Source organism: Streptomyces sp. NPDC014864 (assembly GCF_043081525.1).
In the GTDB taxonomy this organism is placed as follows: Bacteria; Actinomycetota; Actinomycetes; order Streptomycetales; family Streptomycetaceae; genus Streptomyces.
In genome coordinates this window covers 343,701-399,273 of the sequence record NZ_JBIBWT010000004.1, presented here as the reverse complement: position 1 = coordinate 399,273, position 55,573 = coordinate 343,701, and the positions used below count along the sequence as shown (strand labels likewise).

53 protein-coding genes (2 of these 53 only partly in view) are annotated in these 55,573 nt (G+C 72.6%); 22 read left to right on the top strand and 31 right to left on the bottom strand.

The annotated features are described in order from the left end of the window. A protein-coding gene (locus ACF1A5_RS10370) for an ATP-dependent Clp protease ATP-binding subunit (protein WP_392192407.1) crosses the window boundary here: on the bottom strand, positions 1–125 show its start. 2,401 nt of this gene lie to the left of the window's left edge; only the first 125 of its 2,526 coding nucleotides appear in the window; it begins with the start codon at positions 123–125; its stop codon lies off the left edge, out of view. Between the two features lie 431 nt (positions 126–556). Here ACF1A5_RS10370 and ACF1A5_RS10365 point away from each other — a divergent pair, with 431 nt between their 5' ends. Further along, a complete protein-coding gene (locus ACF1A5_RS10365; protein ID WP_392192406.1) occupies positions 557–1,156 on the top strand; it encodes an SCO3374 family protein in 600 nt (199 codons plus the stop codon). Here ACF1A5_RS10365 and ACF1A5_RS10360 read toward each other — a convergent pair. The 10 genes from ACF1A5_RS10360 to ACF1A5_RS10315 all read right to left on the bottom strand — a co-directional run bounded on the left by ACF1A5_RS10360 (position 1,135) and on the right by ACF1A5_RS10315 (position 9,589). Continuing rightward, on the bottom strand, positions 1,135–1,470 hold the full coding sequence (locus ACF1A5_RS10360; protein ID WP_356190687.1) for an Lsr2 family protein: 336 nt from the start codon (positions 1,468–1,470) through the stop codon (positions 1,135–1,137). The genes ACF1A5_RS10365 and ACF1A5_RS10360 overlap by 22 nt on opposite strands. 242 nt (positions 1,471–1,712) lie before the next feature. Further along, positions 1,713–2,246, bottom strand: a complete 534-nt coding sequence (locus ACF1A5_RS10355) for an amino-acid N-acetyltransferase (protein WP_392192405.1) — start codon at positions 2,244–2,246, stop codon at positions 1,713–1,715. A 9-nt stretch (positions 2,247–2,255) separates the two neighbouring features. After that, on the bottom strand, positions 2,256–2,786 hold the full coding sequence (locus ACF1A5_RS10350) for a BlaI/MecI/CopY family transcriptional regulator (RefSeq protein WP_392192444.1): 531 nt from the start codon (positions 2,784–2,786) through the stop codon (positions 2,256–2,258). Between the two features lie 181 nt (positions 2,787–2,967). Beyond that, entirely contained in the window at positions 2,968–3,156 is a 189-nt protein-coding gene (locus tag ACF1A5_RS10345) for a hypothetical protein (RefSeq protein WP_392192404.1), read from the bottom strand. A gap of 54 nt (positions 3,157–3,210) precedes the next feature. Then, the gene (locus ACF1A5_RS10340) at positions 3,211–3,909 is read right to left on the bottom strand and encodes a hypothetical protein (protein WP_392192443.1); all 699 of its coding nucleotides are present in this window, start codon (positions 3,907–3,909) and stop codon (positions 3,211–3,213) included. A gap of 158 nt (positions 3,910–4,067) precedes the next feature. After that, the gene (locus tag ACF1A5_RS10335) at positions 4,068–4,865 is read right to left on the bottom strand and encodes a type III pantothenate kinase (protein WP_392192403.1); all 798 of its coding nucleotides are present in this window, start codon (positions 4,863–4,865) and stop codon (positions 4,068–4,070) included. 5 nt (positions 4,866–4,870) lie between these two features. Further along, on the bottom strand, positions 4,871–5,851 hold the full coding sequence (gene nadC, locus ACF1A5_RS10330; protein ID WP_392192402.1) for a carboxylating nicotinate-nucleotide diphosphorylase: 981 nt from the start codon (positions 5,849–5,851) through the stop codon (positions 4,871–4,873). A gap of 5 nt (positions 5,852–5,856) precedes the next feature. Next, complete coding sequence (locus tag ACF1A5_RS10325; protein ID WP_392192401.1) at positions 5,857–7,674, bottom strand: L-aspartate oxidase; 1,818 nt, start codon at positions 7,672–7,674, stop codon at positions 5,857–5,859. Further along, on the bottom strand, positions 7,671–8,663 hold the full coding sequence (gene panC / locus ACF1A5_RS10320) for a pantoate--beta-alanine ligase (RefSeq protein ID WP_392192400.1): 993 nt from the start codon (positions 8,661–8,663) through the stop codon (positions 7,671–7,673). Before panC ends, ACF1A5_RS10325 begins: the two co-directional genes overlap by 4 nt. Continuing rightward, positions 8,660–9,589: a Rossmann-like and DUF2520 domain-containing protein gene (locus ACF1A5_RS10315; RefSeq protein ID WP_392192399.1), complete on the bottom strand. Its 930-nt coding sequence runs from the start codon at positions 9,587–9,589 to the stop codon at positions 8,660–8,662. Before ACF1A5_RS10315 ends, panC begins: the two co-directional genes overlap by 4 nt. Before the next feature lie 191 nt (positions 9,590–9,780). On the opposite strand from ACF1A5_RS10315, the gene ACF1A5_RS10310 reads away from it, so the two are divergent. Together ACF1A5_RS10310 and ACF1A5_RS10305 are read left to right on the top strand one after the other, a co-directional pair. Beyond that, the gene (locus tag ACF1A5_RS10310; RefSeq protein ID WP_392192398.1) at positions 9,781–10,983 is read left to right on the top strand and encodes a threonine aldolase family protein; all 1,203 of its coding nucleotides are present in this window, start codon (positions 9,781–9,783) and stop codon (positions 10,981–10,983) included. Positions 10,984–11,156: 173 nt separating this feature from the next. Continuing rightward, positions 11,157–12,263, top strand: coding sequence for a DUF5937 family protein (locus tag ACF1A5_RS10305; protein ID WP_392192397.1), 1,107 nt, complete (start codon positions 11,157–11,159; stop codon positions 12,261–12,263). A gap of 94 nt (positions 12,264–12,357) precedes the next feature. Here the strand turns inward: ACF1A5_RS10305 and ACF1A5_RS10300 are convergent, their stop codons facing one another. The 3 genes from ACF1A5_RS10300 to ACF1A5_RS10290 all read right to left on the bottom strand — a co-directional run bounded on the left by ACF1A5_RS10300 (position 12,358) and on the right by ACF1A5_RS10290 (position 14,972). Continuing rightward, positions 12,358–12,990: an AAA family ATPase gene (locus tag ACF1A5_RS10300; RefSeq protein WP_392192396.1), complete on the bottom strand. Its 633-nt coding sequence runs from the start codon at positions 12,988–12,990 to the stop codon at positions 12,358–12,360. Positions 12,991–13,022: 32 nt separating this feature from the next. Beyond that, the gene (locus ACF1A5_RS10295) at positions 13,023–13,694 is read right to left on the bottom strand and encodes a response regulator (protein WP_392192395.1); all 672 of its coding nucleotides are present in this window, start codon (positions 13,692–13,694) and stop codon (positions 13,023–13,025) included. 72 nt (positions 13,695–13,766) lie between these two features. Then, entirely contained in the window at positions 13,767–14,972 is a 1,206-nt protein-coding gene (locus tag ACF1A5_RS10290; RefSeq protein ID WP_392192394.1) for a sensor histidine kinase, read from the bottom strand. A 150-nt stretch (positions 14,973–15,122) separates the two neighbouring features. Here ACF1A5_RS10290 and ACF1A5_RS10285 point away from each other — a divergent pair, with 150 nt between their 5' ends. Then, positions 15,123–16,199 carry an SAM-dependent methyltransferase gene (locus ACF1A5_RS10285; protein WP_392192393.1) on the top strand — a complete coding sequence of 359 codons (1,077 nt, stop codon included), beginning with the start codon at positions 15,123–15,125 and terminating at the stop codon, positions 16,197–16,199. Between the two features lie 70 nt (positions 16,200–16,269). Here the strand turns inward: ACF1A5_RS10285 and ACF1A5_RS10280 are convergent, their stop codons facing one another. Beyond that, complete coding sequence (locus tag ACF1A5_RS10280) at positions 16,270–17,421, bottom strand: NADH-quinone oxidoreductase subunit D (protein ID WP_392192392.1); 1,152 nt, start codon at positions 17,419–17,421, stop codon at positions 16,270–16,272. Positions 17,422–17,452: 31 nt separating this feature from the next. Here ACF1A5_RS10280 and ACF1A5_RS10275 point away from each other — a divergent pair, with 31 nt between their 5' ends. Next, positions 17,453–18,052 carry a PH domain-containing protein gene (locus ACF1A5_RS10275; RefSeq protein WP_392192391.1) on the top strand — a complete coding sequence of 200 codons (600 nt, stop codon included), beginning with the start codon at positions 17,453–17,455 and terminating at the stop codon, positions 18,050–18,052. Then, positions 18,049–19,551, top strand: coding sequence for a PH domain-containing protein (locus ACF1A5_RS10270; protein ID WP_392192390.1), 1,503 nt, complete (start codon positions 18,049–18,051; stop codon positions 19,549–19,551). Before ACF1A5_RS10275 ends, ACF1A5_RS10270 begins: the two co-directional genes overlap by 4 nt. Before the next feature lie 137 nt (positions 19,552–19,688). Here the strand turns inward: ACF1A5_RS10270 and ACF1A5_RS10265 are convergent, their stop codons facing one another. Together ACF1A5_RS10265 and ACF1A5_RS10260 are read right to left on the bottom strand one after the other, a co-directional pair. Further along, positions 19,689–21,179: a hypothetical protein gene (locus ACF1A5_RS10265; protein ID WP_392192389.1), complete on the bottom strand. Its 1,491-nt coding sequence runs from the start codon at positions 21,177–21,179 to the stop codon at positions 19,689–19,691. Between the two features lie 201 nt (positions 21,180–21,380). Beyond that, positions 21,381–22,508, bottom strand: coding sequence for an alpha/beta hydrolase (locus ACF1A5_RS10260; protein WP_392192388.1), 1,128 nt, complete (start codon positions 22,506–22,508; stop codon positions 21,381–21,383). A gap of 228 nt (positions 22,509–22,736) precedes the next feature. On the opposite strand from ACF1A5_RS10260, the gene ACF1A5_RS10255 reads away from it, so the two are divergent. From ACF1A5_RS10255 to ACF1A5_RS10230, 6 genes are all read left to right on the top strand, one after another. Next, a complete protein-coding gene (locus ACF1A5_RS10255) occupies positions 22,737–24,548 on the top strand; it encodes a phosphatidylglycerol lysyltransferase domain-containing protein (protein ID WP_392192387.1) in 1,812 nt (603 codons plus the stop codon). Between the two features lie 127 nt (positions 24,549–24,675). After that, positions 24,676–25,581: a dihydropteroate synthase gene (gene folP / locus ACF1A5_RS10250; protein ID WP_392192386.1), complete on the top strand. Its 906-nt coding sequence runs from the start codon at positions 24,676–24,678 to the stop codon at positions 25,579–25,581. Continuing rightward, positions 25,578–26,081, top strand: a complete 504-nt coding sequence (locus ACF1A5_RS10245; RefSeq protein ID WP_392192385.1) for a nuclear transport factor 2 family protein — start codon at positions 25,578–25,580, stop codon at positions 26,079–26,081. The genes folP and ACF1A5_RS10245 overlap by 4 nt, the downstream gene beginning before the upstream one ends. 249 nt (positions 26,082–26,330) lie before the next feature. Further along, positions 26,331–26,690 carry a dihydroneopterin aldolase gene (gene folB, locus ACF1A5_RS10240; protein ID WP_392192384.1) on the top strand — a complete coding sequence of 120 codons (360 nt, stop codon included), beginning with the start codon at positions 26,331–26,333 and terminating at the stop codon, positions 26,688–26,690. Next, the gene (gene folK, locus ACF1A5_RS10235) at positions 26,687–27,298 is read left to right on the top strand and encodes a 2-amino-4-hydroxy-6-hydroxymethyldihydropteridine diphosphokinase (RefSeq protein WP_392192383.1); all 612 of its coding nucleotides are present in this window, start codon (positions 26,687–26,689) and stop codon (positions 27,296–27,298) included. The genes folB and folK overlap by 4 nt, the downstream gene beginning before the upstream one ends. A 99-nt stretch (positions 27,299–27,397) precedes the next feature. Then, the gene (locus tag ACF1A5_RS10230) at positions 27,398–27,886 is read left to right on the top strand and encodes a DUF3180 domain-containing protein (RefSeq protein WP_392192382.1); all 489 of its coding nucleotides are present in this window, start codon (positions 27,398–27,400) and stop codon (positions 27,884–27,886) included. Between the two features lie 43 nt (positions 27,887–27,929). Here the strand turns inward: ACF1A5_RS10230 and folE are convergent, their stop codons facing one another. The 6 genes from folE to dacB all read right to left on the bottom strand — a co-directional run bounded on the left by folE (position 27,930) and on the right by dacB (position 35,743). Further along, positions 27,930–28,535, bottom strand: coding sequence for a GTP cyclohydrolase I FolE (folE, locus tag ACF1A5_RS10225; protein WP_392192381.1), 606 nt, complete (start codon positions 28,533–28,535; stop codon positions 27,930–27,932). A gap of 153 nt (positions 28,536–28,688) precedes the next feature. Further along, the gene (gene ftsH, locus ACF1A5_RS10220) at positions 28,689–30,731 is read right to left on the bottom strand and encodes an ATP-dependent zinc metalloprotease FtsH (protein WP_392192380.1); all 2,043 of its coding nucleotides are present in this window, start codon (positions 30,729–30,731) and stop codon (positions 28,689–28,691) included. Positions 30,732–30,916: 185 nt separating this feature from the next. After that, complete coding sequence (gene hpt, locus ACF1A5_RS10215) at positions 30,917–31,477, bottom strand: hypoxanthine phosphoribosyltransferase (RefSeq protein ID WP_390659411.1); 561 nt, start codon at positions 31,475–31,477, stop codon at positions 30,917–30,919. A 110-nt stretch (positions 31,478–31,587) separates the two neighbouring features. Further along, positions 31,588–32,706, bottom strand: a complete 1,119-nt coding sequence (tilS, locus tag ACF1A5_RS10210; RefSeq protein ID WP_392192379.1) for a tRNA lysidine(34) synthetase TilS — start codon at positions 32,704–32,706, stop codon at positions 31,588–31,590. 193 nt (positions 32,707–32,899) lie between these two features. After that, positions 32,900–34,033: a zinc-dependent metalloprotease gene (locus tag ACF1A5_RS10205; protein WP_392192378.1), complete on the bottom strand. Its 1,134-nt coding sequence runs from the start codon at positions 34,031–34,033 to the stop codon at positions 32,900–32,902. A 78-nt stretch (positions 34,034–34,111) separates the two neighbouring features. Then, a complete protein-coding gene (gene dacB / locus ACF1A5_RS10200; protein WP_392192377.1) occupies positions 34,112–35,743 on the bottom strand; it encodes a D-alanyl-D-alanine carboxypeptidase/D-alanyl-D-alanine-endopeptidase in 1,632 nt (543 codons plus the stop codon). Between the two features lie 79 nt (positions 35,744–35,822). Here dacB and ACF1A5_RS10195 point away from each other — a divergent pair, with 79 nt between their 5' ends. Further along, positions 35,823–36,314 (top strand): inorganic diphosphatase, encoded by a 492-nt coding sequence (locus tag ACF1A5_RS10195; protein WP_392192442.1) that lies wholly within the window; start codon positions 35,823–35,825, stop codon positions 36,312–36,314. Between the two features lie 111 nt (positions 36,315–36,425). Then, positions 36,426–38,135: a threonine/serine exporter ThrE family protein gene (locus tag ACF1A5_RS10190; protein WP_392192376.1), complete on the top strand. Its 1,710-nt coding sequence runs from the start codon at positions 36,426–36,428 to the stop codon at positions 38,133–38,135. A 51-nt stretch (positions 38,136–38,186) separates the two neighbouring features. Here ACF1A5_RS10190 and ACF1A5_RS10185 read toward each other — a convergent pair whose 3' ends face one another. Then, positions 38,187–39,356 (bottom strand): DedA family protein, encoded by a 1,170-nt coding sequence (locus tag ACF1A5_RS10185; protein WP_392192375.1) that lies wholly within the window; start codon positions 39,354–39,356, stop codon positions 38,187–38,189. Positions 39,357–39,496: 140 nt separating this feature from the next. Here ACF1A5_RS10185 and ACF1A5_RS10180 point away from each other — a divergent pair, with 140 nt between their 5' ends. Further along, on the top strand, positions 39,497–39,862 hold the full coding sequence (locus ACF1A5_RS10180) for a YbjQ family protein (RefSeq protein WP_392192374.1): 366 nt from the start codon (positions 39,497–39,499) through the stop codon (positions 39,860–39,862). Between the two features lie 132 nt (positions 39,863–39,994). Here ACF1A5_RS10180 and ACF1A5_RS10175 read toward each other — a convergent pair whose 3' ends face one another. Further along, positions 39,995–40,756: a MerR family transcriptional regulator gene (locus ACF1A5_RS10175; RefSeq protein ID WP_392192373.1), complete on the bottom strand. Its 762-nt coding sequence runs from the start codon at positions 40,754–40,756 to the stop codon at positions 39,995–39,997. Between the two features lie 127 nt (positions 40,757–40,883). Between ACF1A5_RS10175 and ACF1A5_RS10170 the strand changes: the two genes are divergently transcribed. Both ACF1A5_RS10170 and ACF1A5_RS10165 read left to right on the top strand, forming a co-directional pair. Beyond that, the gene (locus ACF1A5_RS10170) at positions 40,884–42,167 is read left to right on the top strand and encodes an ion channel protein (RefSeq protein ID WP_392192372.1); all 1,284 of its coding nucleotides are present in this window, start codon (positions 40,884–40,886) and stop codon (positions 42,165–42,167) included. A gap of 140 nt (positions 42,168–42,307) precedes the next feature. After that, positions 42,308–43,720: a glutamate decarboxylase gene (locus ACF1A5_RS10165; protein WP_392192371.1), complete on the top strand. Its 1,413-nt coding sequence runs from the start codon at positions 42,308–42,310 to the stop codon at positions 43,718–43,720. A 124-nt stretch (positions 43,721–43,844) separates the two neighbouring features. Here the strand turns inward: ACF1A5_RS10165 and ACF1A5_RS10160 are convergent, their stop codons facing one another. The 3 genes from ACF1A5_RS10160 to ACF1A5_RS10150 all read right to left on the bottom strand — a co-directional run bounded on the left by ACF1A5_RS10160 (position 43,845) and on the right by ACF1A5_RS10150 (position 46,995). After that, positions 43,845–44,393 (bottom strand): DinB family protein, encoded by a 549-nt coding sequence (locus ACF1A5_RS10160; RefSeq protein WP_392192370.1) that lies wholly within the window; start codon positions 44,391–44,393, stop codon positions 43,845–43,847. 129 nt (positions 44,394–44,522) lie between these two features. Beyond that, positions 44,523–45,983, bottom strand: coding sequence for an aldehyde dehydrogenase family protein (locus ACF1A5_RS10155; protein ID WP_392192369.1), 1,461 nt, complete (start codon positions 45,981–45,983; stop codon positions 44,523–44,525). Positions 45,984–46,170: 187 nt separating this feature from the next. After that, entirely contained in the window at positions 46,171–46,995 is an 825-nt protein-coding gene (locus ACF1A5_RS10150) for a helix-turn-helix domain-containing protein (RefSeq protein ID WP_392192441.1), read from the bottom strand. A 337-nt stretch (positions 46,996–47,332) separates the two neighbouring features. On the opposite strand from ACF1A5_RS10150, the gene ACF1A5_RS10145 reads away from it, so the two are divergent. Then, positions 47,333–47,830, top strand: a complete 498-nt coding sequence (locus ACF1A5_RS10145; RefSeq protein ID WP_392192368.1) for an ATP-binding protein — start codon at positions 47,333–47,335, stop codon at positions 47,828–47,830. A 92-nt stretch (positions 47,831–47,922) separates the two neighbouring features. Here the strand turns inward: ACF1A5_RS10145 and ACF1A5_RS10140 are convergent, their stop codons facing one another. Next, positions 47,923–48,192: a DUF397 domain-containing protein gene (locus ACF1A5_RS10140; protein ID WP_392192367.1), complete on the bottom strand. Its 270-nt coding sequence runs from the start codon at positions 48,190–48,192 to the stop codon at positions 47,923–47,925. 436 nt (positions 48,193–48,628) lie between these two features. Between ACF1A5_RS10140 and ACF1A5_RS10135 the strand changes: the two genes are divergently transcribed. Both ACF1A5_RS10135 and ACF1A5_RS10130 read left to right on the top strand, forming a co-directional pair. Beyond that, positions 48,629–49,156 carry a hypothetical protein gene (locus tag ACF1A5_RS10135; protein WP_392192366.1) on the top strand — a complete coding sequence of 176 codons (528 nt, stop codon included), beginning with the start codon at positions 48,629–48,631 and terminating at the stop codon, positions 49,154–49,156. Positions 49,157–49,313: 157 nt separating this feature from the next. Continuing rightward, positions 49,314–49,847 carry a DUF4232 domain-containing protein gene (locus ACF1A5_RS10130; RefSeq protein WP_392192365.1) on the top strand — a complete coding sequence of 178 codons (534 nt, stop codon included), beginning with the start codon at positions 49,314–49,316 and terminating at the stop codon, positions 49,845–49,847. 188 nt (positions 49,848–50,035) lie between these two features. Here the strand turns inward: ACF1A5_RS10130 and ACF1A5_RS10125 are convergent, their stop codons facing one another. Further along, complete coding sequence (locus tag ACF1A5_RS10125) at positions 50,036–51,202, bottom strand: DUF2786 domain-containing protein (protein ID WP_392192364.1); 1,167 nt, start codon at positions 51,200–51,202, stop codon at positions 50,036–50,038. A gap of 133 nt (positions 51,203–51,335) precedes the next feature. Here ACF1A5_RS10125 and ACF1A5_RS10120 point away from each other — a divergent pair, with 133 nt between their 5' ends. Then, on the top strand, positions 51,336–52,121 hold the full coding sequence (locus ACF1A5_RS10120) for a Clp protease N-terminal domain-containing protein (protein WP_392192363.1): 786 nt from the start codon (positions 51,336–51,338) through the stop codon (positions 52,119–52,121). Positions 52,122–52,230: 109 nt separating this feature from the next. Next, positions 52,231–53,946: a bifunctional 3'-5' exonuclease/DNA polymerase gene (locus tag ACF1A5_RS10115; protein WP_392192362.1), complete on the top strand. Its 1,716-nt coding sequence runs from the start codon at positions 52,231–52,233 to the stop codon at positions 53,944–53,946. Between the two features lie 96 nt (positions 53,947–54,042). Here ACF1A5_RS10115 and ACF1A5_RS10110 read toward each other — a convergent pair whose 3' ends face one another. Further along, positions 54,043–55,573, bottom strand: the 3' end of a protein-coding gene (locus tag ACF1A5_RS10110) for a BTAD domain-containing putative transcriptional regulator (protein WP_392192361.1). It continues 1,712 nt past the right edge of the window; the window shows 1,531 of its 3,243 coding nt (coding positions 1,713–3,243); its start codon lies beyond the right edge, outside the window — the gene reads right to left on this strand; its stop codon occupies positions 54,043–54,045.

Here is a 55,573-nt window from a genome sequence, read left to right as displayed (position 1 = left end):
TCACCCTCGTGGATCAGGCCCAGGAGGATGTGCTCGGTGCCGATGTAGTTGTGGTTGAGCATCCGGGCTTCTTCCTGAGCCAGGACGACAACCCGCCGCGCGCGGTCGGTGAACCTCTCGAACATCGTAAATCGCTCCTCAGAGCGGTCAGGCAGTGGGGGGAACTTCCCCTCCCTGTCCTTCCGCAGCTTAGTCCCGCAAGCGGGGACCGCTCATTCCAACTGCCGACACCGTCGATGGCCTCCTGACCCCGAACGCCGACATCTGCTCCAACCCGATGGTGCGAGACGATGTTCCCGCAGGCCAGGCAGTTACCCCAGTCGCCAGTACGCCGATGGCGAACGTGAGACGTTCCGGGCCTGCGTGTCGCCCCCTCCCACTAGGGATGTCTTACCCGTGGGGGCTGATACTCCATGCCGCGCGCATCGGTTCCCTCCGCTATGGGCGAACAACATTTCCGCCCCTCGCGCCGCCGCGGCCCGCGCTTTCCGGAACCCTGCGCGCACGGTGTGCGACCCAGCGTAACCTTGGGGGAATTTCGGAGGTTGCACCTGGCATGACCGGCAGCGTCCCCACGGTTCCCGCTCCCCGCCGGCCGCTCGACCCGGGCGACGGAGCGCGGCACTGGTACGAGCAGTCACTGGGCTGGGCCACGGCGTCCGGCGCGCCGGTGCGCCTCGTGGTGGGCCACCGCTTCGACGTGCTGGACGTGCCGGTGGAGGCGGGGCGGGCGGCGCTGCGCCACCTGGGGCCGCACTCTCCGGTGGCCGTTCAGGGGGACCGGATGCGCCTGCTGGTGGCCGCGGGCAGCGCGGAGGAGCTGCCGGGGCTGCTGGAGTGGCTGGAGTGGGGCGTGGTGGGGCTGGACCTGCTGGCCCTCGGCGCGGGCACGCTGACGGACGCGCCGCTGCCGCCGGAGGCCGGGCCTGCCGGAGGGCGACCGCGTGCCCCCGGCCGCTCCGGTTCGCAGGGGGCCGCCGTGTGGCTGCGGCCCCCCGAGCCCGGGCGCGAGGTCGAGACCTCGCTGCCGACACTGTCGGCGGTGGGGGGCCGTGGCGGCACCCCCGATCTCGTGCGCGTGGTGGACACGGCGGCGACGCAGTGCCACCGCATCCGGCTGCGGCGCGCGTGCGCTCAGCCGTTGGCCTTCTCGTAGGCCTCGCGGATGGACGCGGGAACACGGCCGCGGTCGTTGACCTCGAATCCGTTCTCCTTCGCCCAGGCGCGGATCTGCGCGGTGTCCTGGCTGCCACCGGAAGCGGCGCGCGCCTTTCCGCGCCCACCCGCCGCACGGCCTCCGGTACGACGACCACCGTCGACGTACGGCCGGAGAAGACCACGGAGCTTGTCCGCGTTGGATGTGGTGAGATCGATCTCGTACGTCTTGCCGTCCAGCGCGAACGTCACGGTCTCGTCCGCCTCGCCGCCGTCGAGGTCATCGACAAGAAGGACCTGAACCTTCTGTGCCACCGGATTTCCTTTCATCGATAACGTGAGGGCCGGGGATCGCAGGCGTCCGCCGTTTCGCCGTCCCCTGTTATATGCAGTACTGCACTACGTCGGAAAGCAAACCGCTTTTGCCGGAAAAACACAAACCCCTGGGAGAGACCGAAGGGCCACCCCGTCGGGAAACGTGCGCGTTTCGGACATAGGGAGCGTGGGCAGGCCGGTCGAGCGGAATGCGGCTTCCGTCGCGGACTGTTCCTCGTCGATCACAGATGCAGAAGCATCCGGCTGTTGCCCAAGGTGTTCGGTTTCACTCGCTCGAGTCCGAGGAACTCCGCGACGCCCTCGTCATAGGAACGCAGCAGCTCGGCGTAGACATCGGTGTCGACGGGCGTCTCACCGATCTCCACGAAGCCGTGCTTCGCGAAGAAGTCGACTTCGAAGGTCAGACAGAAAACGCGGCGAACGCCGAGCCCGCGCGCGGTCTCGACGAGCTTCTCCAGGAGCCGGTGACCGACGCCGGCGCCCTTCAGGCCCGGCCGCACGGCGAGAGTGCGCACTTCCGCCAGGTCCTCCCACATCACGTGCAGTGCGCCGCAGCCGACGACCTCGGCGTTGTCGTCCCGTTCGGCGACCCAGAACTCCTGGATGTCCTCGTAAAGCGTCACCGTCGCTTTGTCGAGCAGGATGCGCTCACGGACGTAGGTGTCGAGCAGTCGGCGCACGGCCGGGACATCGCTGGTGCGGGCCCGGCGGACGGTGAGGGCTTTTGCGGAGACTTCGGGGCGCTCTGCGGACATGAGCGGACGCTATCGCCCGCGTCCGCCGCGCACCGAGCCGGGGTTCTCGTCGCCGGTTTCGGCGGCGGTATCCGGAACTTCCCCGCCGACTTCGCCCGGGGCTTCCCCGAGGACATCGCCCTTGACTTCGCCCGTGTCTTCGGCGGACTCTTCCGGGGTGGCTTCGGCCTGGCTCCGAGTCGTGAGTTCGGCGGACTCCTCGGCTCCGGCTCCCGAAGTGCCTTCGACCATCCGTACGGCGTCCCGCAGGGCCCGTCGCTGTTCCTCGCTCATCATCCCGAAGAAGGCGACGAGAGCGGCGGCGGCGTTGTCGCTCTGGGACCAGGCGTCGTTCATCAGTGCGGCGGCGTAGGCGGCCCGGGTGGAGACCGCCTCATATCGATAGGCCCGGCCCTCCGCTTCGCGGCGCACCCAGCCCTTCTGATGGAGATTGTCCAAAACGGTCATCACGGTGGTGTAGGCGATGGACCGTTCCTGCTGAAGGTCTTCCAGGACTTCTCGAACGGTCACCGGGCGGTTCCACTTCCACACCCGCGTCATGACCGCGTCTTCGAGTTCTCCCAATGGGCGAGGCACACCTCAGAACAATAGTGGGAGATCCGGTCAATGGCGTGCCGGACGTGCGCTTTCAGCGGCAAACAAGAACAAAAAGGGCGTACGGCGCCTCGGCACGGGAGGACCGTGCGGGAGCCGTACGCCGCCGCGGCAGCCGCGTGCCGCCTCAGGCGTCGGTGGGCGCACCGCCCACGGAGGCCTGCCGGCCGCTCTCCGTGCGCGCGAGGGCGGCGTCGACGGCCGCGTCCTCCTTGGCCTTGGCGGCGCCGCCCTGGGTCTTCACGATCACCCGCACCAGAGCGGCGAAGAAGACGGCCATCACTACCGGGGGCACGAGCGCGGAGACGTAGTCCATGGCTCCAGCGTAGCCAGCGCGGCCGGACAAACGGGGGCGGGGTACCCCGCAGTGTCACACCGCCGCGAGCTCCTGCTGCGGCCGCTCGGACGGCGGGGCCGGTTTGCGGCGCGGGAAGACCTCACCCGGTGTGGGGATGGGACGGCGGGCGGGCTGCGGGGTCCCGGGAGCGGGCGCGGGGGCCGGCGGCGCGGGGGGCGGGGCGGGGCGCTCGGCGGGCTTCGGCGCCGGCTTCTTGGCGGGACCCTTGCCGGGGTCGCCGCCCTGGCCCGCGAGAGTGCCCGTACGGCCGCCCTGGAGGGCGTGGAGGGGACTGCGGGAGGCCGGGAGGGTCGGGGCCCCCGACAGGGCCGTGGCGGCCGGGAGAGCGGCGCCGGCGGGGCGCGCACCGTGGGACGCCGGCGCCACCGGGCCGAGGAGCGCCCGGCAGCGGTCCAGGAGGGCGGCCGCGGCCGCGTTGCCGCGCAGGGCGCCGAGCGCCGCGAGGTCGTCGCGGCCGGGCCGGTGGCCGGCGCTCAGCGCTTCCGACAGGAGCGCCACGTAGCCGACGGCCGTGCCGGGCAGGGCGGCGCGGTAGCGGGCGAGGTCGGCCAGCAGGAAAGCGCGCAGCCGGGCCCCCTCGCGCATCGCCTCGTCCAGCGACTCGGTGAGACGGAGACAGTCCTGTACGTCCTCGGCGGAGGCGGGACGGGGATGGAGGGCAAGGTCGAGAGCGCGGCGGAGCACACGCAGCTCCTCCACGCCGAACGCCATGCCGCCGCGGGTTCCGTATGGCGTGGGCATAGGCCGACGATACGCGCTAATCAGACAAATTCGACATAAGGGCGCGCGGTGTGGCGTGCGGGATGCCCGCACGCCACCCGCACGCCACGCGCGTGACCGTGAACGCCCTCGTCAGCGGCCCGGGCACCTCACATGCGCGACACGTTCCGCTCGTAGACCAGCCGGAGCCCGATGAGCGTCAGCCACGGCTCGTGCTCGTCGATCACCGTGGACTCCCCCAGCACCATGGGCGCCAGGCCGCCCGTCGCGATCACCGTCACGTCGTCGGGGTCGTCGGCAAGCTCCCGGGCGATGCGGCTCACGACGCCGTCGACCTGGCCGGCGAACCCGTAGACGATGCCCGACTGCATGGCCTCGACCGTGTTCTTGCCGATCACGCTGCGCGGCCGGGCCACCTCGATCTTCCGCAGCATCGCCGCCTTGACGCCCAGCGCCTCGACGGAGATCTCGATGCCGGGCGCGATGACCCCGCCGACGTACTCCCCGCGCGCGGAGACCGCGTCGAAGGTCGTCGCGGTGCCGAAGTCCACGACGACCGCCGGGCCGCCGTACAGCTCGTTCGCCGCCACCGCGTTGATGATGCGGTCTGCGCCGACCTCCTTGGGGTTGTCGAAGAGGATCGGCACACCCGTCTTGACGCCGGGCTCGACCAGGACGGCCGGCACGTCGCCGTAGTAGCGGCGGGTGACCTCGCGCAGTTCGTGCAGCACCGACGGCACGGTCGCGCAGATGGCGATGCCGTCGATGCCGTCGCCCAGGCCGTCGCCGAGCAGCGGGTGCATGCCCATCAGGCCCTGCAGGAGCACCGCCAGCTCGTCCGCGGTACGGCGCGCGTCCGTGGAGATGCGCCAGTGCTCGACGATGTCCTCCCCGTCGAAGAGGCCCAGGACGGTGTGCGTGTTGCCGACGTCGATCGTCAGGAGCATGGCCGTTACTCCGCCTCGCGCAGGTCCAGGCCGATGTCCAGGATCGGCGAGGAGTGGGTCAGGGCCCCCACGGCGAGGTAGTCCACGCCGGTCTCCGCGTACGCCCGGGCGGTGTCCAGGGTGAGGCGGCCGGACGCCTCCAGCAGGACCCGCCCGCCGACGACGCCCACGGCCTCCGCGCACTCGCCGGGCGTGAAGTTGTCCAGCAGGACCAGGTCGGCGCCGGCCTCGACGACCTCGCGGAGCTGGTGCAGGGTGTCGACCTCGACCTCGATCGGCACGTCCGGGAAGGCCTCCCGTACGGCCTTGAAGGCCTGCGCGACGCCACCGGCGGCGACCACGTGGTTGTCCTTGACCAGGGCGGCGTCGGACAGGGACATGCGGTGGTTCACACCGCCGCCGCAGCGCACGGCGAACTTCTCCAGGGACCTGAGGCCCGGCGTCGTCTTGCGGGTGTCGCGCACCTTGGCCTTGGTGCCCTCCAGGACGTCCGCCCACGCGCGCGTGGCGGTCGCGATGCCGGACAGGCGGCACAGCAGGTTGAGCGCGCTGCGCTCGGCGGTCAGCAGGTCACGCGTGCGCGTGGTGACCGACAGCAGCTTCTGCCCGGCCTCCACCCGGTCGCCGTCGTCGACGTGGCGCTCGACCTCGAACTCGTCCGTGCAGACGACCGAGAGCACCGCCTCGGCCACCCTGAGGCCCGCCACCACGCCGGCCTCGCGCGCGGTGAAGTCGCCGGTGGCGACGGCCTCCTCGGGGATGGTCGCGACCGTCGTCACGTCCACGCCGTGGTCGAGGTCCTCCTGGATGGCGACGTTGGCGATGTCCTCGACCTCCAGGGGGTCGAGTCCGGCGTCGGCCAGGAGCTGGGCGAGCGCGGGGTCCAGCCCGCACTCCAGGTACTCCTCGTCGCCGTCCGCGCCGCCGCAGGCACAGCCGTCGCCGCAGCCGCCGGTCGGGGCGAGGGGAAGGTCGTCGGTGCTCACTTGTGTCACTGCTCCTGGGAACGCTGGGGCGCGGGGGCCTCGGGGCGGGTCGGGGGGAAGTCTGCGGTGTCGGTGGTGTACAGGACCAGATCGGCGGGGGCGGCGCGGTGGGGGTGCCCCCAGGCGTGAAGCACTGGGGGAGCCTCGGTGGAGGGGTGGTCGCGGGAGACGGGCGGGAGGTCCGGATTCAGCCGTACGACGATGTGGCGGCGCCAGTGGGTGTCCTCGCGCTCGGGGCGGTCCTCGCGCCAGTGGCAGCCGCGGGTCTCCTCGCGCAGCCGCGCGGCGGCGACCAGGACTTGGGCCACGCACAGGAGGTTCGTGGCCTCCCAGGTGTCGACGCCCGGCTCGGCCGTCTTGCCGTTCTCGACGAGGGCGTCGCGGGCGTCGGTGTGCAGCTGCTGGAGCCGGTCGGCGGCCTTGGCGAGGGAACCGGCGGAGCGCAGCACGCCCGCGCCCTCGGTCATGATCCGCTGGATCGCGAACCGGGCCTCCGGCGCGAGCAGGGGGTGCGCGGGCTTCTCCGGCTGCGCGACGGGCGCCGGCACGCGCGCGTGGAAGGCGTCGTCCGCCCGGGCGGCGGCGATGTCGGCGGCGATGCGCTCCGCGTAGACCAGGCCCTCCAGCAGGGAGTTGGAGGCGAGCCGGTTGGCGCCGTGCACACCGGTGCAGGCGACCTCGCCGCACGCGTACAGCCCGGGGACGGTGGTCCGCCCGTGGGAGTCGGTGCGCACGCCGCCGGAGGCGTAGTGGGCGGCCGGGGCGACCGGGACGGGCTCGGTGACCGGGTCGATGCCGTGGGCGCGGCAGGCGGCCAGGATGGTCGGGAAGCGGTGCTCCCACATCTCGGCGCCGAAGTGCCGGGCGTCGAGGAACATGTGCTCGGCGCCCTGCTCCTGCATCCGGCGTGTGATGCCCTTGGCGACGATGTCCCGCGGCGCCAGTTCGGCCAGTTCGTGCTGCCCCACCATGAAGCGCACGCCGCCGGCGTCGACCAGGTGGGCGCCCTCGCCGCGTACCGCCTCGGAGACCAGCGGCTGCTGGCCCTCGGCGTCCGGGCCGAGGAAGAGCACGGTCGGGTGGAACTGCACGAACTCCAGGTCCGAGACCTCGGCGCCGGCGCGCAGCGCGAGCGCCACCCCGTCGCCGGTCGACACGGACGGGTTCGTGGTCGCGGAGAACACCTGGCCCATGCCGCCGGTGGCGAGGACCACGGCGGGGGCGTGCACGGCGCCCACGCCGTCGTGCTGGCCCTCGCCCATCACGTGCAGGCTCACGCCCGCGGCGCGGCCCTCGGCGTCCGTGAGCAGGTCCAGCACGAGCGCGTTCTCGATCGTCCGCATCCCCCGCGCGCGCACCGCCTCGACGAGGGCCCGGGAGATCTCCGCGCCGGTCGCGTCGCCTCCCGCGTGCGCGATGCGGCGGCGGTGGTGGCCGCCCTCGCGGGTGAGCTGGATACCGCCCTCGTCGTCGGTGTCGAAGTGCGCACCGGTGGAGATCAGCCGCCGTACGGCGCCGGGTCCCTCGGTGACGAGGAGCCGGACGGCCTCCTCGTCGCACAGGCCCGCGCCCGCCACCAGCGTGTCGTCCAGGTGCTGCTCCGGGGTGTCGCCCTCCCCGAGGGCCGCGGCGATACCGCCCTGGGCCCAGCGTGTGGAGCCGTCGTCCAGCCGGGCCTTGGTGACGACGACCGTCCGCAGGCCGGCGGCCTCGCAGCGCAGCGCCGCGGTCAGCCCGGCGACGCCGGAGCCGACGACCACGACGTCCGCGGAGATGGACCACCCGGGCGCGGGCGCGTGCAGTCGTATGCCTGTGCTGGTCACGAGGCGGCTCCGAAGGTGAGGGGGAGGTTGTCGATCAGCCGGGTCGCGCCGACCCGGGCGGCGACGGCGAGTACGGCCTCGCCGGTGAAGTCGTCCCCGATCTCGGTGAAGTCGGACGGGTCGACGAGGGCCAGGTAGTCCAGTTCGAGCGGCGGGTCGAGGCGGGCGGCCTCGTCGAGGACCAGGCGGGCGGCCGCGCGCACGGCCGCCGCGGCGCCCGGGACGGCCTTGGCGACGGCGGCGGCGTCGGCCGCCGCGCGGGACTCACCGAGGGCGCTGAGGGCCTCGGCACGCGCGCGCGTGGAGGGCACCTCGCGGGCCCGCGCGCACAGCGCCTCCTGCGCGGCGTGCCGGTCGCGGCCCGCGAACAGGGCCTGCGACAGGGCGAGGGCGGTGCGCCGCTCCTGGACGGAGAGGTAACGGTTGCGGCTGGAGAGGGCGAGGCCGTCGTCCTCGCGCACGGTCGGCACGCCCACGATCTCGACGCCGAAGTTCAGGTCGCGCACCATGCGGCGGATCAGGGCGAGCTGCTGGGCGTCCTTCTGGCCGTACAGCGCCACGTCGGGGCGGGTGAGGTGGAGCAGCTTGGCGACGACGGTGAGCATCCCGTCGAAGTGGCCGGGGCGCGAGGCGCCCTCCAGGCGCTCGCCCATGGGACCCGCGGTGACGCGGACCTGGGGCTCGCCGCCCGGGTAGACCTCCTCCACCGCGGGGGCGAACACGACGTCGGCACCGGCCTGCTCGGCGACCTTGAGGTCGGCCTCCAGGGTGCGCGGGTAGCGGTCCAGGTCCTCGCCCGCGCCGAACTGGAGCGGGTTCACGAAGACGGTGACCACGACCTCGCCCGCGGGGCCGGCGATCTCCCGGGCGCCGCGGACGAGGGTGGCGTGGCCCTCGTGCAGGGCGCCCATGGTCATCACGACGGCGCGGCGGCCGTGACGCACGCGCGCGTGCAGCTCGTCGGCGGTGCGCAGCAGTGCGGTGGTCATCGGGCGTTCCCTTCGGTCCCGTCGGTCCCCTCGGCGAGGACGCCCAGCAGGTCCTCGGCCAGCTCCGGCTTCAGCAGCCCGTGGGCCAGGGCCCGGTCGGCGGTGGCGCGGGCCATCGCCAGATAGCCGGCGACGGTCTGCGGGGCGTGCCGGCGCAGCTCGGCGACATGGGCGGCGACGGTGCCGGCGTCCCCGCGCGCGACGGGCCCGGTGAGCGCCGCGTCACCGGAGCGCAGGGCGTTGTCCAGGGCGGCGCCGAGCAGCGGGCCGAGCATCCGGTCGGGTGCCTCGACACCGGCCTCGCGCAGCAGCTCCATGGACTGGGCGACCAGCGTCACCAGGTGGTTGGCGCCCAGCGCGAGCGACGCGTGGTACAGCGGGCGCCGCTCCTCTGCGACCCACTCCGGCTCGCCGCCCATCTCGATGACGAGGGCCTCGGCGGCCAGCCGCAGCTCCTCGGGGGCGGTGACCCCGAAGGAGCAGCCGGCCAGCCGCTGCACGTCCACGGGGGTGCCGGTGAAGGTCATCGCCGGGTGCAGGGCCAGCGGCAGCGCGCCCGCGCGCAGGGCGGGGTCCAGCACCCGGGCGCCGTACCGCCCGGAGGTGTGCACGAGGAGCTGCCCGGGCCGCACGGCGCCGGTCTCGGCGAGGCCCGCGACGAGCCCGGGCAGGGCGTCGTCGGGGACGGTCAGGAGCACCAGCTCGGCCCGCTCCAGCACCTCGGCGGGCGGGACGAGGGGCACGTCGGGGAGCATGAGCGCGGCCCGTCGCCGGGAGGCGTCGGAGACGCCGGAGACGGCGACCGGGCGGTGCCCGGCGAGCTGGAGGGACGCGGCCAGCGCGGGGCCCACCCGGCCGGCGCCGACGACGCCGACGGTGAGCCGCGCGGGGCGGTCCCTGGGGTCTGGCTGTTGGCTTGTACTCACGCGACGGCGGCCTTCCCGTTCCAGTCCGCTCCGGGTACCGGACGATTTCTCGTCATGTTAACGCGATTGGTTCGAGAGGCGTTCGGTTGTCCACAGGCTGTGGGTTTCCCCACGGCCCCGGCGCGGAATCCCGCACTCCCGGACGGAAAACGCGGTGCCCGCCCCACCGGACCCACGGGATGATCCCGTGCATGAGCGACAGGGCGCGGCAGGACATACGGCAGGAAGATCCGCAGTCGGACGAAGAGCGGCACAAACAGCTTCGCGCACGGCGCGCGAACGCGTACCGCAGCGCGAGACACGTGCTCGCGCGCCCCGGCTTCCTCGGCACGCTCCGGGAGCGGCTGGCGGTGCTGGACGGGGCACGGGACCTGTACGACCTCGACACGGCGTCGGACATGTACGGCAACGGCATCGTCGAAGCGCTGGAGGAGAAGGTCGCCGGGCTGCTCGGCAAGGAGGCGGCCGCCTTCTTCCCGACGGGGACGATGGCCCAGCAGGTCGCCCTGCGCTGCTGGGCGGGCCGCACCGGGAGCACGACGGTCGCGCTGCACGCGCTGGCCCACCCCGAGATGCATGAGCGGCACGCGTTCAGTCAGGTCAGCGGCCTGCGCCCGGTGCAGGTGACCAGCGAGCCACGGCTGCCCACCGCTGCCGAAGTGCGCGATCTGGACGAGCCGTTCGGAGCTCTGATGCTGGAACTTCCGCTCAGGGAGGCGGGTTTCGTCCTGCCCACCTGGGAGGAGCTCACCGCGGTCGTCGAGGCGGCGCACGAGCGTGACGCGGTGGTGCACTTCGACGGCGCGCGCCTGTGGGAGTCCACCGTCCACTTCGGCCGCCCGCTGCACGAGATCGCCGAGCTCGCCGACAGCGTGTACGTGTCCTTCTACAAGTCCCTCGACGGCTACGGCGGCGCGGCGCTCGCCGGGCCGAGGGCGCTGGTGGAGGAGGCCAAGACCTGGCGGCACCGGCACGGCGGCCTGGTGTTCCAGCAGTTCCCGACCGCCCTGTCCGCGCTGGCCGGCCTGGAACGGGAGCTGCCCCGGCTGCCCCGGTACGTGCGGCACGCGCGCGCGGTGGCCGCGGCGCTGCGCGAGGGCTTCGCGGCGGCCGGGCTGCCCTGGACACGCGTCCACCCGGCCGAGCCGCACACGCACGACTTCCAGGTCTGGCTGCCGTACGACGCCGACACGGCCGCGCTCGCCGCGATCCGGACGGCGGAGGAGACCGGCGTGATGCTCTTCGCCCACGGCTGGGACGCCAAGGGCCCGGGCCTGGCCTGTACCGAGGTCTACGTGCGGGCCGCCGGCCTGGAGTGGAGCGGGGACGACGTCAGGTCGGCGGCCGCCGAGTTCACGACCCGGCTGACGGAGGAGGCGGGGCGGCAGGAGTGAGGGAACACGCGGGACGGCAGGGGTGAGGGAGCAGGGGACGGCAGGGGTGGCGGAGGCCCCCGGCGGGGCCGCCCGAGCGGGGGCCTGACGTCGACGGCTGCTGACGGGGCGTCGGTTGACGGCCCTCGTCAATCGGCTGCCGCGTTGTCAGTGGTGGGGTGCACGATGACGGCATGAGCGTGCGCATCGACATCGCGGGGCTGCGGCCGGAGAACATCGTCGTGGCGCCCTCACCCCTGGCCGAGCTGGGCATGGCGCTGCACGCGCTGTCCGAGCCGGGGCACCATCCTGGCCTCCAGGGCTGGGTGACGACGGTGACCGCCCGGCTCGACTGCCACCTGGCCGACCGGATGTGCGAGGCCGACTTCCTGTGGCGGACCACGTTCTCCGACCTCTTCCAGCCGTACGCGGGCATACCGGGTGGCACCACCCTGCCCGGCCAGACCCTCGCCGAGGACCTGGACCTGCTGGACAAGCTGTCCGACGAGCAGTTCGTCGACGCGGCCCTGGAGTTCACCTGCGCGCTCTCCTACGGCACCCCCGGCGCCGGACCGCTCGCCGACGCCGGCCTGCGCCGCCGCGCCCTGGATCTGGCCGCCGCGCGCGGACCCCGGCAGCTGCGCTTCAGCGAGCGGCTGCTCGCTGAACCGCCCCGCATCAGAGCCTGGCTGCGGCAGTTCCTCCAGGACTGCGACGAGGCGTTCTTCGCGGAGATCTGGGCCCGGCTGCGCCACCAACTGGCTTCGGACGCCCGGCACAAGACGGATCTGCTGCGCCGCAAGGGCCTCGCCGAGGCGCTCGCCGCGGTGTCCCCGGCGGTCACGCTGGAGGAGGACGCCGGGCGGATCACCGTCGACAAGCTGGGCGAGGGCCGCACCGCCACGGCCGGCGGCGGCCTGCTGCTGGTCCCGACGAGCCTGGGCCGGCCGCATCTGATGGTGCTGCACCGGTACGGCTGGCAGCCGGTGCTGCACTACCCGGTCGGCTCCCCCGAGCTCGCCGCCCCGCCCTCCGTGGAGCAACTGACCCTGCGAATGGCCGCCCTGTCCCACCCGGTGCGGATGCGGCTGTGCCGGAGTCTGGCCCGCAGCGCCTTCACCACCGGCGAGCTGACCCAGGTGCACGGCATGACGGCGCCCGAGATATCCCGGCACCTGAGCGTGCTGAAGAAGGCGGGCCTGGTCACCACCCGCCGCCGCGGCCGCTATGTCCTCCACCAGCTGGACGTCGCCACGGTGGCCCGGCTCGGCAGCGACTTCCTCGAAGGGATCCTCAGATAGCGGCCCGGAACTCACCCGCGGAATCCTCGGACAGCGGTTCGAGGCTCACCCGCGGCCGCTGAAATCCTCCGGCAGAAGAGCGGGCCGGGTCCGGTCAGTCGAACCGGATGTGCTTGACGCCGACCTTCGCCTGCCTGATCCGGGTCCGCAGCGCTCCCCCGCGGTGCGGCGTCAGCGTCAGCCCGGCCAGCACGGCGATCCGGTCCGCGGTCTTCGGCACGGTCGAGTGGTCCGTCCACAGATGCTCGGCGAACTCCGGCTCGCGCAGCCGCTCCAGGCAGTGGTCGAGCTGCCGTACGGCCCATGTCTCCCGGCCCGGTCCGGCACCCTTCCCGCCGACGTACCGCAGGACCTGCCCGAAGCCGCGCTCCCGCAGCCGCCGCAGGACCGTCTCCCGTTCCGCGAGGAGCGTGAAGTGGTGGAGGGGGTGGCCGAGTTCGCGCAGCCGGCCGACCGTCTCCGCGAAGCAGCCGGGGTCGGTGACCGTCATGGGGACGATCACCACGCCGTCGTGCCGGGTCAGGGTCAGGTCCAGGACCTCGACCACGCCCTGCCGCCAGGAGGCCAAGTCCTGGAAATCTCCCCGCAGTCCGGGCGGCAGCATCCGGCGCAGGCCGAAACCGGCGTGCTCGGGGTCGCAGATGACGCTGCCGGGCAGGCGGCGCCGGATCTCGTGTGCGGTCTGTGTTTTTCCGCCGCCGAAGGGGCCGTTGATCCACAGGAGCATGCGCCGAACCCTACCGACGGCGGCCGGCGCGGTCAGCCGTGTCCGCCGGCCCGGACGAGTCCCGTCTCGTACGCCAGCACCACCACCTGCACCCGGTCCCGCAGACCGAGCTTGGTCAGGATGCGGCCCACGTGCGTCTTCACGGTCGCCTCCGACAGCACCAGCCGGGCCGCGATCTCGCCGTTCGACAGACCCTGCGCGACCAGCACCATGACCTCCCGCTCACGGTCGGTGAGCCGCTCCAGCTCCTTGTGCCGGGGCTCCTTGGCGCCGCTGGGCAGCATGGGCGCGAAGCGGTCGAGCAGCCGGCGGGTGGTGGAGGGCGCGACGACGGCGTCGCCGCTGTGCACGGCGCGGATCGCGGCGAGCAGGTCGCCGGGCGGCACGTCCTTGAGCATGAAGCCGGAGGCGCCCGCCTTCAGTCCGGAGAAGGCGTACTCGTCGAGGTCGAAGGTGGTCAGGATGAGCACCTTGGGCGCATCGGGCTCCGCACAGACCCGGCGGGTGGTCTCCACGCCGTCCAGCTTCGGCATCCGCACGTCCATGAGGATCACGTCGACCTCGGCCGCGCGCAGCACCTGGAGGGCCTCGACCCCGTCGCCCGCCTCCGCGACGACCTCCATGTCCGGCTGGGCGGCGAGCACCATCCGGAACCCGGTGCGCAGCAGCACCTGGTCGTCGACGAGCATCACGCGGATCGTCATCGGGGCCTCTTCCATGTTCATCGGTCAGTCGGCGGGGCGTGACAGGTGTCGACAGGGGGCGTGCGGGCGGCGTCAGTGCGCCGGTTTGAGGGGCAGCAGGACGCTGATGCGGAATCCTCCGCCGGGGCGCGGGCCCGCGTCCAGGGTGCCGCCCACCATGCCGACGCGTTCCCGCATTCCGATCAGGCCGTGCCCCTGGCCGTCGGCGCCGCCCTCCTCGTACAGCTCGTGCGGGGCGCCCTTGCCGTCGTCCTCGACGAGCAGGCCGAGGCCGTCGTCGAAGTAGACCAGGCGCACGCTCGCCCCCGCGTCGGGGCCGCCGTGCTTGCGCGTGTTGGTCAGCGCTTCCTGAACGATCCGGTACGCGGTGAGCTCGACGCCGCTGGGCAGCGGGCGCGGGGTGCCCTCGACCCGGAAGTCGACGGGCAGCCCGGAGCCGCGGCACTGCTGGACCAGGTCCTCGATCTGCTCGACGTCGGGCTGGGGGACGTACTCGCCGACCTCCTGGTGCTCGCCGGTGCGCAGCACGCCCAGCAGGCGGCGCATCTCGGCGAGGGCCTGGCGGCCGGTGGAGGAGATGGTCTCCAGGGCCTTCTTCGCCTGGTCGGGGGCGGTGTCGAGGACGTAGGCGGCCCCGTCGGCCTGCACCACCATCACCGAGACGTTGTGCGCGACCACGTCGTGCAGCTCGCGCGCGATCCGGGCGCGCTCGGCGGCGACCGCGACCTTGGACTGCGCCTCGCGCTCCTTCTCCAGACGGGCGGCGCGCTCCTCCAGCTGCGCGAAGTAGGCGCGGCGGGTGCGCATCGAGTCGCCGAGCACCCAGGCGAGGGCGAACGGCACCGTCTGGAAGACGGCTATCGCGACGTCGCCCAGGGCGCTCGTGTGCTGCGCCGGCCAGCGCATCTGCGCCAGGGTCGCCGCGCTCAGGCCGCCCACCAGGGCGAACCGGGAGGCCCAGCGGGCGCCGATCGCGGCGACCGTGTAGACGATCACCAGCAGGGCGAAGTCGGCGACGGTGGTCTGGACGTCCAGGACCAGCTGGGCCGCGCCCGTCACCGCGGCCAGGACCAGCATCCGCTCCGGCATACGGCGGCGCAGCGCGACGACCGCGCTCAGGACGACGGAGACGCCCAGGGCAGCACCGAGGGTTCCGTGGTGGTCCGGCGCCCCGTTGACGCTCGATACGCTCACGCCGGAGATCCCGAGCAGGGCGAGGGCCCAGAAGCCGTCGACCCACATGGGGTGCCTGCGGAGGAAGTCATAGAGGCGCTGCACGTAACCCAGAGTAGGGAAGCGCGGTGTGTGCAGGGGTCAACCGGAGGGCCGATCCGCACGCGGCCCTCGTACTCCCCAAGGTGGATGCCCTGATCACCTGGGCGCCTGAGACCTGCCCGGCCGCTCATGGACAGGTCCTAGTCTGGCGGGGTGGCGGAGGACACAACGGACGGCGCGGGGCACGGCACGGATCGCGCCGGGCACGGTACGGCGGGGGGCGAGCCTGCGACGGGCGGCCCGGCCCCCGGGTGGCGGGGCTGGCGGGCCGCGGCCGAAGCGGCGCTCTACGGGCCGGGCGGCTTCTACCGGCGCCCGGAGGGCCCCGCCGGGCACTTCCGTACGTCCGTGCACGCCTCGCCGCTGTTCGCGCGGGCCGTGGCGCGGCTGCTGTGCCGGGTGGACGAAGCGCTGGGTCGGCCGGCGACGCTCGACTTCGTCGACATGGCGGCCGGGCGGGGGGAACTGACCCGCGCGGTGCTCGCCGCGCTGCCCGCCGACGTGGCGGCCCGCACGCGGCCGTGTGCCGTCGAGATCGCCGCCCGGCCCGCGGGACTCGACCCGCGGGTGGCGTGGCGGACCGAGATACCCCGGCGGATCACCGGACTGCTGTTCGCCAACGAGTGGCTGGACAACGTACCGGTGGAGGTCGCCGAGGTGGACTCCGCCGGCGTGCCCCGGCGCGTCCTCGTACGCCGGGACGGCGGCGAGCGGCTCGGGGGGCCGCTCCCGGAGGCCGAGGCGGAGTGGCTGGCGCGGTGGTGGCCGCTGCCGGCCGAGCAGGGCCTGCGCGCGGAGATCGGCCTGCCCCGGGACGAGGCCTGGGCCGCCGCGGCGTCCCGTGTCGAGCGGGGGCTGGCCGTCACGGTCGACTACGCGCACACCGCGGGCGCCCGGCCGCCCTTCGGGACCCTCACCGGGTTCCGGGAGGGCCGTGAGACCGCCCCCGTGCCGGACGGATCGTGCGACCTCACCGCGCACGTCGCGCTCGACGCGTGCGCCGCGGCCGGTCCACCAGGGGCGCGTCTGCTCACTCAACGCGACGCGCTGCACGCCCTCGGCATCACCGGCGCACGCCCCTCACTCGCGCTCGCCGCCACGGACCCCGCGGAGTACGTGCGCGCCCTCGCGCAGGCCGGCGAGGCCGCCGAGCTCACCGCGGCCGACGGCCTGGGCGGCTTCGGCTGGCTCTGCCGGGCGGTGGGCATCGCGGACCCGCTCCCCGGCTGACCGCCCGGGTCCGCGTGTCCCGGGCGGTGTGTCCGGTCTCCCCGGCCGGGCGCCCCGGTCGGCGGCCGGCCTACTTGTCGATGTCCCCGACCACGAAGAACATCGAGCCCAGGATCGCCACCATGTCCGCGACCAGCGTGTTCGGCAGCAGTTCGGTGAGGACCTGGATGTTGTTGTAGGACGCCGAGCGCAGCTTGAGCCGGTACGGGGTCTTCTCGCCCTTGCTGACGAGGTAGTAGCCGTTGATGCCGAGCGGGTTCTCGGTCCACGCGTACGTGTGCCCCTCGGGCGCCTTCAGCACCTTCGGCAGCCGCTGGTTGATCGGTCCGGGCGGCAGCTCGGCGAGCCGGTCCAGGCAGGCGTCGGCGAGGTCGAGCGCGTTGTGCGTCTGCTCCAGCAGGCACTCGAAGCGGGCGAGGCAGTCGCCCTCGGTCCGGGTCACCACCTTCAGGGTGTCCCGCAGCTCCCCGTACGCCAGGTACGGCTCGTCGCGCCGCAGGTCGAAGTCGACACCGGAGGCGCGTGCGATCGGCCCGCTCACCCCGTAGGCGTGCACGGCCTCCGGGGTCAGCACACCCACGCCCCGGGTGCGGCCCCGGAAGATCTCGTTGCCGAGCACGAGGTCGTCGAAGACGTCCATGCGCGAGCGCACCGCTGCGACCGCGGCACGCGCACGGGCGGCCCATCCGGCCGGCAGGTCCTCCTTCAGGCCCCCGACGCGGTTGAACATGTAGTGCATCCGGCCGCCGGAGACCTCCTCCATGACGTTCTGGAGCACCTCGCGCTCCCGGAACGCGTAGAAGACCGGCGTGATGCCGCCGAGTTCCAGCGGGTACGAGCCGAGGAACATCAGGTGGTTGAGCACCCGGTTCAGCTCCGCGAGCAGCGTGCGCGTCCACACCGCGCGCTCGGGCACCTCCATGCCGAGCATGCGCTCCACGCCGAGGACCACGCCCAGCTCGTTGGAGAAGGCCGACAGCCAGTCGTGGCGGTTGGCGAGCATGATGATCTGACGGTAGTCGCGCGCCTCGAACAGCTTCTCCGCGCCGCGGTGCATGTAGCCGATCACCGGCTCCGCGTGCCTGATGCGCTCGCCGTCCAGCACCAGCCTGAGCCGCAGCACGCCGTGTGTGGAGGGGTGCTGGGGGCCGATGTTGAGGACCATGTCGGTGCTCTCCGCGGCACCGCCGATCCCGACCGTGGTCTCCGTCGTAGGAGTCATGGACACAGTCTCCCCTACGTACGCTTGCGCCATGGAGACGGGGAGCCAGGAGAACGCGCGGGAGGCGGAGGGCCGGGCAGCGGGCCGACCGGGGGACCGGCCGGTGGGAGGTTCGCGGGGCGGTGCGGGGAACGCCTCGGGGAGCGGGCCGGAGCCCGGACCGGGGGGTGAGCCGGTGTGGACCGGGCTGCCGCCGGGTCTGTTGCGGATGCGGCGGCTGCTGCTGGTGGTGTGGCTGGGGCTGATCGCCGTGGCCCTCGGGCCGCTGCTGGGGGTGCTCGCCGGTCCCGCCTGGGCCGCGTTCGCGCTGCTCCCACTGGCCCTCACGGCGTGGGGCTGGGTGCTGCTCGGCCGGAACTGGCGCTCCTGGCGGTACGCCGAGCGGGACGACGACCTGCTGATCAGCCGGGGTGTGCTGTGGCGTGCGGAGACCGTCGTGCCGTACGGGCGGATGCAGCTGGTGGAGGTCACCTCCGGACCCGTCGAGCGGCACTTCGGGCTGGCCACCGTGCAGCTGCACACGGCCGCCGCCGCGACCGACGCGACCATCCCCGGCCTCGACCCGGCCGAGGCCGAACGGCTGCGCGACCGGCTCACCGAGCTGGGCGAGGCACGATCGGCGGGGCTGTGACGGCCACCGGGGACGAGCGGGGCGCGCCGGAGGGCGCCGGCCACGTCCGCGAGGGAGCCGACGAGGAACGTACGGAGGCCGGGACCACCGAGCGGAAAGCGGCCGACCGGGCAGCGGACGGGGCGACCGGGCGGACAGGGGCCGGGACCACCGAGCGGACAGCGGCCGGCCGGGCAGCGGACGGGGCGACCGGGCGGACGGGGGCCGGCGTGATCGAGCGGCGTCTGCATCCCGTGACACCGCTCAGGCGGGCCTGGGCGCCCGTCGCCGTGCTCGCCGGCTGGGCCGTGCACGACCCCGACCAGGCCCAGCGGCAGCTCACGAGGCTGACGACGGCCACCCTGCTGATCGGGCTCGCCGTCCTCGTCCCGGCCGCCGCCCTCTACGGCTTCCTCTCCTGGTGGTGCACGCACTTCGCGGTCACCGACTCCGAACTGCGCATACGCACGGGCCTGGTGTTCCGCCGCACCGCCCACATCCGGCTCGAACGGATCCAGGCCGTCGACGTCACCCAGCCCCTGCTCGCCCGGGTCGCGGGCGTGGCGAAGCTCAAACTGGACGTCGTCGGCACGGACCGAAAGGACGAACTCGCCTTCCTCGGCCAGGACGAGGCCCGCGCGCTGCGCGCCGAACTGCTCGCCCGCGCGGCCGGTTTCGCCCCCGGCACCGCACGCGAGGTCGGCGAGGCACCCGCGCGGCGGCTGGTGCGCGTGCCGCCACGCGTGCTCGCCGTGTCGCTGCTGCTGACCGGCGCGACGTGGGGCTCGCTGGTCGCCGCCGTCGTCGTACCACCGGTGCTGTGGCTGGTGACCCACAGCCTGTGGACGGTGCTCGCCGCCGCGGTGCCGCTGGCCGGCGCGGCCGGGGCGAGCGGCGCGGGGCGCTTCGTCGGCGAGTACGACTGGACGGTGAGCGAGTCGCCGGACGGCCTGCGGATCGACCGGGGGCTGCTGGACCGTACGCACGAGACCGTGCCGCCGGGACGGGTGCAGACCGTGCGGATCGTGGAGCCGCTGCTGTGGCGGCGCCTCGGCTGGGTGCGGGTGGAGCTGGACGTCGCCGGGTCGTCGAACTCCGTTCTGCTGCCGGTGGCCCCGCGCCCGGTGGCCGAGTCGGTGGTGGCGCGGGTGCTGCCCGGGGTGACGGTGCCGGAGGCGGCCTCGGTGGCGCGGCCGCCCCGGCGGGCGGGGTGGTGCGCGCCGGTGTCGTGGCGGGGGTGCGGACTCGCGGTCACCGGCGCGGTGTTCGCCGCCCGGCACGGACTGCTGCGGCGGCGGCTGGCGCTCGTCCCGCACGCCAAGGTGCAGAGCGTACGGCTGACCCAGGGGCCGTGGGGGCGGCGGTGCGGGGTCGCCGACGTGCACGTGGACACCGGGGCGGGGCGGACGGTGACGGCGCGGCTGCGGGACGCCGGCGAGGCGGCGGAGCTGCTGCGGGCCCAGGCGGAACGGTCACGGACCGGGCGGCGGGCGGCCCGCCCGGACCGGTGGATGGCCTGAACGCGACAGACGCGGCGCCTTCCGGCACCGCGCCTGTCCTCCGCTCGGCCCGTCGGGCCGGCGCTTCCCCGCTCGGCCCGTCCGGCCGGCCGGCTCCTCCCGCCCTGCCGCTTGTCCTTCGTCCGCCGCCCTCCGGCTCAGGACGCGGCGCTGCGCAGCCCCTGGACGTCGATCTGCTCCGTCTCGTCGTGGGCCGTCAGGTCGATGACCTGGCTCACGCCGCGGGCGTGCGCGTCGGCCGGTTTGAACTCGGCGTCGGACTCCGTCTTGTGCAGGGCGAGGGCCTCTTCGCCGACCACGTCGGCGAGGTCCTCGTTCTGGACGGCCTCCAGGTCGGCGGAAGAAGCGCCCTTCTGCGTACCGAAGAAGTCGAAGCCGCCCTCGACCAGCGGACGCCGCGGGGGCGCCGCCGGTGCGACGGCCACGGCGGTCGGCACGGTGAAGTGCCCCGCGGGCTGCTGCGCGGGCTTCGCCGGCGAGGCCTGCCGGGAGGTGGTGGCGGCGGCCGCATGCTCGTGCGCGGCGGCCGCCCCGGACTGCCCCTGCGGTTCGTCCTCCGCCGCGGGGCCCGCCGCCCCGGCGGTACGGTCCGCCGCGGTCCCGGGCGTCGTGGCCGGATCGGCGGCGTCCGCGGGCGCGCCGGTCTCGGTCTTGACGACGCCGGCCTTCACCACGTCCACGTTGGGCTTCGCCGCGTCGGCGGTCGTCCTCGCCGCGTCCGTCCTGTTCGTGTCCGCGTCCGTCTTCGCCGCGGGTGCGGCCGTCTCGGCCGTGTCCTCGTCCGTATCCGCCGCGCGCGCAGCCGTCTCGGCCGTGTCCGGGTCCGCGTCCGTATCCGTCTGCGCCGCCTCGTGGCCGTCGACGTCCGCGTCGAAGCGGGAAAGGGCGGCCCGGGCCCGCAGGAACAGGTGGGACCCCGCGGGCGAGAACACGGCGCCGGCCGCCGCCGGCTCGTCCCCCGCCGCCTCGGCCTCGGTGCCCTCCGCGCCGGTCCCCTCGGCCGGGTTCTCCCCGGCGCTGTCCGTCGCGGCTTCGGAATCGGTGGTCACGCCGTCGGCGCCCGTGTCAACGATGTCAGCGCTCGCGGACGCGGCCTCCGCACCGGCGTACGCCGGGCTGTCCGCCCGCTCCGTCCGGTCCGCGGGAGCGGGCGGCAGCGCGCGCGGGTCGGTCCCGGACTCGATCTCGAGCAGGCGGCGGCCCTCCAGGGCGCTGGCGCGCTCGGTCTCCGCCGTGGCGTACCGTCGCAGCAGCGCGGCGTGCTCGTTGCGCAGCCCGGCCAGCTCCGCCCGCTTCGCGCGCAGCTTCTGTTCGAGGCGGACGCGCAGGTCGCGCGACTCCTCCAGATCGGTCTCCAGTTCGGCGACCCGCTCCTCGAAGCGCCACTCGTCGCTCGCCCGCGCGCGTGTGAGGTCGGCGACCTGCTTGCCCGCCTGCGCGTCCCAGCGGCGCATGACGACCGCGCCGAGGACCGCCGTCGCCGCGGCGGCCGCGGCGAGGGAGCGCAGCACCATCGGTGTGGTGAACACCCAGGGTCCGAGGGCGCAGACGAGGGAGACGCCGGCGATCGCCGAAGGAGGCAGCAGCCTGTGCAGAGGTGGGGAATGGCGGTGACGTCCACGTGGCATGGCCAGAAACTTACCGCGCGTAGGCGAATCGTGGAGCCCCAGGCCGTAAAAAGCAGCCATACCGAAGCCTTCACAAGGCTTCGGGAGTTCCGGGCCCTTTTCCCCCCGCCTTCTCCCTGCCTTCTCCCCCGTCTTCCGCCTCGCCTTCCGCTCCTCGACTTCTCCCGCTTCCGCCGATCCCGCCCTTCCGCAAGATCGTTTTCAGCGGTCGCTCAGCTGCCCGCTCATCCACTGAAGCGTCCCCGGGATCTCGCGCCGCCAGGTGTTGAAGTTGTGGCCGCCGCTGTCGAGGATGATCGACGCGATCCGGGTCTTGTTCGTCGCCTTCACCGCGTCGACGAAGGCGAGCGTGGCCTTGTAGTCCGTCTCGCCGATCCTGCTGCTGGTGACCAGCAGCGAAGTGTCCGGAGCGGGCCGGTGCTTGATGCTCCACCACAGGTCGGCACGATTCTGCAGTTCCTTGTTGCCATGGAAGAGATCACCCGTGGTGGGGTCGATCGGCGCCTTGTAGTAAGGGGAAAGACCGGCGCCCGCGGCATACACCTCCGGATGGTGCATGGCGAGTTTCAGCGCGCAGTAACCGCCCGTGGAATCGCCGACGATGCCCCAGCTCCCCGGCTTCTTGCCGATCCGGTAGTGCGCGAGGAGGGCGTCGGGCAGATCCCTGGCGAAGAACGACTCGGTCTGCGGCCCTCCCGGAATGTCCACGCACTCCGTGTCGCGCGGCGGCGCCACCGTCGGCCGCAGCATCACCAGGATCATCGGCTGCATCCGCCCGTCCTTCGCGAGCTCCTGCGCCGTGCGTGGATAGTTCAGCTTCGTCACGAGCGCCTGGGCGGTGCCCGGGTAGCCGGTGAGGACCACGGCCGCCGGGAACGTACGCGTGCGGTACTGCGGCTGGAAGTACTCCGGCGGCAGGTACACGAACGCGGGCGAGGCGATGCGGGTCGTACGGCCCACGATGTCGACCTTCTGGATCTGCCCGGCCACCTGCGGCCGCGTCCCGCCCGACATGTTCATCTGCTGGGTGCCGATCACCTGGAGCGGGCCGCTGGTGCCGCCGGCCGTCGAGTGGTCGACGACGACCCCTTGGTCGGTCTCCTGCCCGAACAGGTCGGCCCAGGTCGCGTAGAACCCGAACGCCTGGTTCGCGGCGAGGGCGACGCAGGCGAACAGCGCCAGCTGGGTGGCCAGCAGCAGACCGACACGCCCGCTGACGGACCGCCAGGTCCGGCGCGCCAGCTGCGGCCAGAGCCACACCGTGCCCACGAACAGCAGCACGGCCATCAGGACCGTCAGTACCAGCACTTTGTTGCTCGTGAGACCCATGGGCTCTTTCCTGCCTGCACTTCCCGCCCGGGCCCGCCGCCGCTTCCTTCGCGAGGGCTTGCCCCGGCCTTTCCCTTGCCTTTGACCCGACTTTCCGAAGGGGAGTGAACCTCTCTCCCCGAGACACCGTCCTAGAGGGCGCAATGTCGCCGGATGCCCGGATCGGCACCGGATTCAAGGTCTCTCGCAGAACTACGGGATGCGATGTCTGTCAGGATAGATGGGGAAATGTCAGGTGGGGTTCCGGGCCGATCAGTTCGTGTGCGCCGCGCCCTGCGCGGCCCGCGCCCCGAAGCCGTCCCCGCTCTGGTCGGCAGGGCCTGCTCCGTCGTGGGTCTCCTGGACATCGCCGCGGGCGTGTTCCCGCGCTTCCGGCACAGCCGTATGCACGCCATCGCCGAGGTACTGCCGGGCTCCTTCGGCCCCTTCGCCGCGGCGCTCTCGCTCAGCGCGGGCGTGCTCCTGCTGCTCCTCGCGCACGGCCTGAAACGCCGCAAGCGCCGGGCGTGGCGCGCGGCCGTGGCCCTGCTGCCGGCCGGCGCGGCCGCGGAGTTCGTCTACCGGCACTCCGTCATCGGAGTGGTCATCTCCGCCGCCCTGCTCGCGCCGCTGCTGATCCACCGGGCCGAGTTCGGCGCCCTGCCCGACCCGCGCAGCCGGTGGCGGGCCCTGGCCAACTTCATCCTCATGAGCGCCGGTTCGCTGGCGCTCGGAATGATCATCGTCAGCGTCCACCCGCACCGCATGGTCGGCAACCCGAGCGTGGCCGACCGGCTGACCCATGTGGTCTACGGCCTGTTCGGCTTCGAGGGGCCGGTCAGCTACCAGGGCAACACCTCCTGGACCGTTGCCATCTCCCTCGGCGCCCTCGGCTGGCTCACCGCGGTCACCACGGTCTATCTCGCCTTCCGCCCCGAACACCCCGCGGCCCGCCTGACGGAGGAGGACGAGACGCGGCTGCGCGCCCTGCTCGCCAAGCACGGCGCCCGCGACTCCCTCGGCCACTTCGCGCTGCGCCGCGACAAGGCGGTCGTCTTCTCCCCCAGCGGCAAGGCGGCCGTCACCTACCGCGTGGTCTCCGGCGTGATGCTCGCCAGCGGCGACCCGATCGGCGACGTCGAGGCCTGGCCGGGCGCCATAGAGCGCTTCATGGACGAGGCCAAGGCGCACTCCTGGACGCCCGCCGTCATGGGCTGCTCCGAGACCGGCGGCGAGGTGTGGACCCGGGAGACCGGCCTGGACGCCCTGGAACTGGGCGACGAGGCGGTGGTGGACGTCGCGGATTTCTCGCTCGCCGGACGCGCGATGCGCAACGTCCGCCAGATGGTCAAGCGCATCGAGCGGGCCGGCTACGAAACCCGGGTACGGCGCATCCGTGACCTCGGCGACGCCGAACTGGACCGCGTCCGGCGGGCCGCGGAGGACTGGCGCGGCACCGACACCGAACGCGGCTTCTCCATGGCGCTGGGCCGCATCGGCGACCCCGCCGACGGAGACTGCCTCATCGCCACCGCCCACAAGACCGACGACGAGCCCGGCCCCTACGGCGACCTGAAGGCGATCCTGCACTTCGTGCCCTGGGGCACCGACGGCGTCTCCCTGGAGCTGATGCGGCGCGACCGCGCCGCCGACCCCGGCATGAACGAACTGCTCATCGTCGCCGCCCTCCAGGCCGCGCCGAAGTTCGGCGTCCAGCGGATCTCCCTCAACTTCGCCATGTTCCGCTCGGCCCTCGCCCGCGGCGAGAAGATCGGCGCGGGCCCGGTGCTGCGCGCCTGGCGCGGGCTGCTGGTGTTCCTCTCCCGCTGGTTCCAGATCGAGTCGCTGTACAAGTTCAACGCCAAGTTCCAGCCCCGCTGGGAACCGCGCTTCGTCGTCTACCGCGCCTCCTCCGACCTGCCCCGGATCGGCTTCGCCGCCATGCAGGCGGAGGGCTTCGTCAGCCTCGCCCTGCCGCTGCCCCGCTTCCTGCGCCACCGCACGGCCGCCCCGCGCCCCTGCCCGCACGCGGTGGCGGAGCGGGACGTGCGCGCGGCGTGAACCGGCCAGGGCCCGTGCGCAGGCCGCAGCTGCGGCGCCGGGGTCCACCCCAGGGCCCGGGCCGCGGGAAGTCACGACGCCCGGGCCGCGGGAAGTCACGGCCGCACCCTGGGCCTACGCTGAACGTATGAACAACCAGAGCGGGCGCGGCCGAGTGGCGGGCCTTCCGGCATGGGACCGCTGCGCGGTCATGGGGGTCGTGAACGTCACCCCCGACTCCTTCTCCGACGGCGGCCGCTGGTTCGACACGACCGCCGCCGTGAAGCACGGCCTCCACCTGGTCGCCGAGGGCGCCGACCTCGTCGACGTCGGCGGCGAGTCCACCCGCCCGGGCGCCACCCGCGTGGACGAGGCCGAGGAACTGCGGCGCGTCGTCCCGGTCGTCCGCGGCCTCGCCTCCGAGGGCGTCACCATCTCCGTCGACACCATGCGCGCCTCCGTCGCCGAGCAGGCCCTCGCCGCCGGCGCCGCGCTGGTGAACGACGTCAGCGGCGGCCTCGCCGACCCCGCCATGATCCCCGTCGTGGCGGACACCGGCGCCCCCTTCGTCGTCATGCACTGGCGCGGCTTGCTGCAGGGCGGCAACGTCCAGGGCTCCTACCAGGACGTCGTCACCGAAGTCGTCGACGAACTCCGCACGCGCGTGGAGGCCGTCCTGGCGGGCGGCATCGCCCCCGACCGCGTCGTCGTCGACCCCGGCCTCGGCTTCTCCAAGGAGGCCGAGCACGACCTCGCGCTCCTGGCCCACCTCGACCGCCTGCGCGCCCTCGGCCACCCCGTCCTGGTCGCCGCCTCCCGCAAGCGGTTCCTCGGCCGCGTCCTGGCCGGCCCCGAGGGCGCGCCGCCCCCCGCACGGGAACGCGACGCCGCCACGGCCGCCGTCTCCGCCCTCGCCGCACACGCCGGCGCGTGGGCGGTACGCGTGCACGAGGTCCGCGCGACGGCGGACGCGGTACGGGTCGCGCACGCCGTGGAAGAGGCGCGTACCGGCCGGCACGCGCCCGGCGAGAACGCGCCGGAAGGAACCCGGTGAGCGCCCCCCACACCGACGTCGAACAGGTCGAGGCCGCCAACACCGCCTTCTACGAGGCGATGGAACGGGGCGACTTCGAAGAGGTGGCCTCACTCTGGCTCACGCCCTCCGACCTGGGCGTCGACGAGGAGTACCACGACCCGGCCGACACCGGCGTGGTGTCCTGCGTGCACCCCGGCTGGCCGGTGCTCACCGGGCGCGGCGAGGTCCTCAGGTCGTACGCGCTGATCATGGCGAACACCGACTACATCCAGTTCTTCCTCACCGACGTGCACGTCTCGGTCACCGGCGACACCGCTCTCGTGACCTGCACCGAGAACATCCTCAGCGGCGGCCCCGCCCCGGAGGGCGCCGACGAACTCGGCCCGCTCGTCGGACAGCTCGTCGTCGCCACCAACGTGTTCCGGCGCACCTCCGCCGGGTGGAAGCTGTGGTCGCACCACGCCTCCCCCGTTCTGGCCGAAAACGGCGAGGACGAGGACGACGAGGCCCCCGCCTGAGTGGGTAGGTGGCCCCGCGAGGGCCGTGAAGTGGTTGGAATCACGGGCCTCGTGCAAGGGCGGCTTCCGACCCGCGGGCGGCCGGGTTCTCCAGGGGAAACACCCGGTGAACCCTGACGGACCGGCCCGAAACCAGCCGCCCCGGGACCTGGCGCTGTCCGGGTCCGCAGGTAGATTCGTCCCAGACCGGCCGCACCGCCCGCACTCGGTACGGACCGGCCGTCACCGACGATTGCAGGAGTGATTCGCGTGGATCGTGTCGCGCTGCGCGGCCTGAAGGCCCGCGGGCACCACGGTGTGTTCCCCGAGGAACGCCAGGAGGGCCAGCTCTTCGTCGTGGACCTCGTCCTCGGGCTGGACACCCGTCCGGCCGCGGCCGACGACGACCTGGCGAAGACCGTGCACTACGGCATCGTGGCGGAGGAGGCCGTGGCCGTGGTCCAGGGCGAGCCCGTCAACCTCATCGAGACGCTCGCCGAGCGCATCTCCCAGGCCTGTCTGAAGCACGAAGGGGTCCAGGAGGTCGAGGTCCGCGTCCACAAGCCGGACGCACCGATCACCGTTCCCTTCGACGACGTGACCGTCACCATCACCCGGAGCCGAGCATGACCCGACCTTCCCTCCAGGGTCACAGCGACCCGACCGTCCAGCCGGTGCCCGCCTCCGTCGTCGAGCAGGTCGACGCCGCCGACACCACCCTGTCCAACCCGAAACGGGCCGTGATCTCCCTCGGCTCCAACCTCGGCAACCGCCTGGAGACCCTCCAGGGAGCCGTCGACGCGCTGGAGGACACGCCCGGCGTGCGCATCAGGGCGGTCTCCCCCGTCTACGAGACGGAGCCGTGGGGCGTCGAGCCCGGCAGCCAGCCGTCCTACTTCAACGCCGTGGTCGTCCTCAAGACGACCCTGCCGCCGTCCTCCCTGCTGGAGCGGGCACACGCCATCGAGGAAGCCTTCAACCGGGTCCGCGACGAGCGCTGGGGGCCGCGCACCATCGACGTCGACATCGTCGCCTACGCCGACCTCGTCTCCGACGACCCGCACCTCACCCTCCCCCACCCCCGCGCCCACGAACGCGCCTTCGTCCTCGCCCCCTGGCACGAGGTGGACCCGGAGGCGCAGCTTCCGGGCCGCGGCGCCGTGGCCGACCTCCTGGCCGCCGTCACCCCCGCGGGCGTCGAGCCGCGCGCCGACCTGGAACTCCGGCTGCCCGAGTAGTCGTTAAGGTCAAGACGACGCACGGCGCGACCAGGCCGGGACCGGACCGGGGCGAGCCGCCGACGACCGGCCACAGTCCGGGGGAGCTGAAGGGACACCGTGAAAGAGCTGCGCATCAGGGTGCTGGCCGGCGTGTTCGTCGTCGCCGGAGTGCTGTCCTGGGCGGGCGCCCGCCTGTGGAACTCGGTGGGGACACTCCCCAGCGTCCCGCTGGCCGCCCCCATCGTCCTCGCCCTGATCGCGGCGGTCCTGCTGTCCACGGCGCTCTCGCTGCGCGCCCGTCTCAGAGCCCAGCGCGAGCGCCGCCCCGGCGCCAAGGGCGTCGACCCCCTGATGGCCGCCCGCGCGGTCGTCTTCGGCCAGGCCAGCGCCCTGGTCGCCGCCCTCGTCTCCGGGATGTACGGCGGCACGGGCGTCTTCCTGCTCGAACTCCTGGACATCCCCGCCCGCCGCGACCAGGCCCTCTACGCCGCCTTCTCCGTCCTCGCGGGCATCGCCGTGATAGCGGCCGCCATGTTCCTGGAACGCGTCTGCAAGCTGCCCGAGGACGACGACGAGAACCCCCCGGGCGCGGAACCGGCGGCGTGAGCGGACGTTCGAGGACCTGAGGCGCCCCAGCCGGCCCGCCGGGTCAGCGTGCCATGATGAGGCTCATCGCCTCGTTCCGCGTCGCCGCGTCCCTCAGCTGACCGCGCACCGCCGAGGTGAGGGTCTTCGCGCCGGGCTTGCGGATTCCGCGCATCGACATGCACATGTGCTCGCACTCGACGACCACGATCACGCCACGCGGTTCGAGGATCTCCATCAGCGAGTCCGCGATCTGCGTGGTGAGTCGTTCCTGCACCTGGGGGCGGCGGGCGTAGACGTCCACCAGCCGGGCCAGCTTGGACAGTCCGGTGATCTTCCCGCTCACGGACGGGATGTACCCGACGTGGGCGACTCCCCTGAAGGGCACCAGATGGTGCTCACAGGTGCTGTACACCTCGATGTCCTTCACCAGGACCATCTCGTCGTGCCCGAGGTCGAACGTGGTCGTCAGCACGTCCTCAGGCTTCTGCCACAGTCCCGCGAATATCTCCCTGTACGCCCGTGCCACCCGGCCCGGGGTTTCTCGGAGGCCCTCGCGGTCCGGGTCCTCGCCGACCGCGATGAGGAGTTCGCGTACGGCGTTCTCGGCGCGCTTCTCGTCGAACTCGCCGATGGGGCCCTCGCCGTCCAGCGTCACGGGGTCGGTCATCTGCAGCCTCGTTCCTGTGCTTGTCACGCGTGTGGGCCACGCGCCTCATCTGCGGACATACGGAAATGCCGCGTCCCCCAAGGCTAGAACCTTGGGGGACGCGGCATCCATTCCGGTCCGGTGGGACCACCGGGGCCCGGAGAGTGAGTTCCGTCAGCTCTCGCGGCGGTCCTCGGGTGCCTGCTCCGTGGCCGGGCTGCCGTGCTCCGTCGCCGTGGACTTGGCGGTGCTGATGGCCGGCGTAGCGCCGTTCGCACCGTTGGTCAGGGCCAGCTCCTTCGGGGAGAGGACCGGCGGGCGGGTGGACGGTGTGCGGCGGGAGGAACCGGTCCAGGCCGGCCGCGCCGGGCGCTTGACGATCTGGGCGAAGATCTCGGCGATCTCCTCCTTGCCCAGCGTCTCCTTCTCCAGAAGGGCCAGGACGAGGTTGTCGAGGACGTCGCGGTTCTCGACCAGGATCTCCCAGGCCTCGTTGTGCGCGTTCTCGATGAGCTTCTTGACTTCCTCGTCCACCAGCGCGGCGACCTCTTCCGAGTAGTCGCGCTGGTGAGCCATCTCACGTCCGAGGAACGGCTCGGTGTTGTCGCCGCCGAACTTGATCGCGCCGAGGCGCTCGGTCATGCCGTACTGCGTGACCATCGCGCGGGCGGTGGCGGTGGCCTTCTCGATGTCGTTCGCCGCGCCCGTGGTCGGGTCGTGGAAGACGAGCTCCTCGGCCGCGCGACCGCCCAGCATGTAGGCCAGCTGGTCCAGCATCTCGTTGCGCGTGGTGGAGTACTTGTCCTCGTCGGGCAGGACCATCGTGTAGCCGAGGGCACGACCGCGCGACAGGATCGTGATCTTGTGGACCGGGTCGGAGTTCGGCGAGGCCGCCGCGACCAGGGCGTGGCCGCCCTCGTGGTACGCGGTGATCTTCTTCTCCTTGTCCGACATGATCCGGGTCCGCTTCTGCGGCCCCGCGACCACGCGGTCGATCGCCTCGTCCAGCATCTGGTTGTCGATCAACCGCTTGTCGCTGCGGGCCGTGAGCAGCGCGGCCTCGTTCAGGACGTTGGAGAGGTCGGCGCCGGTGAAGCCGGGGGTGCGGCGGGCGACGGCGGCGAGGTCGACGTCCGGCGCGACCGGCTTGCCCTTCTGGTGGACCTTGAGGATCTCCAGGCGGCCCTGCATGTCGGGGCGGTCGACCGCGATCTGGCGGTCGAAGCGGCCGGGACGGAGCAGCGCCGGGTCCAGGATGTCGGGCCGGTTCGTCGCGGCGATGAGGATCACGCCGCCCTTGACGTCGAAGCCGTCCATCTCGACGAGCAGCTGGTTCAGGGTCTGCTCGCGCTCGTCGTGACCACCGCCGAGGCCGGCGCCGCGGTGGCGGCCGACCGCGTCGATCTCGTCGACGAAGACGATCGCCGGGGCGTTCGCCTTGGCCTGCTCGAACAGGTCACGGACCCGGGAGGCACCGACACCGACGAACATCTCGACGAAGTCGGAACCGGAGATCGAGTAGAACGGGACGCCGGCCTCACCCGCGACGGCACGCGCGAGCAGGGTCTTGCCGGTGCCGGGCGGCCCGTAGAGCAGCACACCCTTGGGGATCTTGGCGCCGACGGCCTGGAACTTGGCCGGCTCCTGCAGGAACTCCTTGATCTCATGGAGCTCCTCGACGGCCTCGTCCGCACCCGCGACGTCCGTGAAGGTGGTCTTCGGGGTGTCCTTGGTGATGAGCTTGGCCTTGGACTTGCCGAAGTTCATGACCCGGGAGCCGCCGCCCTGCATCTGATTCATCAGGAACAGGAAGACGACCACGATGAGGACGAAGGGCAGCAGGGAGAGCAGCACACCCAGGAAGGGGTTCTGCTTGGACGGCGACACCGTGTAGCCGTCCGGGATCTGCTTGTCCTGGTACTTGGTCTGCAGCGTGTTGGCGATGGTCACGCCCTGGTCGCCGATGTAGCTCGCCTGGATCTTCGAGCTGCCGTCGACCTTCTGGCCGTCCTTGAGCTCGACCTTGACGGTCTGCTCGTCGCCTGTGGTCAGCTTGGCCGACTGGACCCTGTTGTCATTGATCGCCGCCACGACCTGGCCGGTGTCCACCGTCTTGTAGCCGCCGGACGAGCCGACGACCTGCATCAACACGACCACGGCAAGGACGGCCAGCACGATCCACATGACCGGCCCACGGAAGTATCGCTTCACGTCCATCCATACGGAGCGGTGCCGCCCCGTCCCTCCTGCCATAGTGAGTTTGATAAGACAGTTCTTCTGACGGTACCCCAGCATTGTGGCCCGAAGCCGCACGGGAGGGCTGGCATTCCCGTCTGCATCCTCCAACGGCGGGAGGGCCTCCGGGGTTCCCGATCACCGTAGGGAGGTTGGGCCCTTCGGGGTCATCCGCCGTAGACGTGGGGCGCGAGGGTACCGACGAACGGCAGGTTCCGGTACTTCTCGGCGTAGTCCAGGCCGTAGCCGACGACGAACTCGTTGGGGATGTCGAAGCCGACCCACTCCACGTCGATGGCGACCTTGGCGGCCTCCGGCTTGCGCAGCAGCGTGCACACCTTCAGCGAGGCGGGCTCGCGGGAGCCGAGGTTGGAGATCAGCCAGGACAGGGTCAGGCCGGAGTCGATGATGTCCTCGACGATCAGGACGTGCTTGCCCTTGATGTCGGTGTCGAGGTCCTTCAGGATCCGCACGACACCGGAGGACTGGGTGCCCGCCCCGTAGGAGCTGACGGCCATCCAGTCCATGGTGACGGGGGTGGACAGCGCTCGGGCGAGGTCGGCCATGACCATCACCGCGCCCTTGAGGACGCCGACGATGAGCAGGTCCTTGCCCGCGTACTCCGCGTCGATCTTCGCGGCCAGGTCGGCCAGCTTCGCGTCGATCTCTTCCTTGGTGATGAGCACCTGCTTGAGGTCGGCACCCATGTCTTTCGCGTCCACCCGCATCACTTTCGGTCGTCCCGCATATGTGGCTCGCCGGGCCTCTCCGGGGAGGAGACCGGCCGCCCGGCACCTCCTCGGCGGAGAGGCCGGCCGCCTCCCGGGAGGGGAGGGATTCAGCCTTGCCGAATCACCAGTCTGCCACCCTGCCGCTGGGCGACGACCCGGCCGGGGAGGTTGATGGCCCCCTGACCGCGCCATCCGGTGATCAGCCGGTCGACTTCCTCGATGTGCCGGGCGAACAGCGAACCGGCCGGTGCGCCGGCCTCGATGGCGGCGCGGCGCAGGATGCGGCGGCGTACGGCGGGGGGCAGGGCGTACAGCTTGGCGCACTCCAGACGGCCGGCGGCGTCCCGGACGGAGGCCTCGGCCTGGCTGGCCCAGGCGTCGAGGGCGTCGGCGTCGTCGCGGGAGAGCTGGGCGGTGCGGGCGAGGGCCTCGACGACGCCCTTGCCGAGGGCCTTCTCCAGGGCGGGCAGGCCCTCGTGGCGGAGCCGGGACCGGGTGTAGGCGGGGTCGGCGTTGTGCGGGTCGTCCCAGACCGGCAGCGACTGGACCATGCAGGCCTTGCGGGCGGTCTGCCGGTCCAGGTGCAGGAACGGCCGGCGGTAGCGGCCGCCGGCCCCCGAGACCGCGGCCATGCCGGACAGGGAGCGGATGCCGGAGCCGCGGGCGAGGCCGAGCAGGACGGTTTCGGCTTGGTCGTCGCGGGTGTGGCCGAGCAGGACGGCGGCGGCCGTGTGGCGTTCGGCGGCCGCGTCCAGGGCGGCGTAGCGGGCGTCGCGGGCGGCTGCCTCGGGGCCGCCGCCGCGGCCGACGGTCACGGCGACGGACTCGACCGGGTCCAGGCCGAGCTCGCGCATGCGCAGGGCGACCTCGTCGGCGCGCAGGTCGGAGCCTGGCTGCAGGCCGTGGTCGACGGTGATGCCGCCCGCGCGGACGCCCAGCTTGGGGGCCTCGAAGGCGAGGGCGGAGGCGAGGGCCATGGAGTCGGCGCCGCCGGAGCAGGCCACGAGGACGAGGGGCGACGGGGGGTGCTCGTGCGGGGCGGGCGGTGCGCCCTGCGGGGCCGGCAGCACGCGCCGCGGGGGCTGCTCGCGCCGCGGGCCGTGCAGTGCCTTCGCGGGCCGCGCGGGCGGCAGTCCGGCGTGGGACGAGGCTTGCTCGTCGAGGATGTCGTGGAGGACGCGGCGCACCGCCAGGCGTATCGCCGCGACCGCAGGATGGGGACCCATGTCCGGTTCCCTTCACGGAGTTTTCGGGGGGTGAGCCCGAAGTTCGGTCACTCAGAGTATGTAGATGGTGACAGAAACGGGCCGTTCCCCGAGCATTGCACGCCTACCCATCGCTCACGGTCCCTCGGACGGGTGATTGGCGGCGCGTTCGCCTGCCGACGGCCGGATCGGGTTCACGAAGTTCGAACGTTTCTCACGACTCGGCCCTGCGGTGCACCCGTGCGATCCAGTCCGCCGGCTTGGCGATCTCCGCCTTCGTCGGAAGGGTGTTCGGGGACGTCCACACGCGGTTGAAGCCGTCCATGCCGACCTCGTCGACGACCGCGCGGACGAAGCGCTCACCGTCGCGGTACTGGCGCAGCTTGGCGTCCAGGCCGAGGAGCTTGCGCAGGGCCAGGTCGAGGCGGGAGGCGCCCTTGGCACGGCGCTGCTGGAACTTCTCGCGGATCTCCGCGACGCTCCGTACGACGTCGGGGCCGACGCCGTCCATCACGAAGTCGGCGTGGCCCTCCAGCAGGGCCATCACGGCGGTGAGGCGGCCGAGGATCTCCCGCTGGGCCGGGGACTGCACCATCTCGACGAGGGACCGGCCGCCGTCGCCCTCCTCGCCCTCGGGGCGGCCGCCGGCGAGCGACTGGGCGGCCTCCCGGATGCGCTCCAGGAAGGCCATGGGGTCGACGTCCGTCTCCGCCAAGAACGACTGGATTTCGCCCTCCAGGTGGTCGCGCAGCCAGGGCACGGCGGTGAACTGCGTGCGGTGCGTCTCCTCGTGCAGGCACACCCAGAGCCGGAAGTCGTGGGGCTCGACGTCGAGCTCGCGTTCGACGTGGACGATGTTCGGGGCGACGAGGAGCAGCCGGCCGCCGCCGTTCTGGCCGGCGGGCAGGTCGCGGGCGGAGGGGGCGAAGGTCTCGTACTGGCCGAGGACGCGGGAGGCGAGGAAGGACAGCAGCATCCCGAGTTCGACGCCGGTGACCTTGCCGCCGACGGCGCCGAGGACCGAGCTGCCGGCGGTGCCGCCGCGCCGCTCGTGCATCTTCTCCAGCAGAGGCCTGAGGATCTCGCGGAACCCGGCGACGTTCGCCCGCACCCAGCCGGGGCGGTCGACCACCAGCACCGGGGTGTCGTGGGTCTCGTCGGTGCCCAGACGAGTGAAGCCCCGGACGTGTCCCTCCGAGGCCCTGGCATGTCGGCGCAGCTCCGCGACGACGGCCCGGGCCTCGTCGCGGGTCACCTCGGGGCCCGGCCGCAGGAGCCGGGTCGCGGTCGCGACCGCGAGGTTCCAGTCGATCATCCCGGAAGATGCGGCACCACCGATGCTCGTCATGCGTCAACGGTACGTGAGCGCCGCCGCTTGGGGCAGGCCACGAAGTCCGGCCCGGGGTGCGGGGGCCGGGCCACGGTGTCAGCGGCAGCCGCAGGACGCCAGTGCCGTGGCGGTGCGGTCCAGGGCCGACTGGGCGGCCGCGGGGGCGGTGGTGTTCTCCGTGAGGAAGGCGAAGGCCAGGAGGCGGCCGTCCTGGTCGACGACGGTGCCCGCGAGGGTGTTGACGCCCGTCAGGGTCCCGGTCTTGGCGCGTACGAGCCCTGCCGCGCCGTCCGCGTAGCGGCCGCTCAGGGTGCCGGTGAAGCCGGCGACCGGGAGCCCGGTGAGCACGGGGCGCAGATCGGGCCGGGTCGGGTCGCCCGCCTTCGTCAGCAGGGCGGTGAGCAGGTCCGCCGTCAGCTTGTCGGCGCGGTTCAGGCCGCTGCCGTCGTGGAAGACGGTGCCCCCGAGGGGGAGGTGGAGCTTGTCGAGTTCGGTGGCGATCGCGGCGGCACCGCCGTCGAAGTCGGCCCGCCCGCCCGTGGCGACGGCGGTCTGGCGGGCGAGGGCCTCCGCGATGTCGTTGTCGCTGTTGGTGAGCATGCGCTCGACCACGGCGGACAGCGGTGGCGAGGTGACCGTCGCCAGGGTCTGCGCGCGGGACGTCGCCTTGGAGGGGCCGGGGGCGGTGGTCGCGATGCCGCGGCCGGCCAGCAGGCGGGCGAAGGTGCGGGCCGCGTCCGGGGCCGGTTGCGCCGCGCGGGGCGCGGGGCCGCTGTCCGAGTCGTCGGTGCGCGCCTCGTCGGCCATCAGGGCGCTGACCGGGGCGAGGTTCTCGTTGACGCCGATGGGGTGCAGCTCGGGACCGGCGTACAGGGTGGTGTCGTAGGAGAGCGTCACCTTGCTCACGCCGCGCTTCTTCAGGGCCGTCGCCGTCCTGTCGGCGAGGGTGCGCAGGCTCGCCCGGCCTCCGGCGTCCTTGCGGGCGGTGAGGGTGGGGTCGCCGCCGCCGACGAGGACGAGTTCGCCGGTGCCGGGTTCGAGTGCGGTGCGGGTGGTCAGGCGGTGGTCCGCGCCGAGCGCGGAGAGGGCGGCGACGGCGGTGGCGATCTTCGTGGTGGAGGCGGGGGTGAGCGCGTCGCCGGAGTTCTCGCCGTAGAGCCGCCTGCCGGTGGCGACGTCGACGACCTCGGCGGTGTGGTGGGTGCCGAGCGCCGGGTCCCCCAGGAGCGGGCGGAGGACGTCGGCGAAGGCGGGTCCGGTGGGGGCCGACTTCACGACGGCGCCGGTGCGGCCGAGGCCCACGAGGACGGCGGCGGCGCTGGGGGCCGGGCGCGGCCCGCCGGACCGGGTGCCGGACGACGTATCGGACGTATCGGAACCGGGGCCGTGATCTGCGCCACCCGCGCGTTCCCGGGCGGCTGCCCAGTCCCGCTCGGCCGTACGCTGACCGGAGGAGTCCCAGGGACCCGCGGCGGTGACCACACCGGCGGCCAGCGCCAGCCCGGCGGTGGCGGCGCCCGCGGTGTACCGCCAGGCCTTCGGCACGGCGAGCCGTGGCCCAACGGCCTGCGTGAGCCGCGCGACCCGTGGTTCCACGGCCCGCGTGACCCGCGTGACCTGCGGTTTCACGGCCCGCGCGGCCCGTACGAGGTGCGGTCGCGCGACCCGCGCGACCCGTGCCAGACGTGGCCTCGCGGCACGCCAGGCCCTCAGCTCCGGCACGACCACCAGCCCCTTTCGCGATCACACACGTGCGTGAGGGACACTTAACCACCAGAACTATGTGTTGATCATGGAGGAGCCACCGGTGGAGTTCGACGTCACGATCGAGATTCCGAAGGGTTCGCGGAACAAGTACGAGGTGGACCACGAGACCGGTCGGATCCGCCTGGACCGTCGACTCTTCACCTCGACCAGCTACCCGGCCGACTACGGCTTCGTCGAGAACACCCTCGGCGAGGACGGCGACCCGCTGGACGCGCTGGTGATCCTGGACGAGCCGACGTTCCCCGGCTGCCTCATCAAGTGCCGCGCGATCGGCATGTTCCGGATGACGGACGAGGCCGGCGGCGACGACAAGCTGCTGTGCGTGCCGGCGTCCGACCCCCGGGTCGAGCACCTGCGGGACATCCACCACGTGTCGGAGTTCGACCGTCTGGAGATCCAGCACTTCTTCGAGGTCTACAAGGACCTGGAGCCCGGCAAGTCCGTCGAGGGCGCCAACTGGGTCGGCCGCACCGACGCCGAGGCGGAGATCGAGCGTTCCGTCAAGCGCTTCCAGGAGCACGGCGGTCACTGATCCACGCACTGCCGCCGGGCCGCGTGCCCCCTACGGGGGTGGCGCGGCCCTTCGGCTTGCCCGTGCGCATACTGAGGCTTACGGAAGGTGTCGTTCAGGGAGCGTTGCCCAGTGACGGATGCGGAGGACCGCAAGCCGCAGTCGGACCAGGCGAGGAGCGTCTTCAGGGCTGCCGCGGTGGCGTCGGCGCCCCCGGTCGTCGAGGGCGAGTCGTCCACGACGTCCGAGTTCGCACTGCCCGAGGGGCTGGCCGCCCCCAGAGCCGGCGGCAGTGAGCCGGAGACCACCTCGGAGTTCGCGCTCCCCAAGGGGCTCGACGTCCCGCAGGCGCCGGGCGCGGAGCCCGAGGGGTCCGCGTTCAGCCCGCCGAGCACCTACAGCGCCCGGCAGCCTCCCGCCTTCACCCCGCCGAACGGCGTCCCAGTGGTCAGCCTGACCAAGGACCTCCCCTGGCAGGACCGGATGCGCACGATGCTGCGCATGCCGGTGGCCGAGCGCCCGGCGCTGGAGCCGGTGCACAAGACGGAGGACGGCGGACCGGCCGTCCCGCGCGTCCTCGACCTGACCCTGCGTATCGGCGAGCTGCTGCTCGCGGGCGGCGAGGGCGCCGAGGACGTCGAGGCGGCGATGTTCGCGGTGTGCCGGTCCTACGGGCTGGACCGCTGCGAGCCGACCGTCACCTTCACGCTGTTGTCGGTCACCTACCAGCCGTCCCTGGTCGACGACCCCGTGACGGCGTCCCGGACGGTGCGCCGCCGGGGCACCGACTACACGCGTCTGGCGGCCGTGTTCCGGCTCGTCGACGACCTCAGCGACCCGGAGACCCATGTCTCCCTGGAGGAGGCCTACCGGCGGCTCGCCGAGATCCGCCGCAACCGGCATCCCTACCCCGGCTGGGCCCTGACCGGGGCGGCCGGGCTGCTCGCGGCCGCGGCCGCCGTGCTCGTCGGCGGTGGCCTGCTCGTCTTCGTCACGGCCGCGATCGGCGCGATGCTCGGCGACCGGCTGGCGTGGCTGTGCGCGGGGCGCGGGCTGCCGGAGTTCTACCAGTTCACGGTCGCCGCGATGCCGCCGGCGGCGCTCGGCGTTGCGATCACGGTGACGCACGTCGACGTGAACGCCTCCGCGGTCATCACCGGTGGGCTGTTCGCGCTGCTGCCGGGACGGGCGCTGGTGGCGGGCGTGCAGGACGGCCTGACCGGCTTCTACATCACCGCCTCCGCGCGCCTGCTGGAGGTCATGTACTTCTTCGTCGGCATCGTCACCGGCGTGCTGGTGGTCCTGTACTTCGGTGTGAAGGTGGGCGCCCAGCTGAACCCCGACACGGCGATGGGCATCAGCGAGCGGCCGTTGCTGCAGATCATCGCGTCGATGCTGCTGTCGCTGACCTTCGCGGTGCTGCTCCAGCAGGAGCGGTCCACCGTGCTCCTGGTGACGCTCAACGGCGGTGTCGCGTGGTCGGTGTACGGCGCGATGCACTACGTCGGCGACCTGTCGCCGGTGGCCTCGACCGCGGTCGCGGCGGGCCTGGTCGGACTGTTCGGGCAGCTGCTGTCCCGGTACCGGTTCGCCTCGGCGCTGCCCTACACGACCGCGGCGATCGGTCCGCTGCTGCCCGGTTCGGCGACGTACTTCGGTCTGCTGTCCATCGCCCAGAACAACGTCGACAAGGGGCTGGTGTTCCTCGCCAAGGCAGTGTCCCTGGCCATGGCGATCGCGATCGGCGTGAACCTGGGGTCGGAGATCTCGCGGCTGTTCCTCAGGCTGCCGGGCGGCGTCGCCGCGGGGCGGCGGGCGGCCAAGCGTACGCGAGGCTTCTGAGGCCCCTGGGGCCCTGCGGGTCCCCAGGGGGGCTCAGCGGGTCGGAGGGCTTCAGGGGGCGCGGTAGTAGCCCTGGTCGTACGGGTACTGCTGCCGGTCGCGGCCCGGGTCCCGGTCCTGGCGCGGATTCTGCCCCTGGGCCTGGTTCTGACCCTGGGTCTGGTTCTGGCCCGGGTCCTGCCCGTGGGCGCCCGCCCGGCCGTCGTACGGCTGCTGGGGGTACCGCTGGTCCGGGTACTGCTGGTGCGACGGGTACTGCGGCTGCTGGTGCGAGGGGTACTGCGGCTGCTGGTGCGACGGGTACTGCGGCTGCTGGTGCTGCCCCTGCTGCCCGCCGTCGTAGTACCGCTGGTCGTAGGAGCCGTAGTGCTGCGGCTCCTGGGGGTACTGCTGGGGCTGGTGGGGCTGGGGCTGCTGGAGGGCGCCGTAGCCGTGCTCCCGGCGCTGGCCCTGGCCCTGGTCGCGGACGCCGTCCTGGCCCTGGACCCGGCCCTGCTCCTGGTGGGACGGCTCGACGCGGCGCAGCCGGGTCGTCGCGTCGTCCATGAGCGGCTGTCCGGCCGGCTGCTGGTACGGGGCGGCCGGCTCCTGCGGGTTCTTCTTCGCCTGGGAGCGGGCGCGCAGGAACTCGATGGCGATCGGGACCACCGAGACGAGGACGATCAGGATGAGGATCGCCTCGATGTTCTGCTTGACGAAGGCGATGTTGCCCAGCCAGGAGCCGAGCAGGGTGACGCCCGCGCCCCACAGGACGCCGCCGATGACGTTGAAGACCAGGAACGAGCGGTACCTCATGCCGCTGACACCCGCGACGATCGGCGTGAAGGTGCGCACGATCGGCACGAAACGGGCCAGGACCAGGGACTTCGGACCGTACTTCTCGAAGAACTCGTGCGCCTTGGTGACGTTCTCCTGCTTGAACAGGCGGGAGTCAGGGCGGTTGAAGAGGGACGGGCCCACCTTCTTGCCGAACATGTAGCCCGCCTGGTCGCCGAGGATCGCGGCGACGCAGATCAGGGCGATCGCGCCCCACAGCGGGAAGTCCATCTGGTGCGAGGTGATCAGCAGACCGCACGTGAACAGCAGGGAGTCGCCCGGCAGGAAGAAGCCGATGAGCAGGCCGGACTCGGCGAAGACGATGAGGAGCAGCCCCCAGATGCCGAACGTGTCGAGGAGGTGGTTCGGATCGAGCCAGCTCGGGCCGAGGGCAAGCGTCATCACGGTTCCGGGCTCCTGAGGGGGTGGGAGGTACGGCGTCGGGGGTGCGGCCGCACAAAGCTATCAACGCATGGTCTGCGGAACGGGTTCCACATGTGCCGACCAGGATGCACGGCAACCCTCCCTGACCCAAGCTGAGAACCATGGGAATCGAGGATTACGGCGGCGGCCAGGGCCCCCACCCGGAGGTGCTGGTCGTGACCACGAACGACGTGCCCGGCTTCCGTGTGCAGCAGGTCATCGGCGAGGTCTTCGGCCTGACCGTGCGGTCCCGGCACCTGGGCAGCCAGATCGGCGCGGGTCTGAAGTCGATGATCGGCGGTGAGCTCAAGGGGCTCACCAAGACGCTGGTGCAGACCCGCAACCAGGCCATGGAGCGGCTCGTGGAGCAGGCACGCGCGCGGGGCGCCGACGCGGTGCTGGCGTTCCGCTTCGACGTGAGCGAGGCGGCGGACGTGGGCACCGAGGTCTGCGCGTACGGCACGGCGGTGGTCCTGGCCCGGGAGTGACCCGCACGGGGTTCCCGGGCCGAGGTCCTGGGCGGGGTTCTGGGCCGGACTCCCGGGCCGGGGTCCCTGGACGGGGCTCCGGGCCGGGCTCCCGGGCCTGCGCGGTCCCGGGCCGCGGTCGCGGCGTCCGGGTCAGCAGTCGTGCCGGTCCGCGTTGGCGAGGATCGCCCCCTTGAGGTGCTCGGCGAGACCCGGACGCATCGCGTCGTAGAACGCCTTGAAGCGCTCGTCGGCGACGTACATCCCGGCCAGGCACCGGTGCATGTCGTACGGGCACTCGTAGAACCAGCGGGAGATGTGCCGGCGGTGCTCCTCGGCCAGGTCCATGGCCGCCTCGCCGGTGGGCGGCCCGCCGGCGGCCACCACGTCCGCGTAGCGCGCGTTCCAGGCGTCGGACTCGGCCTGCATCCGCTGCCAGTCGTCCTTGGTGTAGCGGGCGGCCCGGCGCTGCGACTCGGCGTACGCCTCCGTGCCGCCCCAGCGCCGCTCCGTCTCCTCGGCGTACTGCCCGGGGTCGTGGTCCCCGAAGACCTCGAACCGCTCCTCGGGCGTGAGGTTGATGCCCATTCTGCGTGCCTCCATGGCGTGCTCCACGGCCGCCGCCATCTTCTGCAGTCTCTCGATCCGGGCGATCAGCACCTCGTGCCGGCGGCGCAGCTGCGCGCGCGGGTCCACGTCCGGGTCGTCGAGCAGCGCGGCGACCTCCTCGAGCGGGAAGCCGAGCTCCTTGTAGAACAGGATCCGCTGCAACCGGTCGAGGTCGGCGTCGGTGTAGCGCCGGTGCCCCGCGTGGCTGCGCTCGCCGGGGACCAGCAGGCCGATGCCGTCGTAGTGGTGCAGGGTGCGCACCGTCACCCCGGCGAAGCCGGCGACCTGTCCCACGGAGTAGCTCACTTCCGCTCCCTTCTCGTTCCGCCCTCCACGCTGCGCCCTCACGCGGCGTGAGGTGCAAGCCCGTTCGGCCTCCGGGGCGGGTTTTCCTCCGGATGTTGGGCGGCATTTGTCCGCTTATCGTGAGCGCGTGACCCAGGACACCGCTCAGCAGCCCGCCGGCACCCCGGCGGCTCCGGCACGCGTCCTGCTGACGATGCTCGTGCCCGCCTTCGTCGTCGGGGTCGCCGCGAGTCTGCTGTTCCTCCTGGTGAGCGGGGTGGCGGAGCGGTTGCAGCGGGTGCTGTGGGGGAACCTGCCCGGGGCGCTCGGGGTCGGGCCGTACTCGGTGGCCTGGATGCTCATCATGCTCACCGCGACCGGCGTGGCGGTGGGGCTGGTGGTGTGGAAGGTGCCGGGCCACGCGGGTCCCGACCCGGCGACCCTGGGCCTCACGGCCGCCCCGATGGCGCCGCGTGTGCTCCCCGGTCTGCTGCTGGCGGCCGTCCTGATGCTGGCGGGCGGTCCCAGCCTGGGTCCGGAGAACCCGATCATCGCGGTCAACGTCGGGCTCGCGTTCTGGGCCGGGCGCAGGCTGCTGCCCCGGGTGCCGGGCGCCGCGTGGGCCGCGCTGGCGGAGGCGGCGACGATCGGTGCCCTGTTCGGCACGCCGGTGGCGGCCGCGCTGGTGATCTCCGAGGCGCTGGCCGGACGTCCGGTGAGGGGGGCGCTGTGGGACAACGTCTTCGCTCCGCTGGCGGCCGCGGCAGTGGGATCCATGACCGCCACCCTGGTGGCCCATCCGAGCCTCGACCTGCGTCTGCCCGAGTTCGGCGAGCCCGCCTGGAAGGACCTGCTGTCGGTGCTGGTGGTCGCGCCCCTGGCGGCCGTGCTCGGCATGTGCGCCGTGTACGTCTTTCCGTACGTCCACCGGGCCTTCGGGCGCCTCGGGCACCCGATGCTGGCCCTGCCGGCCGGCGGGCTGGTCCTGGGTCTGCTCGGGGCGCTCGGCGGGCCGCTGACGCTCTTCAAGGGGCTGTCCGAGGTGGCGGAGCTGGCGCGCAACCCCGACGGCTGGACGGCGGGTCGGTTCGCCGTCATGGCGGTGGTCAAGCTGGCCGCGCTGGTCGTCGCCGCGTCCTGCGGCTTCCGCGGCGGCCGGATCTTCCCGGCCATCTTCGTCGGTACGGCCTTCGGCCTGTGCGCCCATGCCCTGGTGCCCGCGGTGCATCCCGCGCCGGGCGTGGCGTCCGCCGTGCTGGGCATCCTGCTGGCCACCACCCGGCAGGGCTGGCTCAGTCTGTTCACGGCCGCGGTCCTCGTGGCCTCGCCGATGATCCTGACCCTGCTCTGCGTCGCCTCGCTGCCGGCCTGGCTGCTGGTGACCGGGCGGCCGAAGATGCAGCTGAAGGGGGACGGTACGGCGACGTCGTGAACCCCCTTGTCTGTAGCACCCGTTGCTCTCCGGGCCCATGCTTTCTCGGCTCCTTGCTCTCTCGACTACTTGCTCTCTCGACTCCTTGCTCTCTCACCCCCCCGACCCCGTGAATCCCCGCTCCTCCAGGAGGACCGTTCATGCCGCTCCACCACGGCCATCGCAAGCGCGACGAGCGCCCCGTGTCCGTCAACCCCTTCTACGGCGAGGCCAACCCGGTCGGCAACATGACCGAGGCCCCGCCCAAACACCGGCTCCCGGACGCCCCGATGGCGCCCACGACGGCGCATCAGCTCGTGCACGACGAGCTGATGCTGGACGGCAACTCCCGTCTGAACCTGGCCACCTTCGTCACCACCTGGATGGAGCCCCAGGCCGGGCAGCTGATGGCGGAGTGCCGCGACAAGAACATGATCGACAAGGACGAGTACCCGCGCACCGCCGAGCTGGAGCGGCGCTGCGTGGCCATGCTCGCCCATCTGTGGAACGCGCCGGACCCGGAGGCGGCCGTGGGCTGTTCGACGACCGGGTCGAGCGAGGCGTGCATGCTCGCCGGGATGGCGCTCAAGCGGCGCTGGGCACGGCGCAACGCCGACCGGTACCCGGGCAGGGAGGCCCGCCCGAACCTCGTCATGGGCGTCAACGTGCAGGTCTGCTGGGAGAAGTTCTGCACCTTCTGGGAGGTGGAGGCCCGCCAGGTCCCCATGGAGGGCGACCGCTTCCACCTCGATCCGCAGGCCGCCGCCGACCTGTGCGACGAGAACACCATCGGTGTCGTCGGCATCCTCGGCTCCACCTTCGACGGCTCCTACGAGCCGATCGCGGACCTGTGCGCTGCCCTGGACGCACTGCAGGAGCGCACCGGCCTCGACGTCCCGGTGCACGTCGACGGCGCATCGGGCGCGATGATCGCGCCCTTCCTCGACGAGGACCTGGAATGGGACTTCCGCCTCCCGCGCGTGGCCTCGATCAACACCTCGGGGCACAAGTACGGGCTGGTCTACCCGGGTGTCGGCTGGGCGCTGTGGCGCGACAAGGAGGCACTGCCGGAGGAGCTGGTCTTCCGGGTCAACTACCTGGGCGGCGACATGCCGACCTTCGCGCTCAACTTCTCCCGCCCGGGCGCGCAGGTCGTCGCGCAGTACTACACGTTCCTGCGCCTGGGCCGCGAGGGCTTCCGGCTGGTGCAGCAGTCCACCCGGAACGTGGCGCGCGGACTCGCCGAACGCATCGAGGCACTCGGCGACTTCGAGCTGCTCACCAGGGGCGACGAGCTGCCGGTGTTCGCGTTCACGACCGCCTCCGACGTCGAGGCGTACGACGTCTTCGACGTCTCACGGCGGCTGAGGGAGAGCGGCTGGCTGGTGCCGGCGTACACCTTCCCCGCGAACCGGGAGGACCTCTCGGTGCTGCGGGTGGTGTGCCGCAACGGCTTCTCCGTCGACCTCGCGGACCTGTTCCTGGACGACCTGAACCGGCTGCTGCCGGAGCTGCGCCGGCAGCCGCACCCGATGACCCGGGACCGGCAGGCGGCGACCGGCTTCCACCACTGATCTCCGCCGACTGCCACTGATCTCCGCCGACCGCCCTGACCACCGGCGACCGTCACTGACCACCGAGCGCCGCCGCGGGCCGACCGGGCGGGGCGGGCGCGGGTCCGGCGCCCGCCCGGCCCGGTCAGTCCCGGGACGTGCCCCGTTCCAGCGCCACCAGCTCGAACGCCGTCTTCCCGTCCAGCGACTCGCGGACGATGTCGGCGTGGCCGGCGTGCCGGGCGGTCTCCCGGATGAGGTGCAGGCACAGCCACCGCATGGAGACGCGCTCGTCCGGCGGGAACCAGGGCTGGTCCGGGAGCGGGAAGGTGTCGTCGAGGCTCGGCACCGAGCGGATGAAGGCCTCCGTCTCGGCCTCGACCTTCTCCCAGTACGCGAGCTGCGACGCCAGCGTCTCGTCACCGACCAGCTGGAAGCACTCGTGCCAGTTCGCCCGGTTCCGCTCCACGGCCGGCGGCTCCTGGCGGGCGCGCGCCAGCCAGGCCTGCTCGACCTCGGCGCAGTGCTTGACCAGCCCGGCCAGGGTCAGTTCGCTCGCGCTGGGGCGCGACCGGGCCTGCTCCTCGGTCAGCCCGAGCACCGCCCGGCGGACACCGCCGCGCTGTTCCGCGAGGAACGCCAGCAGCGCCCCGCGCTCGTCTCCGTGTGCCTCGGCTCGTACGTGCGTGACCATGACCGGCCGCCCTTCGTCGGGGTCGTCTTTCCTGACACCGACGAAGCTACGGGCCCTTGCGGTCAGATTCTGTCCGCAAGGGCCCGTCGTCCGGGAAAACCGGAGGCCCGGTCCGGGAGAGCCGGAGGGCTAGAACGGGAAGCCGCTCCGGCCGTGCTGCACCGAGATCCACTTGACCGTGGTGAAGGCCTCCAGGGTCGTCTCGCCGTTCAGGCGGCCGAGGCCGGAGTGCTTCTCCCCGCCGAAGGGGACGAGCGGCTCGTCGTGGACGGTGCCGTCGTTCACGTGGAACATGCCGGTCTCGATCTGCTGGGCGAAACGCACGCCGCGCTCGATGTCACCGGTGTGGACGGCGCCGCTGAGGCCGTACGGGGTGTCGTTGACGATCCGGACCGCCTCCTCCTCGCCTTCGAAGGGGAGGAGGAAGACGACCGGGCCGAAGACCTCCTGCTGGAGCAGGGCCGAGCCGGCGGGGACACCGGTCAGCACGGTCGGTTCGACCAGGTTGTCGGTGGCGGTGCCGCGCACCAGCGCCGTGGCGCCCTCGGCGATCGCCTGCTCGACCACGCCGGACACCGCGTCCGCCTGCGAGGAGTTGATCACCGGGCCGATGACCGTCTCGGGGTCGCGGGGGTCGCCGACCTTGAGGGACTTGACCTTGGCGACGAACTTGTCGGTGAACTCGTCGGCCACCGAACGGTCCACCAGCACCCGGTTCGCGGCCATGCAGACCTGCCCCTGGTGCACGAAGCGGCTGAAGACGGCCGCGTCGACCGCGTAGTCGACGTCCGCGTCGTCGAGCACCACCAGCGCGCTGTTGCCGCCCAGTTCGAGCACCGAGCGCTTGAAGTGGGAGGCGCAGACGGTGGCGACGTGCCGTCCCACGGCGTCGGAGCCGGTGAAGGAGATGACCTTGGGGATCGGGTGCTCGATGAAGGCGTCGCCGATCTCGGCGATGTCCGTGATCACGACGTTCAGCAGGCCGCCCGGGAGACCCGCGTCCTCGAAGATCTTCGCGATGAGCGAGCCGCCGGTGATCGGCGTGTTCTGGTGCGGCTTGAGCACCACCGCGTTACCGAGGGCGAGGGCCGGGGCGACCGACTTGATCGACAGCAGGAAGGGGAAGTTGAAGGGGCTGATCACACCGACGACGCCGACCGGGACGCGGTAGACGCGGTTCTCCTTGCCGTCGATCGGCGAGGGGATGATCCTGCCCTCGGGGCGCAGTGCCAGATGGATCGACTCGCGCAGGAACTCCTTGGCGAGGTGCAGTTCGAAGCCGGCTTTCAGACGCGTGCCGCCGAGCTCCGCGGTGATCACCTCGGCTATCTCCTGCTCGCGCTCCTCGATCAAACGCAGCACCTTCTCGAAGACCGCGCGGCGGCTGTAGGCGTTGGTCGCCGCCCACTCCTTCTGCGCGCGGGCGGCCGCCCGGTAGGCCTGATCGACCTCGTCGGCCGTGGCTATCGTGATCGAGGCGAGCTTCTCGTCGTCGTACGGGTCGAAGTCGATGATGTCCCAGGAGCCGGTGCCCGGGCGCCACTCACCGTCGATGTACTGCTGTGCCAGGTCGGTGAAGTAGGACGACATGTGATCCCTTTCCCCCTGCTGCCGAGGCGGTCGAAGCAGTCGGAGCCCGATCAACTCCCGATCACTTCACGTTCAGGTCTGCCTGATCACGCGTCATCGTACTGTCGTCGCACACCAGTTGGGACTTCGCTCAGGTGTTCCGGCGAAATACTCGGGACGGGATCCGGGGGCGGGTCCGTGACCTGGGCTAGGACAGGGTCAGCAGCCCGCGCAGCACGTCGCGGCTCTGGTCCGGGCCCGGGCTGTCGTGCTGCAGCTCCTTGAGCGCCTTCTCGTACTGGGCGACGTCCTCGCGCTTGTCCAGATAGAGGGCGCTGGTGAGCTGCTCCAGGTAGACGACGTCCGACAGGTCGGACTCCGGGAAGCTCAGCAGCGTGAAGGCGCCGGACTCGCCGGAGTGCCCGCCGAAGCCGAACGGCATGACCTGGAGCCGCACGTTGGGCCGCTCGGAGACCTCGATCAGGTGCTGGAGCTGGCCGCGCATCACTTCACGGTCGCCGTACGGCCGGCGCAGGGCGGCCTCGTCCAGGACGATGTGCAGTTCCGGGGCGTTCTCGGAGACGAGGTACTTCTGCCGTTCCAGGCGCAGCGCCACCCGCCGCTCGACGTCGGCCTCGCTCGCGCCCTGCATACCGCGCCGGACCACCGCGCGGGCGTACGCCTCGGTCTGCAGCAGGCCGTGCACGAACTGCACCTCGTAGACCCGGATCAGCGACGCCGCGCCCTCCAGGCCCACATAGGTGGGGAACCAGCTGGGCAGGACGTCGGAGTAACTGTGCCACCAGCCCGCGACGTTGGCCTCCCTGGCGAGGGAGAGGAGCGAGGTGCGCTCCGCCTCGTCCGTGATGCCGTACAGCGTCAACAGGTCTTCTACGTCTCTCGTCTTGAAGCTCACCCGGCCCAGCTCCATGCGGCTGATCTTCGATTCCGAGGCGCGGATCGAGTAGCCCGCGGCCTCTCGCGTGATTCCCCGGGCCTCACGCAGTCGCCTGAGTTGCGAGCCGAGCAGCATGCGCCGCACCACCGATCCGGGCTCTCCCGCGCTCACGTCCGTCAGCCTCCCCAACCCCGTCCTCAAGGGCCGCAGTCTGCCACTAAATCACTTCGAGCAGTACTCGCGCGATTACACAAACGGAAAGAGATCGAAGAAAGTGCGCACGGTCGGTGGCACGAAGGGGGCACGACGAGGGCGAGAAGTGGGCGGAAAAAATGGCCTGTAAGCGGTACGCGAGGGGCCAATTCGGTCAGGTGCACGTGCATCTGCCCTTGCATCTGCTGTACGCATCCGAAACCATGGTCCCGCGCCACCGCTGCATCGCAACGACCGCGAATTCCCGGGAGTGCCTCGCATGGGGACGAATGGATCGACCATGCTCGAGCCGTTACGGCAGGGCCTTCCGCCGCTCGACCTCGCGGCCGTGTCCAACGCCGCCTCCTGCGCCCTGCCCGCCCGTTACGAAGCAGTGCGCGAGGCACGGCAGTTCACCCGCAGAACGCTGGACCAGTGGAACACGGACGACCGCTTCGACGACGTCTGCCTGGTGGTCTCCGAACTGGTCACCAACGCCCTGCGGCACGCGCTGCCGGCGTCCACGCCGCGGACCGGCGAGCAGAGTTCGCCCGTGCGCCTGCACCTGATGCGCTGGACCGAGCGGCTGGTGTGCGCCGTACGCGACCCCAGCCGGGACAGCCCGGTCGCCCGGGACCCGGACGACTGCTCGGCGGAGTCGGGCCGCGGCCTGTTCCTCGTCGACTCCTTCAGTGACAGCTGGGGCTGGCAGCCGCTCTCCGGCACGCTGAACGGCAAGGTGGTCTGGGCGCTGTTCCGGCTCCAGCCGGCCGAATGACGAGCCGCGGCGTCGAGCGACGCCGCGATTCTACGCGCGTCACCGAGCGTTACGCGACGATTGCCCCGAGTCGCCCCTGACCCGATGCGGCATCAGCCCAGGATCAGGTGGTCGAACTCGCCGTCCTTGATACCGAGCAGCATCGCCTCGATCTCCGCGCGCGTGTAGACGAGCGCGGGACCGTCGGGAAACCGCGAGTTGCGCACGGCCACCTCTCCCCCCGGCAGGCGCGCGAACTCCACGCAGGATCCCTGCGAATTGCTGTGCCGGCTCTTCTGCCAGGCCGCCCCGCTCAGTTGCGTGGCCGCCATGCCGTTGTGCACGTCGTACCCCCCGTGCACGCCCTCAACGTCGTGGTCCACAGGTCGCTCCCCGGTGGTGCACTGGCTGGTGTGGCCATTGATGCATCGGTCAACTGACCCGGATCATAGCCCCGTTCACGTGCAGATGCATGGGCGGATGCACGTGCACGCGCAGTGGTGCGGCCGTTACAGCTTTGACGCTCGCTCTGCTCGAACTGTGGCGGCGTCTGCCCAGGGACCCGCAGTACATGCGAGCGCCGCCCCCTGTCCATGATCGGCCGCGCCGCCCTCGGCGCGGGGGCGTCCGGATCCGATCGGTCGTGCTCCCGTAGTCGTGTCTCCTGTAGGAGACGCTCGCCGCGGCCTTCCTGTTCCAGCGTCCATGTGCGGGTCCGGCAGATGGGCGGGGGAGGCGAGGTGAACGGGAGCCCACGGCCCCGTCGGCCGGGCCTGGTAGCTTGCTGCGGTCGTTTCGGCCCACGCTTGGGAGCTGCCAGTGACCACGCCGACCCTCTCACCTGTCTCCCGTACCGTCGCGCGCCGCCGGACGCGGACCGCGGCCGCGGCCGTGACCCTGGCCGGCGCGCTCGCACTGACCGCCTGCGGCAGCGGCGGCGGTGCCAAGGACGACGCCTCGTCCACCGCCGACGCCTCCCCCACCGCCACCGCGGACAGCGGCGGTGGCACGGGCGGCTCGACGGGCAAGGACGCCGGGCTGGAGGGCAGTTGGCTCGCCACCACCGGAGGCAAGGCAGTCGCGCTGGTGATCACCGGCGCCAAGGCGGGACTGTTCACCACCGGCGGGTCCGTGTGCAGCGGGACGGCCGGCGAGGAGTCCGGAATGCGGATGATCCATCTGAAGTGCGCGGACGGTGGCAAGGACCGCACCACCGGCATGGTGGACTCCGTCAACAAGGACACCCTCAAAATCACCTGGGAGGGTGGTCTCGGCAAGGAGACGTACACCCGTTCCGAAGGCGGGACGCTCCCGCCCGGCCTGCCCACGGCGAGCCTCGGCTCCTGAGTTCACCCAGGTCGGCGCGGTGCGGTCGGCCCCGGCCGTCGCACCGGCGCCGGCCGGGCCGCACGGGGTCCGGGTACGGCGGCCGAATGCGGCCACGCGCAGCGCGCTCGTGCGCGATGATCCTGGGGCATCGTCACGGACCCCAAGGAACCACCTCATGCGCGCGATTCCGATCACTGTCACCGCCCTCGCCGCGGCCCTCCTCCTCACCGCCTGCGGCAGTGGCGGCAGCGGAGGCGGCGACGACACCGGGAGCAAGAACACCGACGGCACGGCCTGCCGGATCGGCGACCTCGGGGTGCAGGTGGGCCCCGCCAACACCGCGCCCGCGGCAGGCGACTCCGGCGACGTCCCGGTCACCCTCTCCAACCACGGCGCCCAGTGCACCCTGCAGGGCTTCCCCGGCGTCGAGCTGGCCGCCGCGAGCACCTCGGCGACCGTGGCCGCGGACAGGGCCGGCGCCCCGCAGAAGCTGACCCTCGCCAAGGACGCCACGGCGACCTTCACTCTCACCTACGTGCGGGGCAAGGAGGGCGACCCGAACAGCCTGGCGGCGAAGACGCTGAAGCTCACCCTGCCCGGAGCCACCGACAGCAAGAGCTTCACCTGGTCCTACGGCCCGGTCCAGGGCAAGAAGAACGCGACCGACCCGAACGCCACGGTGACCGCCTTCACTCAGGCCGGGGACTGAGAGGGGCGGATCGGGCGGCGCGGCGCGGCGCGGCTCGGGCGGCGCGGCGCGGCTCGGGGTGCGGGTCGACGGCCGGGGTCGGCTGGCGCCCGGCTCGGAGCGCGCGGGACAGCGGCTCGGGGCGCGAGGTTTACGGCACGCGCGCCCCTCCGCTCGCGGCGTGCGCTTCCCCGTGGGCGGCGCCGGGGTCAGCCCAGTCGTGGCCGGGCTCTCATCTGTGCCCGGTCCGCCGCCCGGGCGCCCTCCGTCCAGCCGTCCACGTCGCTCACCCCGCGCAGGCGGGTGGTGGTCGTCTCCGGGAACAGGCGGTCGAGGCGGTCGGTGACCGCCACGTCCCGGCTCGCCAGCACCGGAAGCAGGTCCTCGGTGACCTGGGTCTCCGCGGCGGCCGCGAGACGGGTGCCTATGCGGTGGGCGTAGGCGGCGAGGAAGGACTGCCGGAAGGTCTTGGTCCGCTTGCGGCCGCCCGCGCGCTGCGCCGCCTCGGCCCTGGTCATCGCGGTCGTGGCCTGGACGAGCAGCGAGGTGTAGAGGATCTCGACCGCCTCCAGGTCGGCCTCGAAGCCGACGACGGTGGAGAAGCCGAAAGGCTCGTTCCACACGGCCCGGCAGTGGTTGGCGGTGGCGACGGCGTCCAGCAGGACGGCCTTGGCCTGCTCGTACGGCGGTTCCACGCCGATACGGCAGGCTCCGGGCGCGTCGGGGGCCTGGCCGCGGGACGCGAGCAGCGCCTCGTCGATGCTGTGCCGCGCCATCAGCTCCTGCGCCTTGGCGCTGAGCGCCTCCGCCTCCTCCGGAAACCCGGTCGCCTCCGCCTTGGCCAGCAACGCACGGATCCGGGTGAGCATCCGGGAGTCGGTCCCGGGCGCCCGCTCGGCGTCGGCCCGGTTTCCTCGGTCCGACCCGCGCTCGGCGCCGCGACTGGAACCGGCCCCGGCACCCGGCTCGTCGAGGGCTTCCAGCGTGGGCAGCCGCAGCAGCAGGCGGTACAGCTCCAGGACGGTGGTGGCGTGCGTGAACCGGTCGGTGCGGGCGGGCTCCTCGCGGGTCAGTTCGTCGAGCTGGGCTGCCCAGCGGCGGCCGCGCGGCCGGTCCGCGGGCGCCTGGGCGCGGACGAGCACCGCCAGAAGGCGCAGGTGCGCCTCGTCCAGCTCCCGCCGCACGATCCGTACGACGTCGGCCGGCTGCCAGCCCCGCCGCCATGCCGCCGCCACGAACTCCTGCCCACGCCGGGCGAGTTCGGCGTCGACGGCCGGGTCGGCCGCGAGCAGGGAGGCGCCGAGGTCGAGGGAGTCGTCGGTACGGGCGTAGAGCGCGGCCTGGAAGGCGCGGTCGACGGCGCTGGGATCACTCACGCGTCGATCGTGCCATGAGGCCGCGACACCGCATCCACACCCTGTGGACAACTTTTCGGGCGCCGGCACCCGCACGGCCGCTGGTTGTCAACTTCGGGTTGACGGCCACCCTCTGTCAACCTAAGGTTGACACATGGCGAACCCTTCCATCAGGTCGTCCATCCGACTCGACGACCTCATCTCGGCCATCAAGAACTCTCACCAGGAGCCCCTCGAACAGCTCCAGGACGCCGTGATCGCCGGCGAACACCTCGGAGAGGTGGCGGACCACCTCATCGGGCACTTCGTCGACCAGGCTCGGCGCTCGGGCGCCTCCTGGACCGACATCGGCAGGAGCATGGGCGTCACCCGGCAGGCCGCGCAGAAGCGGTTCGTGCCCAAGGAACCGACCGACCTCGACCCAAGCCAGGGCTTCAGCCGGTACACGCCCCGCGCCCGCAAGGTCGTCATGGCCGCCCACGACCGCGCCCAGGCCGCCAAGAGCGCGGAGGGGCTGCCCGCGCACCTGGTCCTCGGGCTGCTCGCCGAGCGCGAGGGCCTCGCCGCGAAGGCGATCCAGGCGCAGGGCGTCCCCCTGGACACGGTCCGCGAGGCCGCGACCGCCGCGCTGCCCCCGGCGTCCGCTGACGCTCCCGAGCTGGTCCCGTACGGCCCGGCCGCCAAGAAGGCCCTGGAACTCACCTTCCGCGAGGCCCTGCGCCTCGGCCACAACTACATCGGCACCGAACACATCCTGCTGGCCCTGCTGGAGCTGGAGAACGGCACGGGCCTCCTGAGCGACCTCGGCCTCGACAAGGCGCGCACCGAGGAGTACGTCACGGCGGTCCTGGCTGAACTGCTGGAGACCCGCCCCCAGGAGGAGCAGAGGGAACAGAGGGAACAGGGGGAACAAGAGCAGCAAGGAGAACAGGGCGATTAAGGAAAACGGACGGACCGGGACGTAGCGGCAGCCCACCCGGGAAACAGCGGAAGCCCACCGGAACCCGCAGGTCACGGCCGTTGTCAGACCCGCCTGCGACACTCGCGGCATGACCGGCCGGTGGGCGATCGCTCCGACCGAGGACGGCGGCGTTCAGGTCGCCCCCCTCGGTCCGGACGGGCTGCCCGCCGGGCCGGTGCGCCGGGAGCCCGACCTCGCCGCGGCCGTGAGCGGCAGACCGGACGTCGCGCGGTGGGTGTGGCGGTCCACCGCCGAGGTCTATCCGCGCCTGCTCGCCGCGGGGGTGCGAGTGGAGCGGTGCTACGACATCGAGGACGCCGAGACACTCCTGCTCGGCCACGAAGGGCACTGTGGCGAGCCCCGCTCGGCGGCCGCCGCCCTGGCCCGGCTGCGCGGCGGTCCCGTACCGCCGGATCCGCCGCAGCGGTCCGCCGAACCCGGCGCGCAGTCGGCCCTCTTCGAACCGCAGGGCGCGCGCCTCCCCCTGGAAGACCTGCTCGCGGTCTACGCCGAGCAGCGGCGGCGGCACGACCGGGCCGCCCACCCCGACCGCATGCACCTGCTGACGGCCGCCGAGTCGGCCGGGATGCTCGTCGCCGCGGAGATGAACCGCGCGGGCCTGCCGTGGCGCGCGGACGTGCACCGCCAGGTGCTGCGCGAACTGCTCGGCGAGCGCTACGCCGGCGGCGGCGAGCCCCGCCGTCTCGCCGAACTCGCCGACGAGGTGTCGGCCGCCTTCGGCCGCCGGGTGCGGCCCGATCTGCCCGCCGACGTCGTGAAGGCCTTCGCCCGGGCCGGCGTCAAGGTCGGGTCCACCCGCCGCTGGGAGCTCCAGTCCGTCGACCACCCGGCCGTCGAGCCCCTGCTCGCCTACAAGCGTCTGTACCGGATCTGGGTCGCCCACGGCTGGTCCTGGCTCCAGGACTGGGTGCGCGACGGACGGTTCCGGCCGGAGTTCCTCGCGGGCGGCACGGTCACCGGGCGCTGGGTGACCAACGGCGGGGGCGCCCTGCAGATCCCCAAGGTCATCCGGCGTGCCGTGGTCGCGGACCCCGGCTGGCGGCTCGTCGTCGCCGACGCCGACCAGATGGAGCCGCGCGTGCTGGCGGCGATCTCCCGCGATCCCGGTCTGATGGAGGTGGCCGGGCGGGAGACCGACCTCTACCAGTCCGTCTCCGACCGCGCCTTCTCCGGCGACCGCGCCCAGGCCAAGCTCGCCGTGCTCGGCGCGGTCTACGGGCAGACCTCCGGCGACGGCCTGAAGAACCTCGCCGCGCTCAGACGCCGCTTCCCCCGGGCGGTGGCGTACGTCGACGAGGCGGCGCGGGCCGGTGAGGAGGGGCGGCTCGTACGGACCTGGCTGGGCCGCACCTGCCCGCCCGCGGCGGGGCGGGGCGACGACGCGGCGGAGGAAGCCGGTATCCCGGTGGCACAGGACGGGGATACCGAAGGATCCGCCGACGGGCACGACCGGCACGACCGGCAGTGGATGCCCGGCTACGCCTCGACCGACTCGCGCGCCCGCGGCCGGTTCGCGCGCAACTTCGTCGTCCAGGGCAGCGCTGCGGACTGGGCGCTGCTGCTGCTCGCCGCACTGCGGCGGACCTGCCGCGACATGGCCGCCGAGCTGGTCTTCTTCCAGCACGACGAGGTGATCGTGCACTGTCCGGCGGAGGAGGCCGACACGGTGGTCGGGGCGATCCGGGACGCGGCGGAGCTGGCGGGGCGGCTGACATTCGGTGAGACACCGGTCCGCTTCCCGTTCACGACGGCGGTGGTGGAGTGCTACGCGGACGCCAAGTGAGGCCGCGGGAGCGCGCCGGGTGAGGCGACCGTGTGAGGGCGACGGGTGAGGAGGCCGCGTGCGCGGGCCGGTCTCAAGGCGCCTCTTCGGCCCCGCTCAAGCCTTCCGCACAGCCGTCTGCCGGGCGGTCCCGTCCGGCGGGCCGGCGAGCAGGGCGCGCAGTTCGGCCGCCACCGCCTTGGCGTCCGTCCCGTCCAGCGCCACGAGGGCCGCGCGCCACTCCTCGTAAGCCTCCTCGACGCGACCCTCCTCCACCAGCAGCAGTCCGTACTGGTGCCGGGCGAGTCCGCCCGTGTAGCGGTCGGCGCGGGTGTCGGCACGACGCAGCAGTTCGGCGCACTCACGGCGGGCCTGTCCGGCGCGGCCGAGCTGCCGCAGCGCGCGGACGAGGCCGAGCCGGGTCTGCGACTCGCCGTGCCAGTCGCCGTGGCCGCCGAGGATGCGCAGGCTCTCCCCGAAGTGCTCGGCCGCGGCGGCCGGTTCGCCGAGGGTGAGGTGCGCGTAGCCGATGTTGCAGTGCGCGGTGTGCTGCACGATGACGGCGCCGATCTCGTCGCCGATGGCGAGCGAGAGCCGGTGCTGTTCGATGGCGGCACGCGGGTCGGTGTGCTCGTAGAGATTGCCGAGGTGGCTGTGGGTGACCGCCTCGCCGTAGGGGTCGTTGAGCTGCCGTGAGCACTCCAGGCTCTGCCGGAGGGCCTCGCCGGACTCGGCGTACCGGCCGAGTCCTTCGAGGAGCAGTCCGCGGTTGTTGAGGCTGCGCCGGATGCGCGAGGCGACGCCGAGCCTGCGCCAGATCGCGAGCGACCGGTCGTTGAGGACGAGCGCGTCGCTCTGCCGGCCGGTCAGGAAGTACAGCCCGGCGAGGTCGCCGAGGGCGTACGCCTCGGCCGCCTCGTCCCGCAGCCGGAGCGCCGCGTCGAGGCCGGCCCGCCCGAGCACCTCCATCTCGGCGACACGGCCACTGCGCTGGGCATACGGGAAGAACAGCCGGACCAGGACGGAGAGACGGGCGACGACACGGTCACCTGCCGGCGCGGGAAGGTCCTGCCGGGTGGGGGTCCGGCCGTAGCGGTCCGCCAGCGCGACGACGTTCTCCAATTCCACGTCGCCCCAGGCGAAGGCCTCTTCGGGGCTGTTGAACGGCGGGACGGACCCCACGTCCGCGCGGTGCCCGGCCGGCTGGGCCGCGGTGGGGTGCCGGCGGTCCTCCCGGTCCAGACCCGGCTCGACGATCGCGACGAGCGCGTGCTCGGCGACGGCGGCGTACCAGCGCAGGGCGGCTTCGGCGACGTCCGTGCCCGTCTTCGGCCCCGCCCCTGCTCCGGCCCCTTCTCCGGCCTCCTCTCCGGCCCTTGGCCCGGCGTCCGCGCCGCTCTCCGCTCCGGTCCCTGCCCTGGTACCTGCTCCGGTGCCTGCTCCGCTCCCGGCCCCGGCCACCGCCCCGGTCCCGGTGCCACCGGCGCTCCCTTCGGCCTCCGCGAGTTCGCGGGCGAAGTAGCGCACCAGGTCGTGGGGGGCGTACCGGCCGTAGGCCGACTCCTCCAGCAGGGCCACGTCGACCAGGCGGTCGAGTGCGGCCTCGGCGCGGCGCTCGTCGGTGCCGATGAGGCGGGCGATCAGGGGT

Bases quoted from the DNA above. Each gene is read 5' to 3' on its own strand.
- ACF1A5_RS10150 (WP_392192441.1), bottom strand. From the start codon at position 46,995: ATGCTGCTCGGCTCGCAACTCAGGCGACTGCGTGAGGCCCGGGGAATC.
- panC (WP_392192400.1), bottom strand. From the start codon at position 8,663: ATGACCACCGCACTGCTGCGCACCGCCGACGAGCTGCACGCGCGCGTG.
- ACF1A5_RS10145 (WP_392192368.1), top strand. From the start codon at position 47,333: ATGGGGACGAATGGATCGACCATGCTCGAGCCGTTACGGCAGGGCCTT.
- ACF1A5_RS10345 (WP_392192404.1), bottom strand. From the start codon at position 3,156: ATGGACTACGTCTCCGCGCTCGTGCCCCCGGTAGTGATGGCCGTCTTC.
- ftsH (WP_392192380.1), bottom strand. From the start codon at position 30,731: ATGGACGTGAAGCGATACTTCCGTGGGCCGGTCATGTGGATCGTGCTG.
- ACF1A5_RS10265 (WP_392192389.1), bottom strand. From the start codon at position 21,179: ATGCCACGTGGACGTCACCGCCATTCCCCACCTCTGCACAGGCTGCTG.
- ACF1A5_RS10355 (WP_392192405.1), bottom strand. From the start codon at position 2,246: ATGTCCGCAGAGCGCCCCGAAGTCTCCGCAAAAGCCCTCACCGTCCGC.
- hpt (WP_390659411.1), bottom strand. From the start codon at position 31,477: ATGCGGGTGGACGCGAAAGACATGGGTGCCGACCTCAAGCAGGTGCTC.
- ACF1A5_RS10205 (WP_392192378.1), bottom strand. From the start codon at position 34,033: ATGACGAGCATCGGTGGTGCCGCATCTTCCGGGATGATCGACTGGAAC.
- ACF1A5_RS10160 (WP_392192370.1), bottom strand. From the start codon at position 44,393: ATGGTCACGCACGTACGAGCCGAGGCACACGGAGACGAGCGCGGGGCG.
- ACF1A5_RS10295 (WP_392192395.1), bottom strand. From the start codon at position 13,694: ATGACGATCCGCGTGATGCTCGTCGACGACCAGGTGCTGCTGCGCACC.
- ACF1A5_RS10155 (WP_392192369.1), bottom strand. From the start codon at position 45,983: ATGTCGTCCTACTTCACCGACCTGGCACAGCAGTACATCGACGGTGAG.
- ACF1A5_RS10340 (WP_392192443.1), bottom strand. From the start codon at position 3,909: ATGGCGTTCGGCGTGGAGGAGCTGCGTGTGCTCCGCCGCGCTCTCGAC.
- ACF1A5_RS10165 (WP_392192371.1), top strand. From the start codon at position 42,308: ATGCCGCTCCACCACGGCCATCGCAAGCGCGACGAGCGCCCCGTGTCC.
- ACF1A5_RS10350 (WP_392192444.1), bottom strand. From the start codon at position 2,786: ATGACGCGGGTGTGGAAGTGGAACCGCCCGGTGACCGTTCGAGAAGTC.
- tilS (WP_392192379.1), bottom strand. From the start codon at position 32,706: ATGGGTCCCCATCCTGCGGTCGCGGCGATACGCCTGGCGGTGCGCCGC.
- ACF1A5_RS10120 (WP_392192363.1), top strand. From the start codon at position 51,336: ATGGCGAACCCTTCCATCAGGTCGTCCATCCGACTCGACGACCTCATC.
- ACF1A5_RS10130 (WP_392192365.1), top strand. From the start codon at position 49,314: ATGCGCGCGATTCCGATCACTGTCACCGCCCTCGCCGCGGCCCTCCTC.
- folP (WP_392192386.1), top strand. From the start codon at position 24,676: ATGAACAACCAGAGCGGGCGCGGCCGAGTGGCGGGCCTTCCGGCATGG.
- ACF1A5_RS10260 (WP_392192388.1), bottom strand. From the start codon at position 22,508: ATGGGTCTCACGAGCAACAAAGTGCTGGTACTGACGGTCCTGATGGCC.
- folK (WP_392192383.1), top strand. From the start codon at position 26,687: ATGACCCGACCTTCCCTCCAGGGTCACAGCGACCCGACCGTCCAGCCG.
- ACF1A5_RS10300 (WP_392192396.1), bottom strand. From the start codon at position 12,990: ATGCTCCTGTGGATCAACGGCCCCTTCGGCGGCGGAAAAACACAGACC.
- ACF1A5_RS10180 (WP_392192374.1), top strand. From the start codon at position 39,497: ATGGGAATCGAGGATTACGGCGGCGGCCAGGGCCCCCACCCGGAGGTG.
- ACF1A5_RS10365 (WP_392192406.1), top strand. From the start codon at position 557: ATGACCGGCAGCGTCCCCACGGTTCCCGCTCCCCGCCGGCCGCTCGAC.
- ACF1A5_RS10280 (WP_392192392.1), bottom strand. From the start codon at position 17,421: ATGACTCCTACGACGGAGACCACGGTCGGGATCGGCGGTGCCGCGGAG.
- folE (WP_392192381.1), bottom strand. From the start codon at position 28,535: ATGACCGACCCCGTGACGCTGGACGGCGAGGGCCCCATCGGCGAGTTC.
- ACF1A5_RS10335 (WP_392192403.1), bottom strand. From the start codon at position 4,865: ATGCTCCTGACGATCGACGTCGGCAACACGCACACCGTCCTGGGCCTC.
- ACF1A5_RS10305 (WP_392192397.1), top strand. From the start codon at position 11,157: ATGAGCGTGCGCATCGACATCGCGGGGCTGCGGCCGGAGAACATCGTC.
- ACF1A5_RS10255 (WP_392192387.1), top strand. From the start codon at position 22,737: ATGTCAGGTGGGGTTCCGGGCCGATCAGTTCGTGTGCGCCGCGCCCTG.
- ACF1A5_RS10115 (WP_392192362.1), top strand. From the start codon at position 52,231: ATGACCGGCCGGTGGGCGATCGCTCCGACCGAGGACGGCGGCGTTCAG.
- ACF1A5_RS10275 (WP_392192391.1), top strand. From the start codon at position 17,453: ATGGAGACGGGGAGCCAGGAGAACGCGCGGGAGGCGGAGGGCCGGGCA.
- ACF1A5_RS10310 (WP_392192398.1), top strand. From the start codon at position 9,781: ATGAGCGACAGGGCGCGGCAGGACATACGGCAGGAAGATCCGCAGTCG.